The sequence below is a fragment of the Pseudomonas artemisiae genome, from assembly GCF_057128685.1.
Map to the genome: position 1 here is coordinate 35,172 of NZ_JBSKHS010000008.1, position 57,671 is coordinate 92,842.

At 61.3% G+C, this 57,671-nt stretch carries 47 protein-coding genes, 3 tRNA genes and 1 pseudogene (1 of these 51 only partly in view); 11 read left to right on the top strand and 40 right to left on the bottom strand.

What is annotated here, in order from left to right:
* Positions 1-2 precede the first annotated feature (2 nt).
* The 28 genes and pseudogenes from ACWKV4_RS11225 to ACWKV4_RS11360 all read right to left on the bottom strand — a co-directional run bounded on the left by ACWKV4_RS11225 (position 3) and on the right by ACWKV4_RS11360 (position 28,264).
* Positions 3-76: transfer RNA gene (locus ACWKV4_RS11225), tRNA-Arg, on the bottom strand.
* Between the two features lie 70 nt (positions 77-146).
* A tRNA-Arg gene (locus ACWKV4_RS11230) sits at positions 147-223 on the bottom strand.
* A gap of 60 nt (positions 224-283) precedes the next feature.
* Positions 284-374, bottom strand: a tRNA-Ser gene (locus tag ACWKV4_RS11235).
* 62 nt (positions 375-436) lie between these two features.
* Positions 437-625 carry a carbon storage regulator CsrA gene (csrA, locus tag ACWKV4_RS11240; RefSeq protein WP_483832158.1) on the bottom strand — a complete coding sequence of 63 codons (189 nt, stop codon included), beginning with the start codon at positions 623-625 and terminating at the stop codon, positions 437-439.
* 155 nt (positions 626-780) lie between these two features.
* Entirely contained in the window at positions 781-2,016 is a 1,236-nt protein-coding gene (locus ACWKV4_RS11245) for an aspartate kinase (RefSeq protein WP_483832159.1), read from the bottom strand.
* Between the two features lie 86 nt (positions 2,017-2,102).
* Positions 2,103-4,727: an alanine--tRNA ligase gene (alaS, locus tag ACWKV4_RS11250; RefSeq protein WP_483832160.1), complete on the bottom strand. Its 2,625-nt coding sequence runs from the start codon at positions 4,725-4,727 to the stop codon at positions 2,103-2,105.
* 118 nt (positions 4,728-4,845) lie between these two features.
* Complete coding sequence (gene ltaE, locus ACWKV4_RS11255) at positions 4,846-5,871, bottom strand: low-specificity L-threonine aldolase (RefSeq protein WP_483832161.1); 1,026 nt, start codon at positions 5,869-5,871, stop codon at positions 4,846-4,848.
* Positions 5,872-6,062: 191 nt separating this feature from the next.
* A complete protein-coding gene (gene astE / locus ACWKV4_RS11260; protein ID WP_483832162.1) occupies positions 6,063-7,058 on the bottom strand; it encodes a succinylglutamate desuccinylase in 996 nt (331 codons plus the stop codon).
* A 20-nt stretch (positions 7,059-7,078) separates the two neighbouring features.
* Positions 7,079-7,378: a topoisomerase II gene (locus tag ACWKV4_RS11265; RefSeq protein ID WP_483832163.1), complete on the bottom strand. Its 300-nt coding sequence runs from the start codon at positions 7,376-7,378 to the stop codon at positions 7,079-7,081.
* Positions 7,379-7,392: 14 nt separating this feature from the next.
* A complete protein-coding gene (astB, locus tag ACWKV4_RS11270) occupies positions 7,393-8,739 on the bottom strand; it encodes an N-succinylarginine dihydrolase (RefSeq protein ID WP_483832164.1) in 1,347 nt (448 codons plus the stop codon).
* A gap of 50 nt (positions 8,740-8,789) precedes the next feature.
* On the bottom strand, positions 8,790-10,250 hold the full coding sequence (gene astD / locus ACWKV4_RS11275) for a succinylglutamate-semialdehyde dehydrogenase (protein WP_483832165.1): 1,461 nt from the start codon (positions 10,248-10,250) through the stop codon (positions 8,790-8,792).
* Complete coding sequence (astA, locus tag ACWKV4_RS11280; RefSeq protein WP_483832166.1) at positions 10,247-11,281, bottom strand: arginine N-succinyltransferase; 1,035 nt, start codon at positions 11,279-11,281, stop codon at positions 10,247-10,249. Before astA ends, astD begins: the two co-directional genes overlap by 4 nt.
* A 56-nt stretch (positions 11,282-11,337) precedes the next feature.
* A complete protein-coding gene (aruF, locus tag ACWKV4_RS11285) occupies positions 11,338-12,354 on the bottom strand; it encodes an arginine/ornithine succinyltransferase subunit alpha (protein ID WP_483832167.1) in 1,017 nt (338 codons plus the stop codon).
* A gap of 68 nt (positions 12,355-12,422) precedes the next feature.
* A complete protein-coding gene (locus ACWKV4_RS11290) occupies positions 12,423-13,643 on the bottom strand; it encodes an aspartate aminotransferase family protein (RefSeq protein ID WP_483832168.1) in 1,221 nt (406 codons plus the stop codon).
* A 261-nt stretch (positions 13,644-13,904) separates the two neighbouring features.
* Positions 13,905-14,885 carry a transcriptional regulator ArgR gene (argR, locus tag ACWKV4_RS11295; protein WP_483832169.1) on the bottom strand — a complete coding sequence of 327 codons (981 nt, stop codon included), beginning with the start codon at positions 14,883-14,885 and terminating at the stop codon, positions 13,905-13,907.
* Between the two features lie 72 nt (positions 14,886-14,957).
* Positions 14,958-15,722: an ABC transporter ATP-binding protein gene (locus ACWKV4_RS11300; RefSeq protein WP_483832170.1), complete on the bottom strand. Its 765-nt coding sequence runs from the start codon at positions 15,720-15,722 to the stop codon at positions 14,958-14,960.
* A 54-nt stretch (positions 15,723-15,776) separates the two neighbouring features.
* Positions 15,777-16,475 (bottom strand): ABC transporter permease, encoded by a 699-nt coding sequence (locus ACWKV4_RS11305; RefSeq protein WP_483832171.1) that lies wholly within the window; start codon positions 16,473-16,475, stop codon positions 15,777-15,779.
* Positions 16,472-17,161 (bottom strand): ABC transporter permease, encoded by a 690-nt coding sequence (locus tag ACWKV4_RS11310; protein WP_483832172.1) that lies wholly within the window; start codon positions 17,159-17,161, stop codon positions 16,472-16,474. The genes ACWKV4_RS11305 and ACWKV4_RS11310 overlap by 4 nt, the downstream gene beginning before the upstream one ends.
* A gap of 118 nt (positions 17,162-17,279) precedes the next feature.
* Complete coding sequence (locus ACWKV4_RS11315; protein WP_483832173.1) at positions 17,280-18,056, bottom strand: ABC transporter substrate-binding protein; 777 nt, start codon at positions 18,054-18,056, stop codon at positions 17,280-17,282.
* A gap of 414 nt (positions 18,057-18,470) precedes the next feature.
* The gene (gene acs, locus ACWKV4_RS11320) at positions 18,471-20,426 is read right to left on the bottom strand and encodes an acetate--CoA ligase (protein WP_483832174.1); all 1,956 of its coding nucleotides are present in this window, start codon (positions 20,424-20,426) and stop codon (positions 18,471-18,473) included.
* Positions 20,427-20,690: 264 nt separating this feature from the next.
* Complete coding sequence (locus tag ACWKV4_RS11325; protein ID WP_483832175.1) at positions 20,691-20,972, bottom strand: addiction module antidote protein; 282 nt, start codon at positions 20,970-20,972, stop codon at positions 20,691-20,693.
* A gap of 235 nt (positions 20,973-21,207) precedes the next feature.
* Positions 21,208-22,410, bottom strand: a complete 1,203-nt coding sequence (locus ACWKV4_RS11330; protein WP_483832176.1) for an MFS transporter — start codon at positions 22,408-22,410, stop codon at positions 21,208-21,210.
* Between the two features lie 56 nt (positions 22,411-22,466).
* Positions 22,467-23,871, bottom strand: a pseudogene (locus tag ACWKV4_RS11335) (amino acid permease); the annotation flags it as partial.
* A gap of 14 nt (positions 23,872-23,885) precedes the next feature.
* The gene (rluB, locus tag ACWKV4_RS11340; RefSeq protein WP_483832177.1) at positions 23,886-25,004 is read right to left on the bottom strand and encodes a 23S rRNA pseudouridine(2605) synthase RluB; all 1,119 of its coding nucleotides are present in this window, start codon (positions 25,002-25,004) and stop codon (positions 23,886-23,888) included.
* A 124-nt stretch (positions 25,005-25,128) separates the two neighbouring features.
* Positions 25,129-25,932 carry an SMC-Scp complex subunit ScpB gene (gene scpB, locus ACWKV4_RS11345; protein WP_483832178.1) on the bottom strand — a complete coding sequence of 268 codons (804 nt, stop codon included), beginning with the start codon at positions 25,930-25,932 and terminating at the stop codon, positions 25,129-25,131.
* Between the two features lie 16 nt (positions 25,933-25,948).
* Positions 25,949-26,767, bottom strand: a complete 819-nt coding sequence (locus tag ACWKV4_RS11350) for a segregation and condensation protein A (protein WP_487247613.1) — start codon at positions 26,765-26,767, stop codon at positions 25,949-25,951.
* Complete coding sequence (locus tag ACWKV4_RS11355; RefSeq protein ID WP_483832179.1) at positions 26,764-27,393, bottom strand: L-threonylcarbamoyladenylate synthase; 630 nt, start codon at positions 27,391-27,393, stop codon at positions 26,764-26,766. Before ACWKV4_RS11355 ends, ACWKV4_RS11350 begins: the two co-directional genes overlap by 4 nt.
* Position 27,394: 1 nt before the next feature.
* Positions 27,395-28,264: a PHP domain-containing protein gene (locus tag ACWKV4_RS11360; RefSeq protein WP_483832180.1), complete on the bottom strand. Its 870-nt coding sequence runs from the start codon at positions 28,262-28,264 to the stop codon at positions 27,395-27,397.
* A gap of 66 nt (positions 28,265-28,330) precedes the next feature.
* Here ACWKV4_RS11360 and ACWKV4_RS11365 point away from each other — a divergent pair, with 66 nt between their 5' ends.
* The 5 genes from ACWKV4_RS11365 to ACWKV4_RS11385 all read left to right on the top strand — a co-directional run bounded on the left by ACWKV4_RS11365 (position 28,331) and on the right by ACWKV4_RS11385 (position 31,898).
* Positions 28,331-28,924, top strand: coding sequence for a septation protein A (locus tag ACWKV4_RS11365; RefSeq protein WP_483832181.1), 594 nt, complete (start codon positions 28,331-28,333; stop codon positions 28,922-28,924).
* A 1-nt stretch (position 28,925) separates the two neighbouring features.
* Entirely contained in the window at positions 28,926-29,231 is a 306-nt protein-coding gene (locus tag ACWKV4_RS11370) for a YciI family protein (RefSeq protein ID WP_483832182.1), read from the top strand.
* Between the two features lie 6 nt (positions 29,232-29,237).
* Positions 29,238-29,915: a response regulator gene (locus ACWKV4_RS11375; RefSeq protein WP_483832183.1), complete on the top strand. Its 678-nt coding sequence runs from the start codon at positions 29,238-29,240 to the stop codon at positions 29,913-29,915.
* 138 nt (positions 29,916-30,053) lie between these two features.
* Positions 30,054-30,497, top strand: coding sequence for a Spy/CpxP family protein refolding chaperone (locus ACWKV4_RS11380; protein WP_483832184.1), 444 nt, complete (start codon positions 30,054-30,056; stop codon positions 30,495-30,497).
* Positions 30,498-30,563: 66 nt separating this feature from the next.
* Positions 30,564-31,898, top strand: coding sequence for a sensor histidine kinase (locus ACWKV4_RS11385; protein ID WP_483832185.1), 1,335 nt, complete (start codon positions 30,564-30,566; stop codon positions 31,896-31,898).
* 10 nt (positions 31,899-31,908) lie between these two features.
* Here ACWKV4_RS11385 and ACWKV4_RS11390 read toward each other — a convergent pair whose 3' ends face one another.
* The gene (locus ACWKV4_RS11390; protein ID WP_483832186.1) at positions 31,909-32,475 is read right to left on the bottom strand and encodes an NAD(P)H nitroreductase; all 567 of its coding nucleotides are present in this window, start codon (positions 32,473-32,475) and stop codon (positions 31,909-31,911) included.
* Positions 32,476-32,571: 96 nt separating this feature from the next.
* Between ACWKV4_RS11390 and ACWKV4_RS11395 the strand changes: the two genes are divergently transcribed.
* Complete coding sequence (locus tag ACWKV4_RS11395) at positions 32,572-34,026, top strand: TrkH family potassium uptake protein (protein ID WP_483832187.1); 1,455 nt, start codon at positions 32,572-32,574, stop codon at positions 34,024-34,026.
* 55 nt (positions 34,027-34,081) lie between these two features.
* Positions 34,082-34,414 carry an Mpo1-like protein gene (locus ACWKV4_RS11400; protein WP_483832188.1) on the top strand — a complete coding sequence of 111 codons (333 nt, stop codon included), beginning with the start codon at positions 34,082-34,084 and terminating at the stop codon, positions 34,412-34,414.
* 16 nt (positions 34,415-34,430) lie between these two features.
* Here ACWKV4_RS11400 and ACWKV4_RS11405 read toward each other — a convergent pair whose 3' ends face one another.
* The 3 genes from ACWKV4_RS11405 to recQ form a co-directional block, all read right to left on the bottom strand.
* Positions 34,431-36,743 carry a FimV/HubP family polar landmark protein gene (locus ACWKV4_RS11405; protein WP_483832189.1) on the bottom strand — a complete coding sequence of 771 codons (2,313 nt, stop codon included), beginning with the start codon at positions 36,741-36,743 and terminating at the stop codon, positions 34,431-34,433.
* Between the two features lie 82 nt (positions 36,744-36,825).
* Positions 36,826-37,263, bottom strand: coding sequence for a MarR family transcriptional regulator (locus ACWKV4_RS11410; RefSeq protein WP_483832190.1), 438 nt, complete (start codon positions 37,261-37,263; stop codon positions 36,826-36,828).
* A 126-nt stretch (positions 37,264-37,389) separates the two neighbouring features.
* Positions 37,390-39,522, bottom strand: a complete 2,133-nt coding sequence (gene recQ, locus ACWKV4_RS11415) for a DNA helicase RecQ (RefSeq protein WP_483832191.1) — start codon at positions 39,520-39,522, stop codon at positions 37,390-37,392.
* A gap of 169 nt (positions 39,523-39,691) precedes the next feature.
* Between recQ and ACWKV4_RS11420 the strand changes: the two genes are divergently transcribed.
* Complete coding sequence (locus ACWKV4_RS11420; RefSeq protein WP_483832192.1) at positions 39,692-40,279, top strand: UPF0149 family protein; 588 nt, start codon at positions 39,692-39,694, stop codon at positions 40,277-40,279.
* A 165-nt stretch (positions 40,280-40,444) separates the two neighbouring features.
* Here ACWKV4_RS11420 and ACWKV4_RS11425 read toward each other — a convergent pair whose 3' ends face one another.
* The gene (locus tag ACWKV4_RS11425; protein ID WP_483832193.1) at positions 40,445-45,292 is read right to left on the bottom strand and encodes a retention module-containing protein; all 4,848 of its coding nucleotides are present in this window, start codon (positions 45,290-45,292) and stop codon (positions 40,445-40,447) included.
* Positions 45,293-45,826: 534 nt separating this feature from the next.
* Here ACWKV4_RS11425 and ACWKV4_RS11430 point away from each other — a divergent pair.
* Positions 45,827-47,182 (top strand): TolC family outer membrane protein, encoded by a 1,356-nt coding sequence (locus ACWKV4_RS11430; RefSeq protein ID WP_483832194.1) that lies wholly within the window; start codon positions 45,827-45,829, stop codon positions 47,180-47,182.
* Positions 47,183-47,252: 70 nt separating this feature from the next.
* On the opposite strand, the gene ACWKV4_RS11435 is transcribed toward ACWKV4_RS11430, so the two are convergent.
* On the bottom strand, positions 47,253-48,218 hold the full coding sequence (locus ACWKV4_RS11435; protein ID WP_483832195.1) for an NAD(P)H-quinone oxidoreductase: 966 nt from the start codon (positions 48,216-48,218) through the stop codon (positions 47,253-47,255).
* Between the two features lie 173 nt (positions 48,219-48,391).
* Between ACWKV4_RS11435 and ACWKV4_RS11440 the strand changes: the two genes are divergently transcribed.
* Positions 48,392-50,467: a carboxy terminal-processing peptidase gene (locus tag ACWKV4_RS11440; RefSeq protein WP_483832196.1), complete on the top strand. Its 2,076-nt coding sequence runs from the start codon at positions 48,392-48,394 to the stop codon at positions 50,465-50,467.
* 105 nt (positions 50,468-50,572) lie between these two features.
* Positions 50,573-52,321, top strand: a complete 1,749-nt coding sequence (locus ACWKV4_RS11445; RefSeq protein WP_483832197.1) for a bifunctional diguanylate cyclase/phosphodiesterase — start codon at positions 50,573-50,575, stop codon at positions 52,319-52,321.
* Positions 52,322-52,327: 6 nt separating this feature from the next.
* Here the strand turns inward: ACWKV4_RS11445 and ACWKV4_RS11450 are convergent, their stop codons facing one another.
* From ACWKV4_RS11450 to nirB, 6 genes are all read right to left on the bottom strand, one after another.
* Positions 52,328-52,687, bottom strand: a complete 360-nt coding sequence (locus ACWKV4_RS11450; RefSeq protein ID WP_483832198.1) for a hypothetical protein — start codon at positions 52,685-52,687, stop codon at positions 52,328-52,330.
* Between the two features lie 109 nt (positions 52,688-52,796).
* Complete coding sequence (locus ACWKV4_RS11455) at positions 52,797-53,246, bottom strand: YkvA family protein (protein ID WP_483832199.1); 450 nt, start codon at positions 53,244-53,246, stop codon at positions 52,797-52,799.
* 251 nt (positions 53,247-53,497) lie between these two features.
* Positions 53,498-54,274, bottom strand: a complete 777-nt coding sequence (gene bamJ, locus ACWKV4_RS11460; protein WP_483832200.1) for a BamJ family beta-barrel-assembly machinery protein — start codon at positions 54,272-54,274, stop codon at positions 53,498-53,500.
* A 245-nt stretch (positions 54,275-54,519) separates the two neighbouring features.
* The gene (locus tag ACWKV4_RS11465) at positions 54,520-55,335 is read right to left on the bottom strand and encodes a hypothetical protein (RefSeq protein ID WP_483832201.1); all 816 of its coding nucleotides are present in this window, start codon (positions 55,333-55,335) and stop codon (positions 54,520-54,522) included.
* Between the two features lie 116 nt (positions 55,336-55,451).
* A complete protein-coding gene (gene nirD, locus ACWKV4_RS11470; RefSeq protein ID WP_483832202.1) occupies positions 55,452-55,811 on the bottom strand; it encodes a nitrite reductase small subunit NirD in 360 nt (119 codons plus the stop codon).
* Positions 55,811-57,671: the 3' portion of a nitrite reductase large subunit NirB gene (nirB, locus tag ACWKV4_RS11475; RefSeq protein WP_483832203.1), read on the bottom strand. Its footprint extends 698 nt past the window's final position; the window shows 1,861 of its 2,559 coding nt (coding positions 699-2,559); its start codon lies beyond the right edge, outside the window; it ends in the stop codon at positions 55,811-55,813. The genes nirD and nirB overlap by 1 nt, the downstream gene beginning before the upstream one ends.

A 57,671-nucleotide genomic window follows, 5' to 3' on the forward strand; every position in this document is an offset into this window, starting at 1 on the left:
GGTGCACTCAGGAGGATTCGAACCTCCGACCGCTCGGTTCGTAGCCGAGTACTCTATCCAGCTGAGCTATGAGTGCAAGTTGGTGTTGTTAACCAGTCACCGCTGGTGCCAGTGCCACTGACGTATACACATCAGTGCCTCTGATATGGTGCACTCAGGAGGATTCGAACCTCCGACCGCTCGGTTCGTAGCCGAGTACTCTATCCAGCTGAGCTATGAGTGCATGCAACCTTTACTGCAATCCGCCTCAGGCGGATTGCCCGTGGCAAACTGCCTTGAATAATGGCGGAGAAGGGGGGATTCGAACCCCCGACACCCTTGTGAGGTGTACTCCCTTAGCAGGGGAGCGCCTTCGGCCACTCGGCCACCTCTCCGCAACACGGGGCGTATATTAACTACGTTCTTCCCCGTTTGCAAACAAAAAAAACGAAGAAAATTAATGGCTTGGTTCTTCGTCCTTCTCCTTGCGAATTCGCTGGTAAATTTCTTCACGGTGAACCGCGACTTCCTTGGGTGCATTCACCCCTAGGCGTACTTGGTTGCCCTTTACGCCGAGCACCGTCACGGTGATTTCCCCATCGCCAATGATCAGGCTTTCCGCGCAGCGGCGGGTCAGAATCAGCATGAAATTCTCCTAAAGGTCTATCCGGGAATGGTCTGCAAAAAAAGGGGCGTCACACCGGCCTGGGCCAGGTGCTTGCCAAAACGGCCGTAAAACCTGAAGGCTTTCGTGCCGTAAAAGAAAAAGGCGCGGCCTGGCCGCGCCCCTCTTAACGCGAGTTACTCGCCTTGGCGGGCAGCGGCGTCCAGATCAAAGGCGGTATGCAGCGCACGCACGGCCAATTCAAGGTACTTTTCTTCGATGACCACGGACACTTTGATTTCCGAAGTGGAAATCATCTGAATATTGATGCTCTCCTTGGCCAGCGCCTCGAACATGCGGCTGGCAACACCGGCATGGGAGCGCATACCAACACCCACGATCGATACCTTGGCGATCTTGGTGTCGCCCACCACTTCCCGCGCGCCAATTTCAGCCGCGGTCGCCTGAAGTACGCCCAAGGCCTTCTGGTAATCGTTGCGGTGTACGGTGAAGGTAAAATCCGTGGTGTTATCGTGCGAAACATTCTGCACGATCATGTCCACTTCGATATTGGCGCCACTGATCGGCCCTAGGATCTTGAACGCCACGCCAGGGGTGTCCGGCACACCACGGATGGTCAGCTTGGCTTCGTCGCGGTTGAAAGCGATGCCGGAGATAATCGGCTGTTCCATGGTTTCCTCTTCGTCAATGGTGATCAGGGTCCCTGGACCCTCTTGGAAGCTGTGCAGCACGCGCAGCGGAACGTTGTACTTGCCCGCGAATTCCACGGCGCGGATTTGCAGCACCTTCGAGCCCAGGCTGGCCATTTCTAGCATTTCTTCGAAGGTAATCTTGCTCAGCCGCTGGGCCTGGGCCACCACCCGTGGATCAGTGGTGTACACCCCATCCACGTCGGTGTAGATCTGGCATTCGTCCGCTTTAAGCGCCGCCGCCAAGGCTACGCCGGTGGTGTCCGAGCCACCCCGCCCCAGGGTGGTGATATTGCCCTGCTCATCCATGCCCTGGAAGCCCGCGACCACGACCACCCGCCCGGCTTTCAGATCCTGCCGCAAACGCTGGTCGTCGATTTCAAGAATGCGCGCCTTGTTGTAAGCGTTATCGGTGAGGATGCGCACCTGGCTGCCGGTGTAGGACACCGCTGGCACGCCTCGCTTGATCAGCGCCATGGCCAACAGGCCAATGGTGACCTGCTCACCGGTGGAAATCACCACGTCCAGTTCACGAGGTTCTGGCTGCTCGCTAATCTGCTTGGCCAGGTCGATCAAGCGATTGGTTTCGCCACTCATGGCCGACAGCACCACCACCAGGTCGTGGCCCTGCTCACGGAATTTCTTGACCTTCTCGGCCACCTGTTCAATGCGCTCGATCGAGCCCACGGAGGTGCCACCAAACTTTTGTACGATCAAAGCCATTTCAATGCCGCCTCACGCCCTGCCAGGGCTCCCATTAAACGTCCCGATACCCTTGCGCCCCGGCCGGGCCGGGGCACTACCGGGTGTTACAGACCCGCTTGCGCGAAAGGCACGGCCAACGCCAAGGCCTGGCCCAGCGCGCTGGCATCCACGCCGCCGCCCTGAGCCATGTCTGGTCGGCCACCGCCCTTGCCACCTACTGCCGCGGCGGCCTGTTTCATCAGGTCGCCGGCTTTCAGCTTGGCCGACAAGGCTTTGGTCACACCCGCTACCAACACGACTTTGTCGTCCTGCACGCCACCGAGCAGTATTACGCCCTCGCCCAGCTTATTTTTGAGGTGGTCCACCAGCGCCAGCAGGGCCTTGCCATCCGCGCCATCGAGGCGAGCGGCCAGTACCTTCACGCCATTGACGTCTACGGCCTGTGCCAGCAGGTCGTCACCCGCCGCGCTGGCAGCCTTGGCTTGCAACTGCTCCAGCTGTTTTTCCAACTGGCGGTTACGTTCGAGCACGGCCTGCAGCTTGTCCAGCAGGTTATCGCGGCTGCCCTTGAGCAGGTTGGCGGCTTCCTTGACCTGGTCTTCAGCGGCATTGAGCAGGCTCAAGGCGGTTGCTCCGGTCACCGCTTCGATCCGCCGGATGCCCGAAGCCACGCCGCTTTCGCTGGTGATCTTGAACAATGCGATGTCACCGGTGCGCTTGGCATGAATGCCACCGCACAGCTCAACGGAAAAATCCCCGCCCATGGTCAGTACGCGCACGCGGTCCCCATACTTCTCACCGAACAGGGCCATGGCGCCCCTTTGCTTGGCGCTTTCGATATCCATCTCTTCGATCAGCACCGGGGTATTGCGGCGGATTTCCCGGTTGACGATGTCTTCCAAGGCCTTGAGCTGCTCGGGCTTGATGGGCTCGAAATGGCTGAAGTCAAAGCGCAGGCGGTGGCTGTCCACCAGGGAGCCTTTCTGCTGCACATGCTCGCCAAGGATTTCACGCAGCGCCGCATGCAGCAGGTGGGTCGCGGAGTGGTTGAGCGAGGTGGCCTGTTGCAGGTCGCCTTCTACCTGGGCCTGGACGGTTTCGCCCACCTTTAAGCCACCCAGCGCTACCAACCCATGGTGCAGGAAGGCCCCACCGGATTTGGTGGTGTCACTGACCTGGAACCGGCCATTGCTGGTTTGCAGGTAGCCACGGTCGCCGATCTGGCCGCCGGACTCGGCATAGAAAGGCGTCTGGTCAAGAATCACCACGCCCTCGTCGCCTTCGTCCAGTACCTGTACCGCTTGGCCCTCTTTATACAGGGCGATTACCTTGCCCTCGCCGCCGTGGCTGGTATAGCCCAGAAATTGCGTATCCTGCTCAACCTTCACCAGGCTGTTGTAGTCCAGGCCAAAGGCGCTGGCTGAACGCGCACGTTCGCGCTGGGCGTTCATTTCGCGCTCGAACCCGGCTTCGTCCAACGTCAGGTTGCGCTCACGGGCGATGTCACCGGTGAGGTCCATGGGGAAGCCATAGGTGTCGTACAGCTTGAAAATCACAGCACCGGGCACCACGTTGCCACTAAGGTCGGCCAGGTCCTGCTCGAGAATCTTCAGGCCCTGCTCCAGGGTTTTGGCGAACTGCTCTTCCTCGCCCTTGAGCACGCGCTCGATGTGCGCCTGCTGGCTTTTGAGTTCAGGGAAGGCTGCGCCCATTTCAGTGACCAGCGCGGCAACAATCTTATGGAAGAACGCACCCTGAGCGCCGAGCTTATTGCCGTGGCGGCAGGCGCGGCGAACGATACGGCGCAGCACATAGCCACGACCTTCGTTGGAAGGCGACACACCATCGGCGATCAGGAAGCCGCACGAACGAATATGGTCAGCCACCACTTTGAGCGACGCCTGACCTTCGTTGGCGCAGCCAATGGCATCGGCCGACGCCTGCAGCAGGTGCTGGAACAGGTCGATCTCGTAGTTGGAATGGACGTGTTGCAGTACCGCGCTGATCCGCTCCAGGCCCATGCCGGTATCCACCGACGGCGCTGGCAATGGGTGCAGCACGCCATCGGCGGTGCGGTTGAACTGCATGAAGACGTTGTTCCAGATTTCGATGTAACGGTCGCCGTCTTCTTCCGGTGAACCGGGCGGGCCACCCCAGATGTCAGCGCCGTGGTCGTAGAAGATCTCGGTGCACGGGCCGCACGGGCCGGTATCGCCCATGGTCCAGAAGTTGTCCGACGCATAGGGGGCGCCTTTGTTGTCGCCAATACGTACCATGCGCTCGGCTGGCACGCCGACTTCCTGGGTCCAGATGTCGTAGGCTTCGTCGTCGGTGGCGTACACCGTCACCCAAAGTTTTTCCTTGGGCAGGTTGAGCCATTGCTCCGAGGTGAGGAAGGTCCAGGCGAAGGTGATGGCGTCGCGCTTGAAGTAGTCGCCGAAGCTGAAGTTGCCTAGCATTTCAAAGAAGGTATGGTGGCGAGCAGTGTAACCCACGTTTTCCAGGTCGTTGTGCTTGCCACCGGCGCGCACGCACTTCTGGCTGCTCACGGCGCGGGTATAGCCGCGTTTTTCCTGGCCCAGGAAGCAATCCTTGAATTGGTTCATCCCGGCGTTGGTGAACAGCAAAGTAGGATCGTTAGCGGGGATCAGAGAGCTCGACGCCACACGGGTGTGGCCTCGCTCTTCGAAGAAGCGGAGGAAGGCTTCACGGATTTCTGCGCTTTTCATAGGTTCTTCCACGGAGACAGCGGCCTGAGGCGTAGGCTTGGGCGTCGAAACGACGGCAAAGGGCCGCATTATATCGGCCCAGCCGCCAGGGTACAGTCTGTTTGTACGATTGGGCCCATCAATTGGACGATTCGTAAAGCCCTTCACCCTTGAAGCGTTCGAACACCGCAAGCACCTGATCTATCTGGGCCTGGTTGACATCCAGGTGGGTGACCAGGCGCATGCGGGGGTTGGCGGTCAGGCTGATGCCTTGGGCTGCGGCATAATCACGCAGGGCCCCTGCGGCTTCGTCCAGTTGCACATACACCATGTTGGTTTGCACAGGTTCCACGGCATAGCCTAGCGCTGTGAGCCCTTTGGCCAAGTGCCGAGCGTTGGCGTGGTCTTCGGCCAGGCGGGCAACCTGATGGTCCAGGGCATAGAGCCCCGCCGCTGCCAATAGGCCGGCTTGGCGCATGCCACCGCCAACCATCTTGCGCAACCGCCGGGCCCGACCAATGAGCCCGGAGGTGCCGCAGAGTACCGAGCCCACAGGTGCGCCTAGGCCTTTGGATAGGCAGATAGAGACCGAATCAAAGTAGCCGCTGATGACACCTGGCTCAACGCCTTGCGCCACTGCGGCATTGAACATGCGCGCCCCATCCAGATGAAGACCCAGGCCACGCTCTTGGCACAGGCGCTGGGCAGCCGCCAGGTACTCCAGTGGCAGCACCTTGCCCTGCATGGTGTTTTCCAGGGCCAGCAAGCGTGTGCGAGCGAAGTGGAAGTCGTCAGGCTTGATCGCCGCTATCACTTGGCTTAAGTCCAGCGAACCATCGGCCTGGTTGTCCAACGGCTGCGGCTGGATCGAACCCAGTACCGCCGCCCCGCCCGCTTCATATTTATAGGTATGGGCTTGCTGGCCGACGATGTATTCCTCGCCCCGCTCGCAATGGGCCATAAGGCCAATGAGGTTGCTCATGGTGCCGCTGGGCACGAACACCGCCGCCTCGAACCCCAGTTGCTCGGCCAGCCGCCCCTCCAGGCGCGCCACGGTAGGGTCTTCACCATAGACATCGTCACCGGTTTCGGCGGCATTCATGGCCCGGAGCATGCCAGGCGTGGGACGGGTGACGGTATCGCTGCGCAGGTCGATCGAGGTCATGGGGCTCTCGCTGAGGTAAAGAAGGCAGGACGGGGTATGCCATGGATGAAAATCTAGCACGGTGCGTAGCAGCGGTGCGGCCTATGCGTTCCCGTAGCAGCAGCGCTTGCTCGCGACCGGCCTTACAACCGTATTGAACCCGGTCGGCCAAGGCCGGCTGCTACAAGCCCCTTGCCCAGCCGGCAGGCCCATCACAGCGTACAGGGCACTATCAAGATCCCGGCGCGTAGCCCGTTCTTTACCTTGGGGTTAGGGAAAATGATACGCGCATCGGGTTCGTCCACGGTCCAGCGTGTGGGGCCGTCTTCGGCCAGCAGGTAACCCTGGGGCAGTTCGGAGAAATTCTCCACGTCACCAGGTAAATGCAGGCGAAAGTCGTCACTGGCCTTGATCACTTCCCTGGAGACATTGAACAGCGCCAAACCATCCAGGCGTTCGGCGTCCACCACTGCTTGCCTGCCTTCGATCAACGACCGCAGACAGTCGTCCAAACGGGAGAGGTCGACTTGATCGTTCTGCCCGAAGGGGCGGGCCTTGCCCAGCTCCAGGGTAAAGGCCTCGGCGTCCAACTGTTGGTAGGTGTAGGCGCTGAAGGTAATGGCCGGTTTGTTCTGCAGCAGCACTGCTTGCATGCCGGCCACTTGCAGGCGGGCCAACTCTAGGCGCGAGTGGTCGCGGCCCTCTTTCCAGGGGTAGAGGGCAAACTGCTCGATCTTCGAGCCGCGAATGGCCGTATGCAGGTCGTAATGCAGCCGTGTACGGCCCTGCGGCTTGAAGAAGCTGGCTGCCAACCGCTCCAGCTCACAGGCACGCATGGCCTCGAAGCCGCTGGACAACTCATGACGGCCGTTGAACAAACGGTTGATGTCCTGCTCCAGATAACGCTCGCCTCGGCGGATCGCTTCAGGGTTACCAAAGAGAAATAGCACCCGCGCCTGGGGCTGTAACTCGTTACGGGCAATGGCATGAATAAGCGCGTCGAGTAGCTCGATCGGGGCGGTTTCATTGCCATGTATGCCTGCTGACAGCAGCAGGTCCAGGCCGTTGTCGCGTTCCGGGCGTGGGCGAACTTCCAAGGCCCCAGGTGCCAGCCAGCGCAGGCAAGTGCCGCCAAACGTCATCTGGGTTTTTTGTGCCGGCTCACGGTCGGCAAGGGTGAGTTCTAGCAATTTGCCAAGCGACAGCATGGGCCGGTTCCTTACCCTGATCAGTGGTGATGAGCACAGTCGGGGCCGTGCACATGGCCCTCGTCGTCTTCATCGTCGCCCTGCTCCGCCGGTTCCATTTCCAACTGCAGGCTGACCAGGTTGGTGGCCATGGGGCGCAGCAGCAGGTTGGCGTACTCGGTGTCGCCTTCGTCCACGTCCACGCCAATCAACAGCTGGCCATTGCCGGCTTGTTGAATCCACACTTCCTTGCCTTGCCAGACCACGGCAAAGCGGGTGCAGGAGGTTTCCAGTTGAGTGCCGTCAGTGTCTTCGAGGATAAGTTGCAGGGCATCGGACATGGTGAGGTTCCCGTTCAATTGAGTTGGAATGGATAGACCGAGCCCAGTGTGAGCAGTTGGGTCAGCTCGTCCAGCGCGGTACGGCACTCTATCAGCAATTGCGGGTCGGCCAAGTCCGCTTCGCTGATGTGGTCCCGGTAGTGGCGGCCTACCCACTGGGTCAGTTGTTCGTACAGGCTGGGGGTCATGATAACCCCTGGGTTGACCGCTGCCAGTTCGCGCTCATTGAGTGCGACCCGCAGGCGCAGGCAGGCAGGCCCCCCGCCATTCTGCATACTCTGCTTGAGGTCGAACACCTGAACCTGGGCAATGGGCCCGTCGGCGGCGGTCAGCCCCTCCAGGTATGCCCACACCCGTGGGTTGGCGCGGCACTCTTCTGGCACGATCAGCAACATGCGGCCGTCGGCGCGCGTGAGCAACTGGCTATTAAACAGGTAAGAGCGCACGGCGTCGTCGACGCTCACCTGAGCCCGAGGCACGGTGATTGCCTGGAGGTTGCCACCCCGTTGAGCGAGCTTGGTGGCCAGTTCACCCAGTACCTGCTCGGTGTGCAAAAAGGCGTCTTCGTGGTGAAACAACACTTCGCCATTGCCCACGGCAATCACGTCGTTATGGAACACGCCCAGGTCGATCACCGCTGGGTTTTGCTGAGCATAGACCGTGCCCGCTTCACTCAACCCATGCAGCCGCGCGACTGCCTGGGACGCTTCCAGGGTTTGCCGCGCCGGGTAGCGTTGCGGTGCCGGCCGGCGACTATCGAAGGCGGCGCGGCCATACACGAAGAATTCAACGCCAGGCTCAGCGTAATCCCGGCAGAAGCGGGTATGGTTGGCGGCGCCTTCGTCACCGAACTGGGCTACCGCCGGCAGTGCCGGATGATGGGCAAAATGCGCTTGATCGGCGAACATGGCCCCCAGCACGCGGCTGGTGGTGGGGTGTTCGATGCTGCGATGGTACTTGCAGTTGAGGTTGGCTGCGGTGAAATGCACACGGCCATCGGCGGTATCGGCCCCTGGGCTGACCGTGGCGGCATTGGCTACCCACATGCTTGAAGCCGAGCAACTGGCAGCCAGCAAAGGCTTGGCTTCACGAGCGGCCTGGGCGATGACCTCGGCGTCGGAGCCGGCGAAACCCAGGCGGCGCAGCCCGGCGACGTCAGGGCGTTCTTGGGGCGCCAACACACCTTGCACGAAGCCCATGTCGCTCAGGGCTTTCATCTTCGCCAACCCTTGCAACGCGGCTTCCCGTGGGCTGGACCGCACTTGGCTGTTGCTCTGGGAGGCGACGTTGCCATACGACAGCCCGCCATAGTTGTGGGTAGGCCCCACCAGCCCGTCAAAGTTGACTTCAAACGCTTTCATTGGCTTGGCTCCAGCAAAATGCTTATACGTCCCGCTGACCACTCACGCGGCTACAGGGTAATGCCCGGCGTGAGGGCGGCCGGCAAGCTCACTCGCTCGGTTTCAAGGGACGCCACCGGGAAGGCGCAGTAATCCGCCGCATAGTAGGCGCTGGCCCGGTGGTTGCCGGAGGCCCCCACTCCACCAAAAGGCGCGCTGCTCGCGGCGCCCGTTAGCTGTTTGTTCCAGTTCACGATGCCAGCCCGGGTATGTAGCCAGAACTGCTGGTAGCGTTCGGCGGAATCGGACAACAGCCCGGCAGCCAACCCGTAACGGGTGTTATTGGTTTCAGCGATAGCCTGGTTAAAGCCGCTATAGCGCACCACTTGTAGCAAGGGCCCGAACAGCTCTTCATCGGGGCGATTGACGACCTCGGTTACGTCTAGCAGGCCCGGGGTCAGCAAGGCGGCGTCTGGGGTGGGCTGGGTCATGGCCAACAGGGCCGTGGCGCCAGCGGCGAGCAAGTCAGTTTGGGCGTGTAGCAGCGCCTGCGCCGCGCCCAGGGACACTACCGCCCCCATAAAGGGCGCAGGTTGCTCGTCAAAGGCGCCCACGCGAATGTTACGGGCAACCTCCACCAAACGCGCCAGCAAGGCATCGCCCCACTGCCCTTCGGGCACCAGCAAGCGCCGGGCGCACGTACAGCGTTGGCCGGCGGAAATAAACGCCGACTGCACGATGGTGTAGACCGCGGCATCCATATCTTGCACCTGATCGACCACCAGGGCGTTATTGCCGCCCATTTCCAACGCCAGGATTTTATCCGGCCGCCCGGCAAACTGCTGATGCAAGTGGTTACCGGTGCGGCTAGAGCCGGTGAAGAATACCCCGTCGATATCCGCCGCCGCCAAGGCGATACCGGTATCGCGGGCGCCTTGCACCAGGTTAAGCACCCCTGCTGGCAGACCGGCCTGCGCCCAACAACGCAAGGTCAGGGCAGCCACGGCGGGCGTGAGCTCGCTGGGCTTGAATACCACTGTGTTGCCTGCCAGCAACGCCGGCACGATATGCCCGTTGGGCAGGTGACCCGGGAAGTTATAGGGCCCGAACACCGCCACCACCCCGTGGGGCTTGTGCCTGAGCACTGCGTTGGCATCGCCCAATACGCTGCTTTTCTCACCGGTGCGCTCATGGTAGGCCTGAACCGAAATCGCCACCTTGTTGACCATGCTGGTCACTTCGGTAGTGGCTTCCCATAGGGGTTTGCCGGTTTCTTCGCCAATGCAGCGGGCCAGTTCGTCGGCGCTGGCCTTAAGCCGCTCGGCGAAGGCCTGCAAGTAACCAATGCGTGCCTCCAGCCCGAGGCTGACCCAGCCTGGAAAGGCGGCCCGAGCGGCCGCTACGGCGTTACTGACCTGGGCCGCGGAAGCACCCTGCCCGCTCCACAGTACCTTTTGGCCAACCGGCGCCAAGGATTGAAAGGCCTCGCCTTCCCCCGCGAGCCATTGCCCGCCGATGAACAAAGACTTCATGGCTGGCCCTCCAAAGCCGTAGTGGGAGATAGGGTAACGGCGCGCACCGGGTCGCCAGCGTGCAAACGCAGACGCCGCGCGGTCAGCGGGTCGACCACCAGGGTGCCGGCCGCCAGGCGCGCGGGCGCGGCGGTGATGCGGCAGTTCTCCAGCTGGCGATTGTGGATCAGGTACACAGGCGCATCGTCCCCCGGGGTGCCGACGGCCAGCACCAGGGGTTTGCTCTCCTGCACGGCGCGGATTTTCGCCACTTCGCATTCCACTGCCGGGCCTGCGTCGAAAATGTCCACATAACCCCGGTAATCAAAGCCCTCGGCGCGCAGCATTGCCAAGGCCGGCTCGGTATCAGGGTGAACCTTGCCGATCACTTCGCGCGCCGCTTCGGTAAGAAAGCACGTATACAGCGGAAACTTAGGCATCAACTCGGCGATAAAGGCGCGGTTGCCCACCCCGGTCAGGTAATCGGCCTGGCTGAATTCCATCTTGAAGAAGTAGCGGCCCAGGCTTTCCCAGAACGGCGAGCGGCCGTTGGCGTCGGAAATGCCGCGTAACTCGGCGATCACTTTGGCGCCGAACAGGCCGGTGAACTCGGCCATAAACAACAAGCGCGCCTTGGCCAGCAGGCGACCGTTAAGGCCGTTGCGCATGTCGTCGCGCAGGAACAGCGAGCAGAGTTCGGAATTACCGGTCAGGTCATTGGCCAAGAACAGCGTGGGCACTTCACGGTAGATGTTCAGCTCTTTGGAGGCACTGACGGTCAACCCTACCCGGTAGTTGTACCAGGGCTCGCGTTGGCCCACGGCGCCTGCGATAGCGGACGTACCCACTACGGTGCCGTCGTCGTTTTCCAGTACGAACAGGTAGTCGGTATCGCCCCGCTCGGCCTGGCCCCGGAAGGTTTTCTCGGCCCACTCCACGCGGTGGCTCAAACGCTCTTCATTGGCGGGCAGCGTGGTAAGGCCGGGGCCGGTGCCTCGGGCCAGGTCGATCAGCGCGCTCAGGTCGCTGCTGCGTACGGGACGAACAATCATGCTAACTCCTCGAGGGCGCCTTCAGGCGCCACAATCTTCACCGGGCGAAGCACCTGTTACACGGCTACCAGGCGCACGCTGGCGCCTTCGGCCACGCCCAGGCGCTCGGCCACCGCGGCGGGCAAGCTGACTGGCTTGCCAGGGGCCCAGTCCAGTTCCAGCAATGCCGCGCGGTAGTCCTGCAAATGACCATTGGCTATCAGGTAGGGGCGCCCGCCCTTGCAGGTGTCATCGATGCGCACCGGCACCACGCGGCTGTTGGCGATGGAGCGGATGTTGGACACCCGCGCATGCAGCGTGGGGCCGCCATCGAAAATGTCGATGTAGTGCTCGGTCTCGAAGCCTTCGCGCATCAGAATGTCGAAAGTGATCTGCGCCCTGGGGTGAACCTGACCCATGGCTTCCTGGGCGGCGTCTGGCAACAGGGGTACGTAGATCGGGTAATGGGGCATCAGCTCAGCCAGGAACGTGCGGCTTTTAAGCCCACACAGGCGCTCGGCGGCGGCGTAGTTGATGTCGAAGAAGTTGCGCCCAATGGCATCCCAGAACGGTGAATCGCCCTGTTCGTCGCTATAGCCCACGATCTCGGTCACCACAGAGTCGGCGAACCGCCCTGGGTGATTGGCCATGAACAGCAAGCGGGCGCGGGAATTGAGCTCTGCCCACGGCGTGGCTACCCATTCTGGGCGCACATAGAAACTGGTGAGCAGGCTATTGCCAGTTAGGTCATGGCACTGGGAAAGGACGTGAATCTTGTTATGGATCTTCAGCTCACGGGACGCATGCACGAAGGTCTCGTTGCGAAAGCTGTAAAAGGGCTCTGAATACCCTGCCGAGGCAACGATGGCCGAACACCCCACCAGGGTGCCCTGTGCGGTGTCTTCCAGGACGAAGAAATAACTCTCCTCGCCGTTGAAACTGACCTCGGCGGCGAAGGACGCCTCAGAGGCAACGATCTTGTCGCGCAGGCGCTCCAGGTCGTCGGGCAGCGAAGTGACACCGATCGGGCTGTCCGCGGCGAGCCGTTGCACCTCGTCCAAGTCAGCCATTTGCGCAGGGCGCATCACCAGCATGGTGCCACTCCTTCGAATAAGAAATTAAACCTGAGGGCCAACCCAACGGCAGGCCCCGGGTTGAGCAGTTAGGCCTGGGTCAGCTGCGCCACGGCGCGCTCGAAGCGGTCCAGGCCTTCGTCGATGTCTACCAGGTCGATCACCAGGCTCGGCGCGAAGCGCACCACGTCTGGCCCGGCCTGAAGAATCATCAGGTCATGACGCTCGGCGGCGTTGAAAAAGTCCTTGGCCTTGCCCTTCCAGGCGTCGCTCAGCACGCAACCAATCAGCAGGCCCATGCCGCGCACTTCGGTAAAGACCTGGTAGCGCTCGCCGATGGCGCGCAGGCGCTCGGCAAAGCGCTGGTGGCGGGCGTCTACGCCTTGGAGTACTTCCGGGGTATTGATCACGTCCACCACCGCTTCGGCCACGGCGCAGGCCAGGGGGTTACCGCCATAGGTCGTGCCGTGCACGCCCACGCTCAAGTGCTTGGCGAGCGTTTCGGTCGTTAGCATGGCGCCGATGGGGAACCCACCGCCCAGGCTCTTGGCACTGGACAGGATGTCTGGGGTCACGCCGTATTGCATATAGGCGAACAACTTGCCACTGCGGCCCATGCCGCTTTGCACCTCGTCGAATACCAACAGGGCGTTGTGCTGGTCGCACAGGGCACGGGCGCCTTCAAGGTAGGCACGATCGGCCGGCAATACCCCGCCTTCGCCCTGAATCGGCTCCAGCACCACCGCGCAGGTTTTATCTGAGATGGCGGCTTTGAGGGCTTGCAAGTCGTTATACGGCACATGGGTGATGCCTTCGATCTTGGGACCGAAGCCGTCGGAGTACTTAGGCTGCCCGCCCACGCTCACCGTGAACAGGGTGCGCCCATGGAAGCTGTTAACCGCGGCGATGATCTCGTGCTTTTCTGGGCCGAAGTTATCGTGGGCAACGCGCCGGGCCAGCTTAAAGCAGGCCTCGTTGGCCTCGGCGCCGGAGTTACAGAAAAACGCCCGGTCGGCAAAGGTAGCCGCTACCAGCTTCTTGGCCAGGCGCAAGGCCGGCTCATTGGTGAACACGTTGGACACATGCCATAGCTTGTTGGCCTGTTCGGTGAGCGCCCCCACCAGCGCCGGGTGCGCGTGGCCCAGCACATTGACGGCGATGCCGCCGGAGAAGTCGATCAGCTCGCGCCCCGCCTGGTCCCAGACACGGGAGCCTGCCCCGCGCACGGGAATGAAACCCGCTGGGGCATAGTTGGGGACCATTACCTGGTCGAAATCGGCGCGTTGCACCTGGGCGTGATCAGCGGACATCAGCGTCTCCTGAAGCGGGCGCCAGCGCGACATGGCTGGCGTCATGGATTGTAAAGAGGGGTGTGCCCTTGGCCTTGCCCCCAAGCGACAACTTATTACAGCGACAACCCCCGCAAAACCGGGGTTTTCAGCAATGCGACATATAGCGTCAATTTAAAGCAGTGTAAGGTGCCGGCAGGCTTTCGTAGAGAGCAAGCGCGTGTTGTAGGAGCCAGCAAAGCTGGCGAACCCTGCATAACGGATAGATACCACCGTAACAGCCTACCCGCGCTCCGCCGACACAGGCGCCAGTTCAAAGGGGCTGCCGGTGCGGCGCTGATTGCGGTCTTCCCTCGGGGTGGCGCCGAAGAAGTTACGGTAGGCACTGGAAAAGTGCGGCCCTGACGAAAAACCGCAGGAAAGCCCGATCTGGATAATGGATTTGCTGGTTTGCATCAGCATTTGCCGAGCCTTGTTCAGGCGCAGCTCCAGGTAATACTGGCTCGGCACCCGGTTCAGGTACTGCTTGAAAATCCGCTCCAACTGGCGCCGGGATACGCACACATGCTGGGCGATCTCGTCCGTGGTCAGCGGCTCTTCGATATTGGCTTCCATCAGCAGCACCGCCTGGGTGAGCTTGGGGTGACTGGAGCCCAAGCGGTTCTGCAACGGAATGCGCTGGCGCTCGCCGCCTTCACGAATACGTTCCACCACCAACTCTTCAGACACCGCCCCGGCCAGTTCCGCGCCGTGGTCCCGAGCCAGCAGCGCCAGCATCAGGTCCAGCACGGCCAGGCCGCCACAGGCGGTGAGCCGATCACGGTCGCAGTCGAACAGGTGGCTGGTGGCGATCACCTTGGGGTAGCGCTCACTGAAATCATCCTGCCAACGCCAGTGTACCGAGGCGCGATAGCCATCGAGCAAACCCAATTGGGCCAAGGGGTAAATGCCCGCCGACAGCCCGCCAATCACACCGCCGGCGCGCACCAGCTGCTTGAGGGCGCTGGTCAGGGCTGGAGATAGCGCCGTGGGCGGCTCATCGGCCACCAGAAACAGCTTTTGACACCCTTCCAGGCGCCCCGTCCAAAGTTCGCCCGGCAGCTGCCAGGCACCGCCCTGGGGCGCTTCGGCGTGCAAAAACAGCGGCTCGTAAATAGCGTCGGGGTGCACCTTTCGTGCGACGCTCAAGGCTTCCTCGGCCAAGGCCAGGGTCAGCGCCTTGGTGCCGGGCCAAATAAGAAAGCCGATACGCTGGGCGGTCATGTTGGGTATTGATACCTTTGCAAACGAAAATGCGGCGATCGCGACACCCCAGGCTATAGCGCCTGGGCCCGCTTATTTAAGACTACCCGAGAGGAACTGGCGCAACCTGTCCGAGCTGGGATTGGCCAACACGTCACGGGGGTTACCGCATTCTTCCACCAAGCCCTTATGCAGGAACACCACCTGGTTGGACACTTCACGGGCAAAGCCCATTTCGTGGGTAACCACCACCATGGTACGGCCTTCCTGGGCCAGGGCCTGCATCACCTTGAGTACATCGCCTACCAATTCAGGGTCCAGCGCCGAGGTGGGCTCATCGAACAACATGACCTCCGGCTCCATCGCCAATGCGCGGGCAATGGCCACCCGCTGCTGCTCGCCACCGGACATATGCCCGGGGTAAGCATCCTTGCGATGGGTTACGCCAACCTTGGCCAAATAATGCTCGGCTTTTGCCTGGGCGTCTTTTTTGCTCATGCCCAGCACATGCACCGGCGCTTCCATCACGTTCTGCAACGCGGTCATGTGGGACCACAAATTAAAGTGCTGGAACACCATGGCCAGGCGCGAGCGCATGCGCTGCAGTTGTTTGGGATCGCCCGCCTTAAGCCCGCCACCCTTGTTGGGCACCAGTGTCAGGGCCTCGTTGTTGAGCGAGATACGCCCAGACCACGGCTGCTCCAGCAAATTGATACAACGCAGGAAAGTGCTTTTGCCCGAGCCACTGGAGCCGATGATGCTGATCACATCGCCAGCCTTGGCGGCAAGGTTCACCCCCTTGAGCACTTCATGGCTGCCGTAGCGCTTGTGCAGGTCCTGTACTTCCAGTTTGTTCATGGTCGGTTCTCTGAAATAAGGCCAGGCGGCCACTGGGGCCGCCCGCGAATACGGTCAACCCTTGCGTGGCGCCAGGTAGCCCAGCCAGCGACGCTCAGCGCGCTTGAACAGCTGAACCAAAAGGAAGGTCAGGCACAGGTAGATCACCCCGGCGGTGATATAGGCCTCGAAGGGCAGGTAGTACTGGGCATTGACCGCACGCGCCGCGCCAGTGATGTCCATCAGGGTCACGATGGACGCCAGGCTGGTGGTTTGCAGCATCATGATCACTTCGTTGCTGTATTGCGGCAGCGCCCGGCGCATCGCCGAGGGGAAGAGTATGCGGCGGTACATCAAGGCCTGGGACATGCCCATGGCGCGGGCCGCTTCGATCTCCCCATGGGGCGTGGCGCGCAGGCTGCCAGCAATGATTTCGGCGGTATAGGCGCTGGTATTGATAGCAAAAGCCAGGCACGCGCAGAAGGTGGCGCTGGACAGCCAGGGCCACAGCACGCTCTCGCGGACCACGGCGAACTGCGCCAGGCCGTAGTAGATCAGGAACAGTTGCACCAGCATGGGCGTGCCGCGAATCACGTAGGTGTAGGTCCAGGCCAGGGCGTTGACCGCACGGTTGCGCGATACCCGCATCAACGCCAAGGGTACGGCCGCCAGCAGGCCGAACAGCAACGAGATGGCCAGCAGCTTGAGGGTTTCCAGCAACCCGGCCCAATACAGCGGCCAGCTCGACTGGATCACCGTGTAGTCGAACATCATAGTTCTGCCGTCCTTACCCCGACCGAGTAACGCCGTTCCAGCCACTTGAGCAACAGCAGCGACACCGTGGTGACCAGCAGGTAGAGGCCCGCTACCGCCAGGTAAAAGGTAAAGGGCTCACGGGTGGCGTCCGCGGCCTGTTTGGCCTTGAACATCATGTCTTGCAGGCCCACCACCGAGATCAGGGCGGTAGCCTTGGTCAGTACCAGCCAGTTGTTGGTAAAGCCGGGGATCGCCAGGCGGATCATCTGCGGCACCAGCACCCGAAAGAAAATCTGCAGGCTGCTCATGCCATAGGCCATGCCCGCCTCGGCCTGGCCCTGGGGAATACCCATAAAGGCACCACGGAAGGTTTCCGACAGGTAGGCGCCAAAGATAAAGCCCAGGGTAAAGATCCCGGTCATCAGGGGGTTGAGGTCGATATAGTCGTCATGGCCCAACAGCGGCGCTACCCGATTGAGCAGGTCTTGGCCCCCATAGAAAATCAGCAGAATCAACACCAGGTCAGGAATGCCGCGAATCACCGTGGAATACAGCTCGCCCAGCCAGGCCAGCGCCCGGATCGGTGACAAGCGCAATGCCGCGCCCAGCAGCCCCAGAATGATTGCCAGTGCCATGGACGAGAGCGCCAATTGCAGGGTCAGGCCGACCCCCTCGAGGATGACCTCGCCGTAGCCTTTCAACATGCTCGCAAGCCTTCAGAGTGAACGTGCGCAGCGCCTCCGTTACCGGGGTGTGCGTGCGCTAGGGGCGAATTAAACGAAGCGGGGCCGCGTTCGGCCCCTGTCCGGCGCAAAGGCGACCTTACTGGCCGTAGATGTCGAAGTCGAAGTACTTGTCCTGGATCTGCTTGTACGTGCCATTGGCGCGGATCGCCGCGATGGCTGCGTTGAGGCGATCCAGATTGGCCTTGTCGTTCTTGCGCACGGCAATGCCCATGCCGTTGCCGAAGTAGTTCACGTCGTTGAACACCGGCCCCGCGAAGGCGAAGCCCTTGCCCGAGTCGGTCTTGAGGAAACCATCCTGCAGCAGAGTGGAGTCCGCCAGGGTGCCGTCGAGGCGGCCCGCGGCCAGGTCCAGGTAGATCTCGTTCTGAGAGCTGTAAGGTTTCACTTCAACGCCCTTGCCCTTGAGTACCTCGTTGGCGAAGCGCTCGTGAATCGAGCCGCGCTGAACGCCGATGTTCTTGCCCTTGAGCGAGGCAAGGCTGTCATCCAGGGTAAAGCCCTCCTTCATGACCAGCCGCGCGGGGGAGTTGTAGTACTTATTGGTGAAGTCCACCGACTTCTTGCGCTCATCGGTGATGGACATGGACGAGAGGATGGCGTCGATCTTACGCACTTTCAGCGCGGGGATCAGGCCATCGAACTCTTGCTCCACCCATACGCACTTGACCTTCATCTCGGCGCACAACGCATTACCGATGTCGTAGTCGAAGCCAACGATGCTGCCGTCCGGCGCCTTCGACGCGAAGGGTGGGTAGGCTGCCTCGATACCGATCTTCATCGGCTTGTCATCGGCCGCGGCGGTAAAGGACAGCACGGACAGCGCCAGGGCACCAAACAGTGCAAGCTTCTTCATGAGGGATACTCCATCGGATTGACAGCGCAGCAGGATACCTGAACGCCGACAAGGATAAATCGCGCCACCGGTGCGGAAGCGAGTGGGGGGCATTTTAGCGGTGAGCGGTTGCGGGAAATTTCCACAATGCGACAACAAGTTACAGAACGACCCGCAATGCTAATGCCAGCTATTGACAGGCGCCCGGGAGATTGATCAACCGTCATTATTCAAACCAGAAACACTGCAACGTCCCTGCCCTTTTATTGAGTATCTAGCCATAGAGCGGTTAAGGGGGAATCACAGGCCCAGGCTTAACCTCCCCTTGAGGGCGCAGTGGTCCCCAAGGTTTCAGCGGCGCATTATCCGGTAACACCGGTTTTGTTTCCACACAGCAAAAGCCCCGCCTAAGCGGGGCTCGATAAACGGCCCGCCTCAGGCGGCGACCATCTGCCGGTGAGTGTCGATCAAGTGCTGCACCACGCCAGGGTCCGCCAGGGTCGAGATATCCCCCAGCGCGCCGTATTCAGCCGTGGCGATCTTGCGCAGGATGCGCCGCATGATCTTGCCCGAGCGGGTTTTGGGCAGGCCCGGGGCCCACTGGATCACGTCGGGCGAGGCAATGGGGCCGATTTCCTTACGCACCCAGTTCTTCAATTCTTGGCGCAAGGCTTCACTGGGCTCTTCACCCTGGTTGAGGGTGACATAGACATAGATCCCCTGCCCTTTGATGTCATGAGGCACCCCCACTACGGCGGCCTCGGCGACCTTTGGATGGGCGACCATGGCGCTTTCGATTTCCGCCGTGCCCATGCGGTGGCCGGATACGTTGAGTACGTCATCCACCCGGCCGGTGATCCAGTAGTAGCCGTCTTCGTCGCGGCGGGCACCGTCGCCGGTGAAGTACATGCCACGGAAGGTCTTGAAGTAGGTGTCAACGAAGCGGTCATGGTCGCCGTACAACGAGCGCGCCTGCCCAGGCCAGGAGTCAAGTATCACCAAGTTGCCCTCGGCCGCGCCGTCGATCAGGTTGCCCAGGTTGTCCACTAGCGCCGGTATCACCCCGAAGAAGGGTTTGGTGGCCGAGCCAGGCTTGAGGCCAATGGCACCGGGCAAGGGGCTGATTAGCACCCCACCCGTTTCGGTTTGCCACCAAGTATCGACGATGGGGCAACGTTCCTTGCCCACGGTTTTGTAATACCAGTTCCAGGCTTCAGGGTTGATGGGTTCGCCCACCGAGCCGAGCAGGCGCAAGCTGGACCCGTCGGCGCCTTCGACCGCCGCAGTGCCTTCTGCCATCATGGCGCGAATGGCGGTAGGCGCGGTGTAGAGGATGTTCACCTTGTGCTTGTCGATGATTTTCGACACACGGGTGATGTCCGGGTAGTTGGGCACGCCCTCAAACAGCAAGGTGGTAGCACCATTGGCCAGCGGGCCATACACGATATAACTATGCCCGGTTACCCAGCCTACGTCGGCGGTGCACCAGTAGACCTCACCGGGGCGGTAATCGAATACCCGCTCATGGGTAAGGGCCGCGTACAACAGGTAACCGGCACTGGTGTGCAACACGCCCTTGGGCTTGCCGGTGGAGCCAGAGGTATACAGGATAAACAGCGCTTCCTCGGCACCCATTTCCTTCGGCGCGCAGGTACTGCCGGCCACTTCCAGCAAGGCGTGGTACCAAATGTCCCGGTGGCGGTTCCATTCGATCTCGCCACCGGTGCGCTTGCACACGATGACCTTTTGCACGCTGCTGGTTTCAGGGTTAGTGAGGGCTCGGTCCACGTTGTTCTTCAAGGCGGTTTTTTTGCCGCCACGAATGCCTTCGTCGGCGGTAATCACTACCTTGGATTTGCAGTCGATAATGCGCCCAGCCAAGGCTTCTGGAGAGAAGCCACCGAACACCACCGAATGAATGGCGCCAATGCGCGCGCACGCCAACATGGCCACCACCGCCTCGGGGATCATTGGCATGTACAGGGTAACCACATCGCCCCGGTGCACGTCCTGGCCACGCAGGGCGTTGGCGAACTTGCAGACTTCTTCGTGCAATTCACGATAAGTAATGGTGCGGCTTTCGGACGGGTCGTCCCCTTCCCAGATGATCGCCGGCTGGTCGCCACGGGTTTCCAGGTGGCGGTCCAGGCAGTTGTAAGCCACGTTGAGGGTGCCATCGGCAAACCACTTGATGTCCACGCGATGGTCGTCGAAGGAGGTTTGCTTGACCTTGTCGAAGGGCTTGATCCAGTCCAGGCGCTGAGCCTGCTCACGCCAAAAGCCATCGGGGTTGACCACCGATTGCTGGTACATGGCCTTGTAGGTGGCCTCGTCGGTGAGGGTATGTTCTTTCACCTCGGGCCGAACCGGGTACAGGGAAGCCGCACTCATCATTATGTTCCTCTGGAGCAATCGTTGTTCTTGTAGGGGTGCGTTGTACGTCAAGCGGGCCTGGCGCAACCATTGGACAATGGTAGTAACCTGGCTAGATCGGGCGTGACACACCGGCACTGGCTTTGTTGAACACTACAACGATTTGGCGCGGGTGGGTATTGGCAAGGTGGTGTGGAGGGGGTTGGCCGTGAAGTATAAGAACTCGTCCCGGCCTGAGACTATGGGACCAGGGGAGGCCTGAGAACTGAATCGGCTCCTTTTCTATACGTGTTGAGCCATCAGCTTCACGCCTAACGCACTCATCACCTTCAAAACCGTGTCATACCTTGGTTTTGCACCCGGTGCCAGAGCTTTGTACAACGATTCACGGTTGATGCCTGAGTCGCGGGCAAGCTGGCTCATTCCACGCGCCTTGGCGACTTCCTGCAAAGCTCTGAGGAAAACGTCAGGGTTTGGGTCTGCCAAGGAAATGCTCAGAAACTCGGCAATTTCCTCATCGTTGTTCAGATAGTCAGAAGCTTCGAAAACCTTCAACTCTCTCATTGTCTGTCTTCCTTCTCGATCTCATCGCACGCACAAATCGTAGCCGAACAGCTACACCCCAGCAATGAGAATCGACCAGAAATGATCAGTTTATGTAGGCTTTTGGCGTATCAAATTTTCTAAGGCGTTCTTCTGGTCGTTCATGGCTTGGAGTGCCTCAATGCAAAGATCGGGGCAATCTGTCCCCAGGCATTGCTTGGTCCCACCAGTGGACCACCCTATGTCTGTAGCTGCTCTAAACCACCCCATCCGAACGCCGAAGCGCCCGCTGGTTATGCCGGTATAACCGCAGGCTAAGCAACAACCCAGCAGCCGCCGCAAAGGCGGCGAACAAAAAGATAGACGCAAACCCAAACCCCGACGCCACCGCACCCGCCACCGGCCCGGTCAAGCCCAGGGAGAGGTCCACGAACAGCGAATAAGCACCCACCGCCGCGCCACGGCTGGTCGCCGGCACCAGGTTCACCGCTTCTACGCCTAACGCGGGGAACACCAGCGAGAAGCCAAACCCCGTCAAGGCCGCCCCAGCCATGGCCAGTTCTACCCCAGGCGCCAGCCACAGGAGCAACAAGCCCAAGGTCTCGACACCCAAACACACGATGGCCACCCGAAAACCACCCAGGCGGTTGATCATTCCGCCAAACAACAACCGTGCGCAGATAAAGCACGCACCGAACAACGACAGGCACAACGCTGCGTTATCCCAACGTTGGTCGGCGTAATACAGGGTAATGAAGGTAGCGATGGTGCCAAAGCCAATCCCGCCCAGGGCCAAGCCGCAGCCATGGGGGAATACCCGCCCCAGCACATGCAGGAAGGGCAAGCGTTCGCCGCTGAGCACCGGCGCCGGCAGCTTGGGCCGTGCCAGGGCCACGCCCAGCGCGCAGAGCAGCATCACCGTGACCCCGATGCTCCACAACCCCAGTTGCTGAGCCAACCACACGCCGCCAGGGGCGCCAATGGCCAAGGCGCCGTAGCTGGCGATGCCGTTCCAGGAAATAACCTTGGCCGTATTGGCTGCCCCTACCCGGCCGATTCCCCAGCCGATGGCCCCAGAGCCCACCAGGCTTTCCGCGGCCCCAAGCACCACGCGCCCTACGAACAGGCACCCCAGGCTCCATGCCGGCCACGCCTGAAGCCACGCCGCCAGCAGCATGAACAGCCCACTGGCGCCACAGCCGCTCAAGCCATAGATCACCGCTAGCTTGCTACCCCGGTTATCAATAATGCGGCTGGCGTAGGGCCGGCTGAGCAGGGTTGCCAGGTACTGCACGCTGATCACAAGCCCGGCGATGACCGCGCCATAGCCCAGGCCCGTGTGCACGAAGCCTGGCAGCACCGCCAGCGGGATACCGATGTTCAGGTAACCGATAAAGGTAAAGGCCACGATGGAGACGATTTGCAGTGTAAGGGGCATGGAGCGGGGTAACGAAGGCATGTGGCGCGCCCTGTGGAGAGGTGAAGCAGGCCGCGCCGGTAGAAGCTGGCGCCAGCCTGCGAACAGGGTTTACTGGCCTGGCCTGGCCGAGGTGCGCTTCAAACGGTACAGCACCCGCGAAACCACCAACCAGGCAGGGATCGCCAGCACCGGCACCTGCATGCCAGTGGTCCACATCACTGCGAGAATAACCACTACGAAGGCCAGGCATAGGTAGTTGCCCAGGGGGTAGGCCACGGCCTTGAACAACGGCTGTCGGCCTTCGCGCACCAGGTGCCTACGGAATTTTAGGTGCGACCAACTGATCATGGCCCAATTGATAACCAGCGTGGCGACCACCAGGGCCATCAACAATTCCAGCGCATCCTGGGGCATCACGTAGTTGAGCAGCACCGTGACCGCGGTGACCACCGCCGAGGCCAGGATAGCCACCACCGGCACGCCGCGCCGGTCCACCCGGGCCAGGGCCGCCGGTGCATCGCCCTGCTCGGCCATGCCCACCAGCATGCGCCCGTTGCAATAGGCGCCGCTGTTGTACACCGACACTGCGGCGGTAAGCACCACGAAGTTCAACAAATGCGCCGCCGTGCCGCTGCCGAGCATGGCGAATACCTGCACGAAGGGGCTGGCGCTATAGGCATCGCCGCTACTGCCAAGGGTCGCCAGCAGGCTGTCCCAAGGGATCAAGGCCAGCAGTACCACCAGGGCACCCACATAGAAAATCAGAATGCGCCAGATCACCTGATTGATCGCCCGCGGGATCACCTCCCGTGGCCGGTCAGCCTCGGCGGCGGTAAAGCCGAGCATTTCCAGCCCGCCGAAAGAGAACATGATCAAGGCCAAGGCCATTACCAGCCCCCGCACGCCGTTGGGGAAGAACCCGCCGTGGTCCCACAGGTGGGTGATGCTGGCCTGCGGCCCACCCTGGCCGGACACCAGCAGGTAGCTGCCCAGGCCGATCATGCCCACCACCGCCACTACCTTGATAATGGCGAAGCAGAATTCCGCTTCCCCGAACACCCGCACATTGGCCAGGTTCACCAAGGTAACCAGGGCGAAGAAGCCCGCGGCCGATACCCAGGTGGGGATTTCAGGCCACCAGTACTGAATGTACTTGCCCACAGCCGTAAGCTCAGACATACCCACCAGGGTATAAAGCAACCAGCAGTTCCAGCCAGAGAGGAACCCGGCGAAACCGCCCCAGTAAGTGTGGGCGAAGTGGCTGAAGGAGCCTGCCACCGGCTCTTCGACGATCATCTCGCCCAATTGCCGCATGATCAGGAAGGCAATAAGGCCGCACAGGGCATAGCCCAGGATCATCGACGGGCCGGCGCTCTTGAGCACCCCCGCCGAGCCCAGGAACAACCCGGTGCCGATCGCCCCACCCAGCGCGATCAGTTGGATATGGCGGTTTTTCAGGCCGCGTTGGAAACTGCCGTTAGGCGCTGACCGGGGGTTCATGCTCATACCTTGAATCAACGCTTGGGCGACTTGCCTGGGCGCGTACCGGGCGCGCCATCACGGGTACGTTTTGGCGCGCCGCTAGGGGCGCCTTTGGGTTGGCCCTTGCCTGGGCGCCCAGCGCCACCGCGCACTTCGCTCGGCCGCTCGGCCACTACCGAACCACGGGGCGCTGCTGGCCGCGGGCGCTGCTCTTCACGGCTGGCCCGTGGAGCACGCTCATCACCGGCGTCCTGGGCAGGGCGAACCTGGCGAACCCGTTCATTACGGCCCAGGGGCCGTGCGGATTTGCGCTGCATACGCTCGAGTTTTTCCTTGGCCTTGGCGGTTTGTACCGGCATAGCCACAGGCGTTAAGCCTACTTCGGCACTGAGTACGTCCACTTCATGCTGGCCCAGTTCGCGCCAGCGGCCCATGGGCAGGTCCGAATTGAGGAACACCGGGCCGAAGCGCACGCGCTTGAGGCGGCTGACGACCAACCCTTGGGATTCCCACAACCGGCGTACTTCGCGGTTGCGGCCTTCCATCACCACGCAGTGGTACCAGTGGTTAAAGCCTTCACCGCCTGGGGCCTGCTGGATATCGGTGAACTTCGCCGGGCCGTCTTCGAGCACCACGCCCTCTTTGAGGCGGGCGATCATGTCATCGTCCACTTCACCGCGCACGCGCACTGCGTACTCGCGGTCCATCTCATAAGAGGGGTGCATCAAACGGTTGGCCAGCTCGCCATCGGTGGTGAACATCAGCAAACCGGTGGTGTTGATGTCCAGCCGGCCAATGTTGATCCAGCGGCCTTCACGGGGGCGTGGCAGGCGGTCGAACACCGTAGGGCGGCCCTCAGGGTCGTCACGGGTGCAGATTTCGCCGTCTGGCTTGTTGTAGATGATCACCCGGCGCACCGTTTCGGCGGCCTCTTCACGCTTGATCAGCTTGCCATCGACGCTAATGGCGTCATGCAGGTCCACACGCAGGCCAAGGGTCGCGACCTTGCCGTTGACCTTGATCCGGCCTTCGCCGATCCAGGCCTCTACGTCGCGGCGCGAGCCCACGCCAATGCGGGCGAGGACTTTCTGGAGTTTTTCGCCCGCGGGGGGCAGCGGGGCGTCCGCGGAATCGAGTTCGTGTTCATTCATGGTTGGCACCTCCCGGTGAGTTGATGACACGGCGGCCAGGGCCGAAGTGCTCGTCGAAGGGCGCGCATCATACGCGCTCTGGCGCCAGCTTGCACGGGGCGCTTGGTAGCAAGCGACCAGCGCGTCAGGGTTGTGGATCGTCCTTGGGTGGTGGGCCTTCCAGTGCTGGCTCGGCCCCTTCCGGTGCAGCGGTCTCTGGCTGGCGCAGGTCGTCGAAGTCGGTCTTAAGGTTGGCTTCCATGTCGTCCAGCTCTAGCAGCAAGCTGCGGAAGCTGGTCTCTTCGCTTGCAGGCACAGGCGTACCTTCACCCTCTTCACCACCGCTGGCATCGGCCAGAGCTTGCAAGCGCGCCGGAATCGGCAGGTCATCGTCCTCGGGCATTGGGCGCGGTTCCAGCTCGCGCAGGTCCGCCAGCGGTGGCAGCTCGTCCAGGTTCTTGAGGTTGAAGTGGTCCAGAAACGCCTTGGTGGTGGCGAACATGGCCGGGCGGCCGGGCACCTCGCGATGGCCCACCACACGAATCCACTCGCGTTCGAGCAGGGTTTTGACGATGTTGCTGTTGACCGCCACGCCCCGCACGTCTTCGATCTCACCCCGGGTGATGGGCTGGCGGTACGCGATCAGCGCCAAGGTTTCCAGCAATGCCCTGGAATACCGCTGGGGGCGCTCTTCCCACAACCGCCCCACCCAGGGGGCATAGCGCTCGCGGATTTGCAGCCGGTAACCGGAGGCCACCTCTATCAGTTCAAACGCGCGGTTGTCACAGGATTTACGCAGCAGCTCCAAGGCCTTGCGAAAAACCGTGGGGCCTGGCCGCTCGGCTTCCTCGAACAATTCATACAGGCGATCGAGGCTTTGCGGCTTGCCAGAAGCCAACAGGAAGGCCTCCAGCAGGGGGGCCAGGTCGCGGGGTTCGTTAAGGTTCATGAATGCCTACAGCTCGTCACTCACCGCGCAGCCGAACATGGATGGCGGCAAAGGGCTCATTTTGCACCAGCTCGATCAAAGATTCCTTCACAAGTTCGAGAATCGCCATAAAGGTCACCACCACGCCAAGCTTGCCCTCGTGGGCCGCGAACAACTCGCCGAAGGCCACGAAACCGCCGCCTTTGAGCCTTTCCAGCACTTCGCTCATGCGCTCGCGGGTAGAGAGCGCCTCGCGGCTGACCTGGTGGCTTTCGAACAGGTCATTGCGGCGCATCACCTCGGCCATGGCCAGCAGCACGTCTTCCAAGGCCACATCCGGCAGCAACCGCCGAGCCTTGGCCTGGGGGGCGTCCAGCTGTGGCACCACGATCTCGCGCCCTACCCGGGGCAGCCCATCAATGCCTTCGGCGGCGGCCTTGAAGCGCTCGTACTCCTGCAGGCGGCGAATCAGTTCGGCCCGTGGGTCGCCCTCTTCTTCCTCTACCTCGGCTGAACGGGGCAACAGCATGCGGGATTTGATTTCCGCCAGCATGGCCGCCATCACCAGGTACTCGGCGGCCAACTCCAGGCGGATGGTTTTCATCAGCTCCACATACGTCATGTACTGACGGGTGATTTCCGCCACCGGGATATCCAGCACGTCGATGTTTTGCTTGCGAATCAAATACAGCAGCAGGTCCAGCGGCCCCTCGAAGGCCTCCAGAAACACCTCCAAGGCATCCGGCGGGATGTATAGATCCTGCGGCACCTCGGTGAAGGCATTGCCATAGACCAACGCCAATTGAAGCTGGCTGCTTTCCTCCTGTAGTGGGAGCGTCTGGGCTAGCTCGGTCATGGGCCCGCCAAGAAGGGCGAAGGGTCGCCGCAGCCTTCCCGGATGATCTGCGGTTCGGCACCGCTGAGGTCTACAACGGTTGAAGCCGAACCGCCACCGGGGCCGCCATCAATCACCAGGTCTACATGATGCTCAAGGCGCTCGCGCATTTCTTCCGGGTCGCTCAACGGTTCGTCCTCGCCAGGCATTACCAGGCTCACGCTCATCAACGGCTCGCCCAGGTTTTCAAGCAGGGCTTGAGCGATGGGGTGGGCCGGTACTCGCAGGCCGATGGTACGCCGCTTGGGGTGCAGCAACAGGCGCGGCACTTCCCGGGTGGCATCGAGAATAAAGGTGTAAGGCCCGGGGGTATGGGCCTTGAGCAACCTGAACGCAGCGGTATCTACCTTGGCAAATAACCCCAGTTGCGACAGGTCGCGGCACAACAGGGTGAAGTTGTGGCGGTCGTCCAACTGGCGCAGGCGGCGTACCCGCTCGATGGCGCTTTTCTCACCGATGCGACAGCCCACCGCGTAAGAAGAATCGGTGGGGTACACCACCACGCCGCCGGAGCGGATAATGTCCACCGCCTGCTTGATCAGGCGCGCCTGGGGGTTTTGCGGGTGAATCTGAAAGAACTGGCTCACGTCATATCCTTGCTGGTAGGCCTGCGCGGTCATCACGGAAACGCTCCCATAACGGTGGCAGATCCTCCGGCAAAGCGCGGTAACTGCCGATGTCGCCCCAGTTGCCCGGCCCGTGAAAATCGCTGCCGGCGCTGGCCAGCATGCCAAATTCCCGGGTCAGGATTGCCAGGGTGCCTGTTTGTTCATCTGCCTGGAGGCCGTTGACCACCTCCAGCGCGTGGCCGCCTGCCTGGAGAAACTCGCCCACCAGGCGCCGACGCTTGCCACGGGTAAAATCATAGTGCAGGGGGTGTGCCAGGCTGACCCAAGCCCCGGCCGCGCGCAGGGTAGTGACCGTAGCCTCCAGGGTGGGCCAGTGCTGCTTTACATCGCCGATCTTGCCTGCGCCAAGCCAACGCCGAAAGGCGGTCTGGCGATCTGGCACGTGGCCTTGTTGCACCAGAAAATCCGCAAAGTGTGGCCGGGCCGGGGCATTACGGCTATCCCCCAACGCGGCCTGGATCGCCCGAGCGCCTTCCAATGCGCCGGGCATGCCCTTGGCGGCCAGCCGTCGGTCGATTTCCTCGGCCCGTAGCCAACGGCCGGCGTGCAGTTGCTCCAGGGTGTCGGCCAGGGCCGGCGCTTCCAAAGGGAAGCCATAACCCAGCACATGGATAGTGGCGCCACCCCAGGTGCAAGACATTTCCACCCCGCTTACCCAGCGCATGCCCACCGCCGCGGCTGCGTTACGCGCTTCAGGCAGGCCATCAAGGGTGTCGTGGTCGGTCAGGGCCAACAAGGTAACGCCCCGCTCATGGGCACGAGCCACCACGCTGGCAGGGGCCAGCGCCCCATCGGAGGCGGTACTGTGGCAATGCAGGTCAACATTCATGGGCGGCGCTTTCGAGTTCGAGAAGGTTTGCTATTATGCCGCCACATCCCGCGCCTGGCTGCCATTGTGAAACAACTGATCGACTTCATTCCGCTATTGCTGTTCTTCATCATCTATAAAACCGAACCTCGCACCTTGGACCTGGCAGGTCACAGCATTGCCGTGGGGGGTATTTTCAGTGCGACCGCCTTCCTTATCGGCAGTTCGCTGCTGGTGTATGGCCTGCTGTTCCTGCGCCAGCGCCGGCTGGAAAAAGGCCAGTGGCTGACCTTGGCCGGGTGCCTGGTGTTTGGGGGCATGACCCTGGCCTTTCATAGCGAAACCTTCCTGAAGTGGAAAGCCCCGGTGGTGAACTGGCTGTTCGCCCTCGCCTTCCTGGGTAGCCACTTTATTGGGAACAAAGTGCTTATCCAGCGCATGATGGGCCATGCCTTGACGCTGCCGAGCGCCATATGGAACCGCTTGAACATCGCCTGGATCGTATTCTTTATCGTATGCGGCGCGGCCAACCTGTTCGTGGCCTTTACCTTCGAGCGCTACTGGGTAGACTTCAAAGTGTTCGGCAGCCTGGGCATGACGCTGCTCTTCCTGATAGGCCAAGGGGTCTACCTCTCGCGACACCTGCACGAGCCTTCGTCTACCCCAAAAACCGAGGACTGACATGCTGTATGCAATCATCGCTACTGATGCGCAAAACTCGCTGGAACAGCGCCTGGCTAACCGCCCCGCGCATCTGGAACGGCTGCAGGCGCTGCAAAACGAAGGCCGTCTGGTACTGGCCGGGCCGCACCCGGCCATCGACAGTATTGAGCCGGGCCCGGCGGGCTTTAGCGGCAGCCTGATCGTAGCGGAGTTCGACTCTCAACAGGCCGCTCAGGCTTGGGCCGAGGCAGACCCTTACCGTGCCGCCGGGGTCTATGCCAGTGTACTGGTCAAGCCTTTCAAGCAAGTGTTCCCTAGTGCCTAAGCCATCATGAGCGAACTGCTGCTGATCGACGACGACGTAGAGCTGTGCGAGCTGCTGAGCAGTTGGCTGGCCCATGAAGGCTTTGAGGTGCGCGCTTGCCATGACGGCAAAAGCGCGCGCCTGGCATTGGCTCAAGCTGCCCCAGCGGCAGTGGTGCTGGACGTGATGCTGCCTGACGGCAGTGGCCTGGAGCTGCTAAAACAACTGCGCAGCGAACACGCCGAGCTGCCGGTTGTAATGCTTTCAGCGCGAGGCGAGCCGCTGGACCGGATTCTGGGCCTGGAGTTGGGCGCCGACGACTATGTGGCCAAGCCCTGCGACCCACGGGAGCTTACCGCCCGCCTACGGGCCGTGTTGCGCCGTAGCCACCCAGTGGCCAGCGCCAGCCAACTGGAAATAGGCGACCTTACGTTCAGCGCCGTGCGCGGGGTGGCCAGCATCGACCAGCACGAGATCTCTCTCACCCTGTCGGAGAGCCGCATCCTCGAAGCCCTGTTGCGCCAACCGGGTGAGCCGCTGGATAAACAAGCGCTGGCGCAACTGGCCCTGGGCCGCAAGCTCACGCTCTATGACCGCAGCCTGGACATGCACGTGAGCAACCTGCGCAAGAAGATCGGCCCCCACGCCGACGGCCGCCCACGCATCGTTGCCTTGCGTAGCCGGGGCTATTACTACTCAGCCTAGCTGCTCCACGAAATGTTTGGAACGAAGGCGAACCCAAGGTTTACCTTCCCTTTACCCAGCCCTGACCGCCCTTGACGCTTGCCTGCGTAGACTGAGCTCATCCGGTAAACGACCGGCGACCAAACAAGGAGCTTTACCATGCGCAAGACTCTCACTGCCCTGTTGTTCGCGGCCACCTTGCCCACCCTGGCCATGGCCGCGCCACCTGCCCCGGTGCATGGCCCTGACGAAGGCCCGCGCCCTGGCATGGAAATGATGCACAAGCGCGGCCCTGGCCAATTTGAAAGCCTTGGCCTGGACCGTGAGCAGCGCCAACAGGTGGGCCGCTTGATGGGCGAGCACATGAAGCAGCGGCATGAAATCACCGAGCGTTATCTGGCCAAACTGCCTAGCGCTGAACAAAAAGCCATGCAAGACGCCTTGACCGCCAGCCAGGCCAAAACGCGCAGTGACATCCGGGCGATACTGACGCCCGCCCAGCAAAAGCAGTTCGATGAGCTGACCAAAGAGCAGGACCAGCGCCGCGCCGAATGGGCCGAGTTCAAAGCCTGGAAGGCCCAGAAAGACGGCAAAGCCCAGTAAGCGCTACGCTCATGCACACCCGGCCGCCCTGGCCGGGTGTTTTCGTTGACTTAAAGAGGTGCCGCGTTGCGTTCATTGTTCTGGCGGATCTTGGCCAGCTTCTGGCTGGCGATTGCCTTGGTAGCGGGCCTGTCCCTGCTGATGGGCCACGTATTGAACCAGGATGCCTGGATCTTGAGCCGGCACCCGGCGCTCAAGCATTTTGCCGCCCACTGGACCGAACACTTCGAAGCCCAGGGCGCCGACGCGGCCGAGCAACTGCTGGAGCAACACAAGCGCCGCTACCACGTAGACACTCAAGTGCTCAACGAGGCTGGCGAGCCGGTCGTGCCGGGTACCTTTCCTCGCCGCGCCGAAGCCTTCGAGGCGCGACAAAGCCAGGATGACCGCCAACTGCCTTGGCGCCGCTTGACCGCCGAATACACCAGCCCCAAAAGCGGTGAGACCTACCTGTTCATTTACCGCATTCCCCACCCTGAACTCGAAGCCTGGCACCGCGAGAGCCTGTTCTGGCCCATCGGCGCGTTGAGCATCGCCTTGGTGGTGCTGACACTGTTCAGTTTGCTGGTAACGCTTTCGATCACCCGCCCCTTACAGCGCCTACGCGGCGCGGTCCATGACTTGGGCCAGGCCAGCTATCAACAGCACAGCCTGGCACAACTGGCCGGGCGGCGGGATGAGTTCGGCGTGCTGGCCAACGACTTCAACCGCATGGGGGCGCGCCTGCAAAGCTTGATCAGCAGCCAACGCCAACTGCTACGGGACGTTTCCCATGAACTGCGTTCGCCTCTGGCCCGATTGCGGATCGCCTTGGCCTTGGCAGAGCGGGCCGGGGCCGAGGAGCGCGAGCGCTTGTGGCCAAGGCTTACCCTCGAATGCGACCGCCTCGAGGCCTTGATCAGTGAAATCCTGGAGTTGGCGCGGGTGGACGCCGAACAAACCAGTGCCGAAAACGTAGCCTTGGAGCCCCTGCTCACTGGCATTGCCCAGAACGCCAGCCTCCCGGCGCAGGATCAGCACGTCCGGGTGACGGTAGCGCCCAACCTGGCGCTACGCGGCTGGCCTTCGCTGCTCGACCGGGCCGTGGACAACCTGCTGCGCAATGCCTTGCGCTTCAACCCGAGCGGTCAGCCCATCGAGCTGAGCGCCGAGCCCTGTACGGCGGGCATCGCCATCAGCGTGCGGGACCACGGCCCAGGCTGCCCACCCGAGCATCTGGCCCTGTTGGGCGAGCCCTTTTACCGGGCCCCAGGGCAATCGGCGGCGGGCCATGGCCTAGGTTTGGCGATTGCCCGTAAGGCCGCGGAGCGCCACGGGGGCGGGCTGGTGCTGGATAACCATCCGCAGGGCGGCTTCGTGGCCCGGCTGGAACTGCCTCTGGAACCGCCTTCAGCAGCCTGAACCGCAGTATTCAGGCTCGGCCCGGCCAAGCCTGCACCAAGCCTTCGGCGGACGTTCGGGGCGCGGGACGTATCTCATGGGCGGGGGTACCCAGGTAGATGAAACCGATGATCTGCTCGTGCTCGGCCAGGCCCAGCCCTTCGGCCACGGAGCGGGCAAAGGAGAGCTCGCCGCTGCGCCACATGGCTCCGACCCCCTGGTCATAAGCGGCCAGTAACAGCCCATGCACCGCGCAACCCGCGGTAAGTACTTGTTCACTGGCCGGTACCTTGGGGTGTTCCTTGACCACGGCCACGGCCACTACGACCAAGGGCGCCCGCAATGGAGCCTTGCGCGCCTTCTCGATCGCTGCCTCGTTGCCCTCGCCACCCTTGGCCCTGGCGGCCTCGGCCAGCAATTCGCCCAACGCGTGGCGGGCCTCGCCTTCGATGGTCAGGAAGCGCCAGGGTCGCAGCTGACCATGGTCGGGGGCGCGCATACTGGCGTCGAACAACATTCGGCGCTGGTCTTCGGTGGGCGCCGGATCAACCAAGCGGCTGACGGACACACGTTCAAACAAGGCTTGCAGGGCTTCCATTGTCTCTTCCTATTCACCTGGGTCGGGCTAGTCTAACGTTTACAGCGCGCCGCTCGCAGGTAAAATGTGCGGCCCTTCTTAGCCAGCGTGGGCTCAATGTCACGGCAGACCCTCAGAGTCATCGGCTTCATCATTGGCATTTTCCTGCTTACGTTGGCCGTCAGCATGGCCGTGCCCATGCTGACCCTGGTATTGACCCAGCGCACCGAAGACCTTCACGCCTTTCTATGGGCCAGCTTGCTCACCTTCGGTGCCGGGCTGGCGCTGGTGGTACGCGGCCGCCCAGCGTCCAGCAACCTGCGGCCCCGGGATATGTACCTGCTGACCGTAAGCAGCTGGGTGCTGGTAGCGGTGTTCGCCGCCCTACCCTTCAGGTTTGCGGAAAACGTCAGCTACACCGACGCCTTTTTCGAGAGCATGTCTGGGATTACCGCCACCGGCTCCACGGTATTGAGCGGCCTGGACAGCATGTCACCGGGCATTTTGATCTGGCGCTCGCTGCTGCATTGGTTAGGCGGTATCGGCTTTATCGCCATGGCGGTAGCGATCTTGCCGCTGCTGCGCATCGGCGGCATGCGCCTGTTCCAGACAGAATCCTCGGACCGCTCCGAAAAGCTTATGCCACGCTCCCACATGGTGGCCAAATCCATCGTGCTGGTGTACGTAGGCATCACCACCCTGGGTACCTTGGCACTTTGGCTGGCCGGCATGGGGCTGTTCGATGCGATCAACCATGCCATGTCGGCCATTTCCACCGGGGGCTTTTCAACCTCGGACCTGTCCATGGCCAAGTGGTCTCAGCCTGCGGTGCATTGGGTTGCCATCGTACTGATGATCATGGGCAGCCTGCCCTTTACCCTTTACGTAGCTACCCTGCGCGGCCATTACTGGGCGCTGTGGCGGGACGATCAGGTTCGCGGTTTTATTGGGTTGCTGTTGCTGTGCTGGCTGGTGCTGGCCGCCTGGTACTGGTGGAGCACCCACCTGCCCTGGTATGAGGCGCTTCGCCATGTGGCCTTCAACGTAACGTCAGTGGTAACGACTACCGGCTTTGCCCTAGGGGATTACAGCCTATGGGGCAATTTTGCCCTGATGTTCTTCTTTTACCTGGGCTTCATCGGCGGCTGCTCCGGCTCCACGGCGGGGGGCATCAAGATTTTCCGCTTTCAGGTTGCGTTCATTCTGCTCAAAGCCAGTTTGAACCAACTGATTCACCCGCGGGCGGTGATCAGCCAGAAGTACAATCGGCACCGGCTGGACGAAGACATTGTGCGCTCCATCCTGACGTTCTCGTTTTTCTTCGCCTCCACCATCGGGCTGATTGCGCTGGCGTTGGGCCTACTGGGGCTTGATTGGATGACCGCCCTCACGGGCGCGGCCAGTACGGTGTCCGGCGTCGGCCCAGGGTTGGGCGATACCATAGGCCCGGCCGGCAATTTCGCACCGCTGCCCGATGCCGCCAAATGGCTGCTGTCCTTTGGCATGCTGTTGGGGCGGCTGGAAATCATCACGGTACTGGTGCTATGCGTACCGGCCTTCTGGCGACATTGAGGGGCGCTGGGCAATTGGCTATGCTCTGGCGGTGAGCAAGCCACCCGGAGGCCCTATGCACAACCCTAACAATGCTGAAACGCACAGCGATGGGTTCGTCAGCTTCGCGCAATTCTACCCTTACTACCTGGCCGAGCACCGTAACAGCACCAGCCGCCGGCTGCACTTCGTTGGCACCAGCCTGGTGATTGGTTTCTTAACCTACGCACTGGCCACGTTTAACCTGTGGCTACTGCTGGCAGTGCCAGTGCTGGGGTATGGTTTTGCCTGGGCCGGGCATTTCTTCTTCGAGCACAATCGCCCCGCTACCTTTCGTCACCCGGTCTACAGCCTGATGGGTGACTTCGCCATGTTCCGTGACTTGATCACCGGCAAACAGAGATTCTAAACCCCTACCGCGCCACTTAAGGAGAAAGCCCCGCGAGCAATTGCCGCGCGGCTTCACGGGTGGTGTCGTCGCCCTCTTCCATCAGCTCATGCAGTAGCCGGCTAGCCTGCCGTGGCTCACCTTGGGCTAGCAGCGCGCGGGCCTGGTCCAAGCGATCGGCGGCCTGAGCCTGGCTTTCGATGCTATCGAAATCGATGCTTAACTCGCCTAGGTCCGGCAACGGTTCCCCTGATAAATCAAAGTCGCTAGTGCCCTGCCCCGGGCTGTCGAATTGCATGCCGTCCAAGATTATAGGCTCGATGCCGGGCAGTATGACCGGCTCTTCAGAAAACCCATCGAGAAAGGCCGCATCCAGGTCGGGCTCATCCAGGGCGGGAGACCCCAGAGGCTCGTCGGCGAAATCGCTGAGAAACTCCTCCTCTGGCAGCTCCGTTACTTCAGGCAGTTCGCGAAGATTGGAGAAAAACAGCTCGTCCCCTGATACGGAGGGGTCGCTTTTTAACGGTTCGACTGCTGCCGCCACCCTTCCCGTCGGCGCCGGCGGCGCGTCGAAAGGGTCCATGGTCGACCAGTCGGCATCCAACGAAAGGTCGTCCAGGTTGAGCTGAAATTCATCGGCATCCCCTTCTCGCTTCGGGGGAGCAAGGTCTAATGGGTCCCCCAAGTCTCCAAGCGCATCGAAGTCGATGTCCAAATCCGAACTACTCTCAGCGGCAGGCGCTTGTATCAGGGGGGCGGATTCGGCTGTCACACCGGGGTTTGAGCTGACAGCAGGCTCGTTGAACCCTTGCTCAGCCAAGGCCGTGGTGGCAGCCATGCCAACCAGCGCGCCACCGGCGGTCAGTGCTGCAGCCGCGGGTGCCAAACGGGGGAAGCGGACACGGGTTTGTTCCAGTACAGCGTCCTGCTCACCATTGGTGCGTAGGGCTGCCTCCTCCTCGGCATAGGCGTGGGCATCGCCCTGTAGCCCCAGCACCTCCAGAATGCGCAGGCGCAGGTCGCGACGCTCGGGCTGGCGCTGTAAGCCTTCACGCAATACACCCAAGGCTTCGTTGAAGCGCCCATAGGCGATGTAGATACTGGCCGCATCCAAGGCATCGGTGGCAGGTGCCTGCTCTCGGCGCTGCGCCACTACCGGGCTGGGCGCCGGTAGTTCACTGTTGTCGGGTTCATCAACGGCCGCGGCAGCCACCGTGGCAGGCAGCACCACAGGCTCCGGCACCACGGCGCGCTGGCGGCGCCGTTGAAGTATCCAGGCGGCAATCAGTAGCGCCAACGCGATCAAGGCGCCCAGTTGTAGCAGCCAGGTAAGGTCATCGGTTTGGGGCGCTATGGCCAGGGGTGCCTGCGGCTGCGCGGCGGGAGGCGTGGCAGCCGGAGTGGTGGCTGGGTTGACCGCCAGGGTCGGGGACGGGCTGGCTGCCACTGCAGGCGTGGCCGATGTTACCGGTGCTGGCTGCTCGCTGGCCGTCGTGGGCTGTGGCTGGGTACCTGTCACGGTGGCTGGCTGATCAACCCTGGCTGGCGCACCGCTTACGGCAGCCGGTGCCGCAGCGGCCCGCGCAGCAGCCAGCGCCTGGGCTTCAGCCAAATGCGCCTGCAACTGCGCCAATTGTTCATCCTTCTCGGCGCGCTCATCTTCAAGGGTTTGCAGGTGGGCCTGAAGGTTATCCAGTGACTGCTGAAGCTGACGGTTCTGCGCCGCGGTCGCTGTCAGCGCTTCGCTGGCAGCGCCCTGGCCAGTGTTGGGGCTGGCCTGGGCATTTGTCTTGCGTGACGCCGCTGCTGGGGGTGTGGGCGGTGCCGAGGCTTGGGTAGGCAGGGGGGCCACGGAAGACACCGGCTCGGGCTGGACATTGGTCGGCAACAACGGCGGTGCCAGCGCCACGCTGCCTGGCGGGTCGATCAGCAGTGTATAGGTACGCAGTACCTGCCCGGAGGGCTGGGTCACCTGGACGATAAAGTTAAGGTAGGGTTCTACCACCACCTTGCTGGAACTCACATGGATGACTTTCCGGCCGTTTCTGAATAACGGCCTGAAGCGCAAATCGGTGAGGAAAAACGAGCGCTCGATACCCGCTTGGGCGAAGGTTTCAGCGCTTGCCAGGCTCACCGTGATATCGCCCTCCTCCAAGCCCGCGCTGTCCGACAGCTCAATATCGGCATTAAAGGGCTGATTGAGCGCCGAGTGCAGGCTGATCTCCCCCAGGCCAAGGGCCGCGGCAAGGCTTGACCAGGCCAGGGCACAGCCACCGAGTACCGAATACAAGGCCAGGCGCGCGGCCAAGCGAGGCGCGGGCCAGTGGGTACGGGTAAAACGCTTGCGCATGAGCATCCCTTGGGAACGGCTTCCACAGACTTCGTTATAGCTCGTGGTTGGCGAAACTCAAAGCGCCAACGCACGCCCAAGCTCAGGCGCGCTTTTCCAGATTGGCCAATAAACGGGCATGAACGGCCATGGCCGTGGCCATATCCTGCTCACTAATGCCGCCAAACAGCTCAACGCGCAATTCGTTGGCAATGGTTTCAATTTCTTTAATCACCGGCAAAGCTGACTCGCTAAGGCTGATTTGCTTGGCGCGCCTGTCTTCGACGACCGCCTGCCGACGTACCAGCCCCTGGGTTTCCAGGCTGTCCAGCAACCGCGCCAGGGTTGGCCCTTCGACCCCCACGCTTGCCGCCAGCTCGCGCTGGGTAGGGGCTGCTTCGAAGCGAGCCAGGTGCAGCAGCACCAACCAACGGGCTTGGGACAGCCCTAGCCCCGCCAGCCGCCGATCAAGCTCGGCGCGCCAGCCACGGGACAGTTGCGCCAGTTGCATGCCGAAGCGGTGTTCATCAGTCACAGGCATAGGTAGGTTCATCCAAATACAATTATTAGCGAGCCAAGCATGGCTGCCGAGCGCTGACAAGGCAGGCAAAGGCTTTGATCCCCTTTCCATGACCTGCCTCAGCCTAAAAGGCCTTAAACGATCGGGCTACAGTTCAAATTCCGATTGCAACGCGGCACGTACGCAATACAGCACGCCTTCAGGAACCTTACCTTCGAACTGCTCTGCAATATCGCTCACTGGTGGCAGCTCGCCTTCGCCGTCCAGGAAGGCATCCTGAATTTCGCTGAGCAGTTCGAAGGGAAGATCCAGCGCCTGCTCCAGCGACAGTTGCTGAGCGGTGATAGCTTCGGCCAACAAGCTGTAGACGTTTTTCTCCGTGCATTTGAGTTGGCCGGCGATCTGAGCAGGCGTCATGCCAGCCCTGGCCAGGCTCACCAGCTCGTGGCGCAGGTCTACGACCTGGACCGGCGCCGGCGCTTCACCGCCGCCCAGCACTTCCAGGAACGCTTGGCCATAGCGCTCCAGCTTGCGGGCGCCCACGCCACTGACCCGGCCCATGTTCGCCAGGCTGGTGGGCTGGCTGCGCAGCATCTCCAGCAACGTGGAGTCAGGGAAGATCACATAGGGCGGTACGCCATGCTCCTCCGCCAGGCGTCGACGCAAGGCACGCAAGGCTTCCCACTGCTCCCGCTCTTCGCCACGCACCAATTGGCTGGCCGGGCTACCACCGCTGGCCTTGGCAGCCGTTTGGGGCTTGAGCTCACGCCGCAGCGCCAGCGTCACCTCGCCGCGCAACAAGGGGCGGCAGGCGTCGGTCAGCCGCAGCCCGCCAAAGCCTTCTAGGTCCATGTCGGCCAATCCGCGAGCGACCAATTGGCGGTAGAGGGTGCGCCATTCGCCTTCCGTACGGCCCTTGCCCACCCCGAAAACGCTCAGACGCTCATGGCCGGCCGCGCGTATTTTTTCGTTGTCCCGGCCCAGCAGTACGTCCACCAAGTGGCCAACGCCGTAGCGCTGCCCGGTACGGAAGATAGCCGACAACGCCTGACGCGCCGGCTCGGTGGCGTCCCAGGTTTGCACGCCATCCACGCAATTGTCGCAGTGGCCGCAGGGCTCTGGCAGGATTTCATCGAAATACGCCAGCAGCGCCTGGCGTCGGCAGCGGGTTTCCTCGCACAGCGCCAGCATGGCATCAAGCTTGTGCTGCTCGACCCGTTTGTGGCGTTCATCGCCTTCGGAATTCTGCATCATCTGCTTAAGCATCAGCACGTCTTGCAGGCCATAAGCCATCCAGGCATCGGCGGGTAAGCCGTCACGCCCGGCGCGGCCAGTTTCCTGGTAATAGGCTTCCAGCGATTTGGGCAGGTCCAGGTGCGCCACGTAGCGCACGTTGGGCTTGTCGATTCCCATGCCGAACGCGATGGTTGCCACCATGATCAGCCCTTCCTCATTGAGAAAGCGCTTCTGGTTGGCGGCACGCGTTTCCGCCGGCAGGCCCGCGTGATAAGGCAGGGCGGGAAAGCCTTGCTCCACCAGTTGCGCGGCCACTTCGTCTACTTTTTTTCGCGACAGGCAATAAATGATGCCCGCATCGCCCTTGCGCTCGCCGAGGAACGCCAGCAGCTGCTTGCGCGGCTGCTCCTTGGGCACGATGCGGTAGAAAATATTGGGGCGGTCAAAGCTTGATAAAAAGCGCTCGGCGTCGTGCAGCCCCAGGCGCTTGACGATCTCTTCGCGGGTGCGCTTGTCGGCGGTGGCGGTCAGCGCCATGCGCGGCACGTCTGGGAACAGCTCGGCCAATTGGCTGAGTTGCAGGTACTCCGGGCGGAAATCATGGCCCCATTGGGACACGCAATGGGCTTCATCGATAGCGAACAAGGCCACATCGAGCTGGTGGAGGAAGTTCAGCATCCTTGGCTGCAATAGCCGTTCCGGCGCCAGGTACAAGAGTTTGATGTCCCCCTGGCGCAGGCGTACCGCCAGCTCACGCTGTTGCTCGGCGCTGAGGGTCGAGTTGAGGGCCGCGGCGGGCACGCCCAGTTCCTCCAGCGTGGCCACCTGGTCATCCATCAGCGCGATCAAGGGCGAGACCACGATGGTCAGCCCTTCGCGCAACAGAGCCGGCACCTGGTAGCACAAGGACTTGCCGCCCCCGGTAGGCATCAGCACCAGCGCATCACCGCCGCGGGCCACGCGCTCGATGATCGCCCCCTGGCTGCCACGGAAACTGTCGTAGCCGAAGACGTCCTTGAGAACACGTTGTGCCTGTTCGAGCATGCATCACTCCACGAATCGCCACGCCGCCCGCGCAGGCAGCCGGTCGCAAAAAAGGCCGCTAGTATACCAAAGTGCCGAAGCACAGCGGTTTTCCGTACCTGGCGGTGGCGCTCAACCGCCATCAGGGCCTAGAATTGACCATTGTCATTTCTCTCCAAGGTAGCAATTCATGTCCTTCGCCGAGCAACTCACCCGCCTGCAAGTCTTCCTGGACGCCGATGAGCTCCATGAAGAAGCGCTGGACTACGTAGCGGCGCATGGCTACCTGACCGCGCTGTCCATCTCCACCGAAGAGGTGCCAGAGCGTGAATGGATCGACGCGCTGTTCGCCGAAGAGCCTCGCTATAACGATGCCGCCGAACGCGAAGCCATCGAGGCTACGTTGATCCAGCTCAAGGCGCACATCGCCAAGCAGCTGGCCAGCGATGACGAATTCGAGCTGCCCTGCGACCTGGACCTGGGCGACACCCCAGACGAGTCCGACCTGCGCGGCTGGTGTATCGGCTTTATGGAGGGGGTATTCCTGCGCGAAGCTGCCTGGTTCGAGTCAGCCGAAGACGAAGTCAGCGAGCTGCTGTTGCCGATCATGGTGGGGTCTGGTTTATTCGACGAACAGCCAGAATTCGCCGATATCGCCAGCGACCCTGACCTGCAGTCGGAAATGGTGGTGCAGATTCCGGAGATCCTGACCGGGCTGTTTTTGCTCAGCCATGCCCCGGATGAAAAGCCTGCCCTGCTTAAGCCCCGCAAGCATTGATTCCACGATTAACCACAAGCTGTAGCCTGCCCTGCCCATAGGAGCGAGCGCAGGCTCGCGAACAGCGCTTACCTGATGGCGTGCCATACCACATTCGCGAGCCTTGCTCGCTCCTACAGACGAGATGCGTCGCCTGTAGGAGCGAGCAAGGCTCGCGAATAGGCATTACACTGTGCTGTCGACCTTCAGCGAGTGATCGCCCAGCAGGCCGTTGATGATGGCCGAATTGTTCTGCAGCCCCACCACCGCGCCGCTTGGGTCGGTACTTACATTGTAGGCTTGGGCCACGTTCACGTGCTGCAGGTCAATGCTCTGTACCGGTGCCGCGCCTGGGGTGGTGCTGATGTCGATGGTGGATACCAGGCTATCGCCGCTACCGCTGACCTTGAAGCTCAGCAAGTTCTCCAGCCCGCTTTTGGCGGCATCCCCCAATAGCGCGCCCAAATCCAGGGTATCGGTGCCAAGTTGGAAGTCCGTCACCGTATCGGTGCCAGCATCGCCGGCCTGCCAGACGAAGGTGTCCGCCCCGCCGCCGCCGGTCAGGGTGTCGTTGCCGGCACCCCCAATCAGCGTGTCGTTGCCAGCCCCGCCAAACAGTTGGTCGTCGCCCTTGCCGCCATTCATCACCAGGCCTGAGTCGCCGGCATGGAAGATATCGTTGTAGTCCGAGCCCACCAGTTGCTCGATGCCGGTCAGGGTCTCCCCCGCCGCCCAGCCGCCAGTGTTGCCTTCGCCACGCAGGTCTACGGTCACCGCGCTAGTGGCCGCTTCATAGCTCACCGTGTCGAAGCCCGTGCCACCGTCGAGCACTACCGTATGAGCCCCGGCCAGCAACAGGTCGTTGCCCGCGCCGCCGTGCAGCTCATCAGTGCCCTGGCCGCCTACCAAGGTGTCATCACCGTCAGTGCCGGTGACCACCTGAGTGCTAGCTTGCTCTGCCGTCACCAAAGCACTGGCATGGCCAGCGCTGTCGTGGTCTGCGGTAGGTTCAGCCGTGGTAGAAGCCGCGGCAGTATGTACGCTGCTGTAATCCAGGTTCAGGTTCAGCTGGTAGCTCTCGCTGCTGGCTGTAGGTTCTGCCTGGGTTACCTTGACATGATAGGTACCATCGCTGCCAGCGATCAAAGTACTGCCTACAAGCGCTGTATAGCTGCCGTCCCCCACTGCGTAGCTTAGGGTTGCCGCGCCACTGCTCACCGCGGCCGAATCCAGGTGCAGGGCTTCACCCTGACGCAAATTCACACTCAGCGTATCGCTAGCGTCGGCCGGCTGCGCGCCGCCTAGTGTTCCGGTGATCAACAGCGCCGCCGTCAAGGCCAGGGTATTGGCATAGAACTGCGCGCGCTGTACCTCAAGGCTGTTACCAGCCACGGCCAAGGTAGCCGCACGGGTAGCGGTAAAGTCAGCGCCAGCGGACGCAAGGCTGTTATCTACCACAATGGCGTTGGACGCGCTCATCACGCTGGCAACGCTGCTGGCCGGTGCCGCGCCGCCATTCACGTTGATGGTCAAGGTAGAACCCGCCGCGTCGCCGTCGTTGTCGACCAGGCTATAGCCGATCTGCTCGGTGGTACCGGCCTTGCCTGAAGCTGCGTCGTAACGGTACTGGCCGTTTTCAACGTTGATGGCGAAGGTGCCGCCCTGGGTGGTGGTGATGGTAAGGAAATGGCTGGTGCTGTCGAAGCTCCAGTTACCCGCCCCACCCGACGCGCTGACCGCGCCTTTGCCGTCGAAGGTGTAGTTTACGCCATCGACGCTAACGCCCTGTATATGGCCGCCGTCGGCACCGAACTTCGCCGCGTTGGCCAGGCTGCCGGTCACCGAGCCGCCACCCACGGTACCGTTGAGTACGGCGGGCAGCTGCGAGAGGTCAGTCACTACCACAGGAGGCGTGTCTGTACCGGTAGTGCCGTCATAGGCGATGGGGTCAAGGTACACAGCCTTGGCGCTCGGCCCCATGCCAATGGCATAGGACTGAATCTGGTTGTTGGATAAGAAGGTCTGCCATGCGGCTTGCTCCCCCGTATCGATGCCGTCGCCCAGGGCGGTGTCGGTTTTGTTGCCCGACTGACCATTGCCGGTCTTGGGCCGCTCATCCGACAGCGTAGGGTTGCCGTCAGACAGGAAATAACTCACGTTTTGCGCGTTGGTCAACTTACCCGCGGTCGCCCAGGCTTGCTCGGCCCCGTTGAGCGCATAGTCGTAGTTGGTCCCGCCCCCGTGAGTGATGTTGTCGCTGGCGATGGCGGCGCGCGCTTCGGCCACGGTCATCCACTCGGTGCTCAGCACCTTCTCATGGTTGTTGAAGGTCACAATCTGTACCTTCACATCCCCCAGCGCGTCGTACTTGCCCAACAGTTCGTTGATGGCCTGCTTGGCCAGGTCCAACCGCGACAGGCCGTTGACCTTGGAGCTCTGCCCCATGCTGTTGGATACATCCAGCACCAGCAGCACGTTGGTGTTGGCATTCGCGCTAGCCACGGTTTCAGTGACGGGCGCGGCAACAGGCCGGTCATCTTCGATACGCACGTTGAGCCAGGCGCTGCCCTTGTCGCCGTCGCTATCGGTGGCGATCAGGTGGAAGTCCTCAGACAGCTCGTTCTGAGCCTTGCCATCATTGTTTTGCTGGGCCTGGGACAAGGTGTAGCTGTAGCTGACCACGCCAGTGGTGGCATTGTAATCGGTAATGGTCAGGGCATTGCCCAACTGGCCCGTGATGGTCACCGGCAGGCCAGTGGCGTTGCCGCCGATCACATCCACGCCATCAATGGTCAGGGTGGTCAGGCCGTCCTTCGCGTTGAGGGTGAAGGTACCCGTGCGGGTTAGCGCGTCGGCATCAGGGCTGGTGCCGCCAGGTAGGTTGGCTTCGAATACACGTTGCTCGCCGCCGTCCACGCCCAGGTTGATAAAGGTGACAGGGTCGTCCAGGTTCTGCACGTTCACCGTCAGGTTGGCGCGGGCCGTGTCACCATCACTGTCGATAATGGAGTAACCGAAGGTTTCGGTAGCGGTGCCAACCGCTGCACCGCTGGCCAGTAATGCCTTGTAAGCGGTGCCGTTGGTATCCAAGGTGTAGGTGTAACTGCCGTCTGCCGCCAGCACCAGCGTGCCGTAGGTACCTACATACGTGCCTGGGTTGGTCACGGGCGAGGCTATCGCATCAGCGCCCAAGGCATCGTTGCTCAGCACATTGCCGCTGGCCACGGTGGTGTTGTCATCGACGTTGGCGCTGTCGTCGCGGGCAACGGGATTATCGTCTTCGATCCGTATATTGAGCCAGGCGGTACCGGAATCGCCGTCCCGGTCGGTGGCCACCACGCGGAAGTCTTCGGACAGTTCATTGCGGTCCAGGTTATGTTCCTGAGCCACGGAGAGCGTGTAGCTGTAGCTCACCACGCCAGTGGCCGCATCGAAGCCAGTGATGGTCAGGGCATTGCCCAACTGCCCGGTAATGGTGACAGGCAGGCCGGTAGCAGCACCACCGATCACATCCACGCCGTCGATGGTCAGGGTAGCCAGGCCATCCTTGGCATCGAGGGTGAAGGTGCCAGTGCGTGTCAGCGCGGCGGCATCCGGGTCGGTACCTGTGCTGAGGTTAGCCTCGAAGACCCGCTGCTCGCCGCCATCCTGACCGAGGTTACGGATAATGACCGGGTCATCCAGGTTGGTCAGGTTCAAGGTCAAGGACGCCGTGCTGCTATCGCCGTCGGAGTCGTTAAGCGTGTAGGTGAAGGTGTCGGTGGCCGAACGTCCGCCGAACAGGTCCTGGAAGTTCGTGCCCGCGGTATTGAGCGTATAGGTGTAGCTGCCATCGGCGGCCAGCACCAGGGTGCCGTAGGTGCCTGTGAAGGTACCCGCGGTCACGCCCCCGGTCGCGATGGCATCGGCGCCCTGAGTGTCGTTATCCAATACATTGCCGGTGATGCTGGTCAGCTGTTCGGTGACAGGTACGCTCTGGGTATCGGCAACGGCCGTGGGCACGTCGTCCTGGATGACAACATCCAAGGTACCATTAGCCGTAGACCCGTTGGCGTCCACGGCAACGACCGCAATGCTTTCGCCCAAGGTATTGGCGCCGTCGCCCGCAGGGTGCGCGGCGTTATCTACCAGGGTGTAGGTATAGGTCAGCGTGCCAGAGGCCAGGTCGAAACCGGTCACGGTCAACTGGTTACCGTCATCGGTGGTCAACGACTGGCCCACCCCCACAACCTGCCCTGCCCGCACCACTTCCAGGGTGCCGATCAGCAGGCTGCTCAGCCCATCGGGCGCATTCACAGTAAAGCTACCGGCCTGAGTGAGCGCGGCGGCGTCGGGGCTTGAGCCCTTGGCGAGGTTAGCTTCGTTTACCGCGACTTCGCCGCCTGTTATGTCCAGGCCACCCAGGGTGACGGGGTTATCCGTGGGTGTAGATACAGGCGGCGTTGGCGGCAAGGGCGTGCCCGGGTTAGTGCCCGGGTTAGTTGGAGTACCTGGTACGCCCGGCGTGCCAGCGTCCACATCGACCAACGGTGGCAGCGTAGGGTCCGGGAACTCCGGGGCTACGGGCAGGCCCGCGGTCGGGAAGCCAATGGTCGGGTCTACCGCGCCACCCACTTCTTCAAGCAGTACGAAACTGTGGCCACCACCGCCACTGGGCACGCCAGTCGGGCCGGTAGCGGTAGGGCCAGCGGCGGTAGGCTCGGAGACCTGGGTAGGGTCTTCGCCCGCGGCGATGGCTTGTTGCAAGGCGTTCACATCGTCAAGCGCGGTATCGGCCACGCGCTCATCGAGAATCTGGATGTCTGGAGCTTGGTTGTGAAGCAGGCCATCAGTCAGCGCAAGGCTGCTGCCACGGCCCAAGGCAATATCCTGGCCGTTCTGCAAGTGGACCGAGATGGCGCCACCTACGCCCGTATCGAGCTGCTCACCCGCATAGACCCGATCGCCTTCGACCAGGATACGACGCGAGCCATCACCGGCGACCGCGAATACTTGACCTACTACCTTGCTGACCACACCGATCAAGGTTGCCATTTGCCCCACTCCTCCAATGCTGACCGGCACCGGTCGCTGCGCAAGAAGACAGAAAATAATCCGGGGAGTTCACAACAAGGCTGGCAACTTGCTACCCTTTGCCGTGTCAAAGTTTCGTGAAAAAAGGGTGTTTATTGAAAAATCAAACACTTACGTTTTTCCTACACTTTTTGTCGCATTTGAGCGAGAAGATGCTTTCTTTAATGTTGGCGACAGAAAACCGTCACTTTCATTACTGCCCAAATCCGTCTGGAGTACGATCCACCTCACCCTTGCCACAGGGGTTGCCGCTGCCGTTAGAAATTCGCTGTACCCCGCCACACGCGGAGCTTTCAGCCAAATGAACACGTGTAAGATGAACTGAAACCTAAAAAGGCACATAAGTTTTTTTAGGAATAAGCGTTATGAGAAAAAGGTATTAGCAACAAAGAATTTTCTGTGGAGCTGTGGTGTTAGCATCCGCACACGGAAGCACATAGATTTCCGCCAAAAAAATGGCGACTGCCATAACTAGGGACAGGGAGAAGTAATTCGATGCGCACCTTTACACCCATCTGCAGCGCGGTGTTACTGGCGCTGGGGGCTATGCAAGCCCACGCCATGACGCTTCAGGAGGCCATTCAGAGCACCGTGGATACTCACCCGGAGCTGCAATCGAATATCAATAGTCGCCTCGCCGCCGATGAAGACGTAAAGATCGCTCGTGGCGCTTACTTGCCTAGCGTCGATTTCGTTGGCGGTTACGGTCGAGAAAACTCTGATACGCCAACCACCCGCGCTCAGGGTGGCCACCATAAAGAGTTACTGACTTACACCACGTCCGAACTGCGCGTACGGCAAATGTTGTTCGACGGCTCCAGCGCCACCCGTGAAGTGTCGCGCACCCAGTCGGTGTCCAACTCCCGCGCCTTTTATGTGCAAGGCGTGGCCCAGGACCTGGCCCTGAGGGCGGTGGAGGTGTACCTGGAAGTGCTCAAGCGGCGCGAACTGGTTGACCTGGCCAAAAACAACCTGCAAGCCCACTTGCGGGTGAACGATCAGATCGGCCTGCGTACCGAGCGTGGCATCGGCAGCACCGCCGACAGCGACCAGTCCCGCGCCCGCCGCGCGCTGGCCGAGAACAACTACCAGACCGCCATGGTGGACCTGGCCGACGCTGAAGCGAACTTCTTCAGCGCCACTGGCCGCATGCCCGACGAACTGGAAGCGCCCGCGACCATTCGTGGCGAGCTGCCTGCGGAAATTGCCCAGGCACGTCAGTCGATGATCGACAACAACCCGTACCTGAAATCGGCCCAGGCCGACGTGCAGGCCGCCGAGCAGCAGTACGAAGGCGCTAAATCCCAGTTCTATCCACGGGTGGATGCAGAAGTCGCGGTTGGGGCCAACAACAACATTTCTGGCGAAGAAGGCCATGCCAACGATTGGCGTGCCGGCGTTGCGGTGAGCTACAACCTGTTCCGCGGCGGCAGCGACAAGGCTCGCCTGCAGGCTGACGCGCACCGCATCAATCAGGCCATGGACATTCGTAACAATGCCCTGCGCAGCATGAACGAGAACATGTCCCTGGCTTGGAACGCCATGCTCAACGCTCGCCAGCAAGCCCCGAGCGCGCGTGAGTATGCCGAAACCACCACCCGCGTGCGCGCGGCCTACCAGAACCAGTTCGGCTTGGGCCAACGTACCTTGCTGGACTTGCTGGACAGCGAGAACGAGTTGTACAACGCCAACCGTCGTTACACCGAAGTACGTTACACCGAGGAATACTCGATGTACCGGGTGTTGGCCAATATGGGTGAAATCCTGCCGAAGGCCAAAGTCGTTCTGCCTGCCACTGCCGTGGCGAAGTCCGACGTAAAGAGCGAAGCGCACCTGCCTGATATGCGCTAAGCGTTAAGCGAGGGTTCGCCAGCTTGCGTGCTCCTACAGCGGTGGTAGGAGCACGCAAGCTGGCGAATGCTTAATCGACCTGCTCAGGGTTGATGATCAGAATCACTTTCCCAGACACCTTGTTGCTCGCCAATTCCGCGAACGCAGCTTCTGCCTCGTGCGCGGGGAAGGTAGCGGCGATCTGTGGGCTCAACCGGCCCTCGGTGAACAGCGGCAATACGTGCTGACCCAGTTCACGAAGCAGCTCGGCCTTGAAGGCATCGTCACGGCTGCGCAGGGTAGAGCCGATCAGCTGAATACGCTTGCCCAGCATTATCCCCATATCCAGCTTGGCATCGCGCCCACCCATGGTACCGATCAGCACCCAACGGGCGTCGCGGGCGGCAACTTCCTGGTTAAGCTCGGCATAACTGGCGCCCACCGGATCGAGTATCACGTCGAATGGCCCATGGTCTTTCAACCCTGGCAACCCGTCGCCGCGCAGCACGCCGCCCTGGGCGCCAAGCTTCTCGCAATAGGCCAAGCGCTCCGCCGAACCCACGGTGACCCACGTAGGGTTGCCGAATGCCTTGCACAGCTGAATGGCCGCCGAGCCGATACCGCTGGCACCGGCGTGCAGCAGGACTTTCTCGCCAGGCTGCAGGGCAGCGAGCTGGAACAGGTTGAGCCAGACCGTGCTGTACACCTCAAGAATGCCTGCGGCCTCTACCAGCGTAAGGCCTTCTGGCACGGGCAGTACATGGCGGGCGTCTACTACGACTTCCTCGGCCATGCCGCCGCCGGCTAACAATGTACAAACCCGGTCACCCACGTTCCAGGCCACACCGGCCCCGACTTCGCTGATCACACCCGCACACTCCAGGCCTAGTACTTCACTGGCCCCCGGTGGTGGCGGATAGTGCCCCGAACGCTGTAATAAATCGGCTCGATTGAGCCCGGCGGCGGCTACGCGTATGCGCACTTGCCCTACGTCGCATGCAGGTGTTGGGTAATCTGCCCATTCCACATGCCCTTCCATGCCTTGCAATGCCTTCACGGTACCTCCATAGTTGAGCCAGAGTGAGCCCCGCGCCATAGCGTGGGGTTTTTTGCATTATGTGACTTACGTACCCTAATACTGCATGAACAGGATTTAATGCAGTGAAGCGGAACCGGTCCATTCAAAGACGGCCTAATATGCGTGATCAACTGTCCCCGCGTCGAATAAGCATGAAGCATTTATTTCCCGGTACCGCCCTGGCGCTAGGCATAAGCCTTAGCCTGCTGTCAGCTCCAGGCTTCGCGGCCAATAGCTGGAACAAGCTTCAGCCCGACCGTGACGAGGTGATCGCCAGCCTCAATGTTGTCGAACTATTAAAACGCCATCACTACAGCAAGCCGCCGTTGAATGATGCGCGCTCCGTCATCATTTATGACAGTTACCTCAAGCTGCTCGATCCGTCGCGCAGTTATTTTATGGCCAGCGACATTGCCGAATTCGATAAGTGGAAAACTCAGTTCGACGACTTCCTCAAGAGTGGGAATCTCGACCCGGGCTTCACTATCTACAAGCGTTATCTTGATCGGGTAAAAGCTCGCCTGGACCACGCATTGAGCTTGCTCGACGACGGTGTGGACAAGCTGGACTTCTCCGGCAATGAAACCCTTGAAGTAGACCGTAAAGACGCTCCGTGGCTTGCTTCCGAGGCAGACCTTGACACCCTGTGGCGAAAGCGGGTGATGGACGAAGTGTTGCGCATGAAACTCGCTGGCAAAGAGCCCAAGCAGATTCAGGAAACCCTCACCAAGCGTTACAAGAATCAATTGGCCCGGCTGGATCAAACCCGTGCCGAGGATATCTTCCAGGCTTACATTAATACCTTCGCTCAGTCGTACGATCCGCATACGAACTACCTGTCTCCGGACAACGCGGAGAACTTCGATATCAACATGAGCCTGTCCCTCGAAGGCATAGGCGCGGTACTTCAAAGCGATAACGATCAAGTGAAGATTGTCCGCCTGGTGCCGGCCGGCCCGGCGGATAAAACCAAGCAGGTAGCACCCTCGGACAAGATCATCGGCGTGGCCCAGGGCGACAAGGAAATGGTTGACGTGGTGGGCTGGCGCCTGGACGAAGTGGTCAAGCTGATCCGCGGCCCCAAGGGCTCGGTCGTGCGCTTGGAGGTAATCCCTCACACCAATGCGCCTAATGACCAGACCAGCAAGATCGTGCCCATCACCCGCGAAGCGGTGAAGCTCGAAGAACAAGCGGCGAAGAAGTCGGTGCTGCACCTGAACCAGGACGGCAAGGACTACAAGCTGGGCGTGATCGAGATCCCTGCTTTCTACCTGGATTTCAAAGCCTTCCGTGCGGGCGACCCGGACTACAAGTCCACCACGCGCGACGTGAAGAAGCTACTGAGCGAACTGCAGAAAGAAAAAGTCGACGGCGTGGTCATCGACCTGCGCAACAACGGCGGTGGTTCCTTGCAGGAAGCCACCGAACTCACCAGCCTGTTTATCGAGAAAGGCCCGACGGTGCTGGTGCGCAACAGCGACGGCAAAGTAGATGTGCTCGAGGATGAAAACCCGGGTGCCTTCTACAAGGGCCCGTTGGCGCTGTTAGTCAACCGGCTGTCAGCCTCGGCATCGGAAATCTTCGCTGGCGCCATGCAGGACTACCACCGTGCGTTGATCATCGGTGGCCAGACCTTCGGCAAAGGCACGGTGCAGACCATTCAGCCGCTGAACCATGGCGAACTCAAGCTGACCTTGGCCAAGTTCTACAGAGTGTCAGGGCAAAGCACCCAGCATCAAGGTGTGCTGCCGGACATCGACTACCCGTCGATCATCGACACCAAGGAGATCGGCGAGAGCGCCCTGCCTGAAGCCATGCCATGGGACACCATTCGCCCGGCGGTCAAGCCGGAAACCGACCCGTTCAAGCCGTACTTGGCCCAGCTCAAGGCGCTGCATGACAAGCGCACCCTGAACGATGCCGAGTTCGCGTATATCCGTGATCGCCTGGCGCTGAGCCAGAAGCTGTCGGAAGAGAAAACCGTCAGCCTCAATGAAGCCAAGCGCCGCGCCGAGCATACCTCCATCGAAGCTCAACAGCTGGCCTTGGAAAACACTCGTCGCAAGGCCAAGGGCGAGGAGCCGCTCAAGGAGCTGAAGAAAGAGGAAGAAGATCCTCTGGCCGGCGCCCCAGACGACACCAAGCCGGAAGACGACGCTTACTTGAGTGAGACCGGTCGCATCTTGATCGACTATCTGCGGCTCAATACACGAGTGGCGAAACACTAACGTTGGCAGGTGATGGCTATTTAGTCATCACGCTGTCATCGAACTGTCGTGAAATAGGAGGCCGAGCAGCGATGTTCGGCCTCTTCATTTGCGCGGCAGGCGATCATGACCATCACCGAACAGCTCGGCGCCCTTAATGCCATCTTGGCTCAAGGCTCTATCCATACTCTGTTCCAACCCATCGTATCCCTCACCGAACGCCGCCTGTTGGGGTATGAAGCACTAAGCCGAGGCCCGTCCAACAGCGCGCTGCACTCTCCGCTGAACCTGTTTGCCGTGGCCCGGCAAACCGCACATTTGAGCGAACTGGAAATGCTGTGCAGGCAAACCGCTTGCAAGCGCTTCAGCGAGCAGGGGCTGGAGGGCAAGCTGTTCCTTAACGTGTCGCCCGAATCCCTGCTCGACCCTACGCACCCTTCGGGGCTCACCCTGCAATTGCTACGTCGCTTTGGCCTGCTGCCCAATCAGGTAGTCATCGAGCTCACTGAGCACACCCCTACCGACGACTTTCAGCTGTTATCCAACGCCCTGCACCACTACCGTGCCATGGGCTTTACTATCGCCCTGGATGACTTGGGCGCGGGCTACTCCAGCCTGCGCCTATGGTCGGAGCTGCGCCCGGATTACGTAAAAATTGACCGTCACTTCATCGAAGGCATTCACCAAGACGCATTGAAGCGGGAATTCGTAGGGTCCATCCTACAGATCGCCCGGCGCTCTCAGGCCCAAGTCATTGCCGAAGGTATCGAGCAGTTGGATGAGTTGGAGGTCCTGAGCGAAATGGGCGTGACGCTGGTACAGGGGTACCTGCTGGCCAGGCCTCAAGAGCGCCCTCCCCGGGACGCCAGCCAGCTTTTGCCCCAAGTACGCCCTGTAGCCGCCCTGGCCGAGGCAAGCCCCGACCTGCGCCATCTACTACTGGAGCAGGCCGCGGTGCCCCACCAAACCCCTACCGCGAAGGTACTGGATGCCTTCCGCCTGCAAGCCAATCTCAACTCAGTGGCCGTGCTAGACGCTGAGCACCGGCCCTGTGGCATCGTACATCGGCACTGCCTATCAGACGCCTTGCTCAAACCCTTCGCCACTGACCTGTTTGCCCGCAAGCCGATCAGCCGCTTGATGAGCGAGGACTTTCTGGCCGTGGAACTGGGGCAGACCTTGCAACAGGTTAGCCGCCTGCTCACCAGCCGGGCACGGCAGCGCATCGAAGAAGACTTCATCATCACTGAAGGCGGGCGTTATCTAGGGCTTGGGCGGGTCATCGACGTCTTGAAGCTGATTACCGAGCTTAAGATCGAACAGGCGCGCTATGCCAACCCCTTGACCTTGCTTCCTGGCAATGTGCCCATACGCCAATGCCTGGAACGGGTACTGGCTCAAGGGCGTGAGGTTGCCGTGTGCTATATCGACATCGATCACTTCAAGCCCTTCAACGACCTGTACGGTTACAGCCGTGGCGATGAGGTACTGCTGTGCCTTGCACAATGCCTGAGCGAGCGGGTAGACCCCAGCCGGGACTTTCTCGGCCATATAGGCGGGGACGACTTTATGCTGGTGCTGGGTTCGGGGGACTGGCGCCTACGACTGGAGCGGCTGATCGAGGATTTTAGTCTGCGTTGCCAACGCTTCTACCGAGGGGAACACTTGGCTGCGGGGAGCTTTATCGCACCCAACCGCCAGGGCGCTCCGCAGCACTTCGGGTTGCTGTCGCTTTCCATTGGGGTGGTTCATGTGTTGAGCACCGATTGCGTGGGCACAGACGCCGAACAACTGGCCGCACAGGCGTCCGAGGCCAAACACGAAGCCAAGCAAGCACCAGGCTCTTGCATAGTCCTGCACAGCGTTAAGCGTTGAAGGGGTTCAGGCTGAGTAGTCGTACTCAAATACCCGCGCGACTTCAGAGGCATGCCAGGAGGCCGCCGCCACCCCGTCCGCCGGGCCTGAGAAGCGCCCCAGGCGCTCAACGCACTCGAAAAAACCCGTTCTTGGCAAGCGGCAGGCCCCTTGGCTAATCACCAATGAACTGCGCAAAGGCTGCTCGGCCTGGGCATCCAAGGCAGCCAAGTGTTCAAGGGCCGCTGTCAGGGTTTGCATGGCAGGGGTAGGCAACTGCAACCGTTCAAGTAGCGCCCGGTACGTCAGCAGGTGCCGTTGTTGACGGGCTGCGTCCAGTTCGCTAAGCAACCCTTCCCAATGCTGCCGGCTGATTCTTACGCTCATTCACGGCCCTCTCTGCCAGACGCTCCTTGGGGTACCCCCGCAGCTTACCAGTACCGCGCACCGAGCGCGCCCTGTCTAGTTGTACTTGCCCCCGCCAGGCATAGGACGATCAAGGCTTGCGCAGGTATTCGCCTTCGAGGGGGAGGGTTTGCTCGGGAACTCGCTCTACTGCACTAAGCGCCTCAGGATGTTGCCGTGAACGCCAGGTACGGAAGGCATCCAACTCCCCTTGCAGGGTTTTCATCACCCAGCCCAGCACAGCAATGTCATCCAGGAAGCCTACACCCACTAACCAGTCCGGGATTACGTCAATAGGGCTAACGAAATACAATAACCCCGCAACCACTGACAAGATCGCCTTGCCGCTGACCGCGCGATATTCGCCGCGCCAGTAAGCCAGGCACAACGACTGCAACAGGCCCAGGTCTTCTTTGAGGCCGCCGAGTTTTCTACCACGCGCCTTGCGCGCCACTGCCAATGCCAAGGCAGGCAGGCGACCACGGGCGATCAGGCGTTCGGCCAGGGGAAGAAATTGATTGAAGCCCAAGGGTACTTTCATGAAGCCTCCACGATACGCTTGAAGAAGATTATCCACAAAATGTGTGGATAACCATGTGAACAGTGACACCAGAATGGCCTAGAAGCCCCAGCTCTAAAGGGGTAGGGTCAAATCGGCGCTTTTTCGTTCACTTTCAGTTACCTAAACCTCACATAACAGGCGTCGAGGTTTAATACAAGCCGCTTGTGTCAGCGTGCTGCAGAAACGACAACGCCCCGGTTAGCGGGGCGTTATTGGTAGGCAGAGCCTGATTACTTCTTGGTCGCTGGCGCTTCGGCTGGCGCGTCTGGCGCTGGGGCCTGGCCGGCTTCCTCGGGCGCTGGCGCGGCCTGGGATGGGTCCTTGATACCCAGCAGTTCGAGGTCGAACACCAATACCGAGTTAGCCGGGATGGTCGGGCTCGGGCTTTGCGCGCCGTAGGCCAGGTCGCTTGGGATGAACAACTTCACCTTCTCGCCTACGTGCATCAATTGTAGGCCTTCAACCCAACCAGGGATCACGCCGCTTACCGGCAGATCGATCGGGCTGCCGCGTTCAACGGAGCTGTCGAAGGTTTTGCCATCGATCAGCTTACCGGTGTAGTGAACGGTAACCACATCGGTAGGCTTGGGCTGAGGGCCGTCGGCCTTCTGCACCACTTGGTACTGCAAGCCGGAAGCGGTAGTGACCACGCCTTCTTTCTTGCCGTTTTCGTCCAGGAATTTCTTGCCGGCGGCCAGGGAGTCTTCACTCATCTTGGCCATGCGCTCTTCGGCACGCTTCTGCAGGGCCGCGAAGGCCTCAACCAGTTCGTCGTCCTTGAGCTTTTGTTCCTTCTTGCCAACGGCATCTTCGATACCCAAGGCCACTGCCTTGGAATCCAGGTCGTCCATGCCTTCCTGAGCAAGGCTTTTGCCCATGTTCAGGCCGATGCCGTAGGACGCTTTTTGAGCTGGGGTTTTGAGCTCGACGCTGCTGGTCTGCTTATCGCAACCGGCGAGAACCAACCCAACCAGGGCGATCGCAGCCGCCAACCGATGCTGTTTCATGCTGTTTCCTTGTGAGGGCGCCATACGAGAGGCGGTCTAAAGAAGCCGCGAGCTTAGCAGCCAGCCCCGACCAATGGCTATGCCATAGGAGGGGGAAAGTGCTGATAAGTTCAGGCTACCAAAGGATTTTCCAGGTGGCAGGTGAAAGTTGTGTCACTTGCCGTTGGACGTCCCCTCTAGGTCAACAGACAGAGATGCGTACCACGTGGGTAGCGCTCGCCAGGCCTGCCTATACACTATCGCGTTTAACCAGTGGGCTGGCTGCCAGAGGTTCTTACCAACGCCAACCGGTCTGCATCCATTTGTGCGGCCTGTTGGGCTTCTTTGGCGTCAGACTCTTCTCTGGTATAGGACTTTGCCTTGGCCTTGGGCTTAGCAGCCTCAGGGGCTTTACCGTCGTACTCTACACCGCTCTTTTTTTCTGATTCTGCGGCCTTGGATGTTGGCCCATCCACTTTCACATTTGCCTGCGCTTGAACAAGCTGTTCAGCCGTCATGCCGGATTTAAGCGTGTCATCAGGCCCCAACGCATGCGGGTCAAACTTTTTCCGGGCTGGCTGGGAGTTAATGCCGCCGTCCAACCCCAGCCGCGTAGTGCTCAAGTTTGTGGCTGAGCCACGGTGGTCATTAGCCATTTTCTTAGTTCTAGCGAGCAATGAGTCACCCAGTTTATTGAACACATCGAGCGCAGTGACTGCCACCTTTGCCGCTTTAGCCAATGGGTGGTTGGTCTGGTACTGGACGGTCACATCCCCAAATCCACCTATATTCATTGTGAATTGGGCGCCCTTTTTATCCGGGTCGAGCGTGGGGGTTTTTGCCTGTTGGCTCTTTGATTCATCCTGTAAAACCTCTAGGGCTTGGTTCAAAACCCCTGTTTGCTCCGCATTAAGGTCAGCCTTCTTATCCGCAATGACCTTTGCCGGCACCTCTACCTCCGCGCCGAAGGATAGGTGCTTGCCTACGTTGAATTTGAAAGACGCTGAAGCTCTTTTTTCGCTAGACGAGTCCACACCAGGCGTAAGCGGTGCAGATGAACGGCCAATACTAATATTGAACATGGTAACCCCCGGGAACGATACTGCTCCTGAGTGGCGGGCAGCTTGTGCCGGTTCCATTGGGTATGCCGCTTTTACACCTCGTGCCGGCCCCTGCAACGCCTTGCTCTGCTAAGCCCTTAGTCGCCTATCTCTACCCGCCCCTCCTTCAACCTTACCTGCCACGTACGCAGCGCTTGGGCAGGGTCTTCCAGGCAGTGGCCATCGCTCAAGCGAAAGTGCTGCTTATAGAGCGGCGCGGCCACCACCGGCTGGCCGCTCAGGTGGCCGACAATTCCACGCCCGATGACGTTGGCCCCCGAACGAGGATCGTGGTTGCTCACTGCATACAGCTCCTGGGCCTGCCCTGGCAGGTAGAAAAGGGCGATCTGCTGGCCTTGGTGCCACGCCACGACGCCAGAGTGTGGCACCAGGTCAGCCTGGCCGCAGAGTGGGGTCCAGGTAGATGTAGGCGCATAGGCCAAATCAGCGGCACTCATTACAAAGCCTCCTCGCTCAGAGGGATCAGGCGGACTTCATCGGCACGGGCGGGGCGGCGTTGCCCGCGTTCACGTACAAAATGCACACCGGGGTCGGGGCGGTTTTCGTTGACGAAGGTGCGGAAGCGCTTGAGTTTTGCTGGGTCTTTCAGGGCATTGGCCCACTCGCATTCGTAGCGGTCCACCACATGCTGCATTTGCCCTTCAAGCTCGGCGGCCAGGCCCAGGCTGTCCTCGATGATCACGGCCTTGAGGTAGTCCAGCCCGCCCTCCAGGCTTTCGCGCCACACCGAGGTGCGCTGGAGTTTGTCTGCGGTGCGGATGTACAGCATCAAGAAGCGGTCGATGTAACGGATAAGGGTTGCATCGTCCAGGTCGGTGGCGAACAGCTCGGCGTGACGTGGGCGCATGCCGCCATTGCCGCACACGTACAGGTTCCAACCATTCTCGGTGGCGATCACGCCCACATCCTTGCTCTGGGCCTCGGCGCACTCTCGGGTACAGCCAGACACCGCGAACTTGAGCTTATGGGGCGAGCGCAGGCCCTTGTAGCGGTCCTCGATGGTGAGGGCCATGGCCACGCTATCCTGCACCCCAAAACGGCACCAGGTGCTGCCCACGCAGGACTTCACCGTACGGGTGGATTTGCCATAGGCATGGCCGGTTTCAAAACCCGCCTCGATCAGCTCACTCCAGATGTCTGGAAGCTCGTGCAGTTGAGCGCCGAACAGGTCGATACGCTGGCCGCCGGTAATTTTGGTGTAGAGGTCGTATTTCTTGGCGACCGCGCCGATGGCAATGAGTTTGTCCGGGGTAATCTCGCCACCGGGAATACGCGGCACCACCGAGTAGGTGCCGTTTTTTTGCATGTTGGCCATAAAGGTGTCGTTAGTATCTTGCAGCGGCACCAGCGAAGGGTCCATCACCGGTTGGTTCCAGCAGGACGCCAGAATATTGCCCACGGTGGGCTTGCAGATATCGCACCCCAGGCTGCCACGACCATGGCGGGCATGGAGCGCTTCGAAACTGCGAATGCCCTCGACCCTCACCAGGGCATAGAGCGCCTGGCGGTCATGCGCAAAGTGCTCGCATAGGCTTTTGTCCACGGCCACGCCCCGAGCCTTGAGCTCGTGCTCGAACACTTGCTTGAGCAGCCCGGCGCAGCCCCCACAGCCGGTCCCTGCCTTGGTGTGGCACTTGAGCGCGGCCAGGTCGTCGCAGCCGCCGTCAATGGCGCTGCACACCGCAGCCTTGCTGACGTTGTGGCAGGAGCAGAGCGTGGCGCTGGCGGGCAAGGCATCGGCTCCCAGCAGGGGCGCCGCGCTACCCTGGGGCAGAATCAAGGCCGCGGGGTCGGCGGGCAAGGCCAAGCCGTTCTGGGCATACTGCAAAAGAGTGTCGTAGTAGCTGTTGTCCCCCACCAGCACCGCGCCGAGCACTTTTTTGCCGCTGGCGTCGACCACCAGCCGCCGGTAACTGGCAGTGGCTTCGTCCATGAAGCGGTAGCTGCGGGCACCTGGCGTGGCACCCTGGGCGTCGCCAATGGAGCCCACGTCGACGCCCAGCAGTTTGAGCTTGGTGGACATGTCCGCGCCGCTGAAGGCCACCTCGCCCTGCCCTAGCAGCAGGCCAGCCAGGTTGCGTGCCATGGTGTAGCCAGGGGCGACCAGGCCGAACACGCTGCCCTCCCAGGACGCGCATTCACCTATGGCGAATACCGCAGGGTCGCTGGTACGGCAGTGGTTATCGATCAATACGCCGCCACGAGGCGCCACGTCCAGGCCACAGGCGCGAGCCAGAGCATCCTGCGGGCGGATGCCTGCGGAAAACACGATCAAGTCGGTTTCCAAATGCTCGCCG

What these genes read in the sequence shown, in the direction of transcription:
- ACWKV4_RS11395 (WP_483832187.1), top strand. Translation starts at nt 32,572, where the DNA reads ATGTCACGGCAGACCCTCAGAGTCATCGGCTTCATCATTGGCATTTTC.
- ltaE (WP_483832161.1), bottom strand. Translation starts at nt 5,871, where the DNA reads ATGACCTCGATCGACCTGCGCAGCGATACCGTCACCCGTCCCACGCCT.
- ACWKV4_RS11360 (WP_483832180.1), bottom strand. Translation starts at nt 28,264, where the DNA reads ATGAATGTTGACCTGCATTGCCACAGTACCGCCTCCGATGGGGCGCTG.
- ACWKV4_RS11375 (WP_483832183.1), top strand. Translation starts at nt 29,238, where the DNA reads ATGAGCGAACTGCTGCTGATCGACGACGACGTAGAGCTGTGCGAGCTG.
- ACWKV4_RS11405 (WP_483832189.1), bottom strand. Translation starts at nt 36,743, where the DNA reads ATGCGCAAGCGTTTTACCCGTACCCACTGGCCCGCGCCTCGCTTGGCC.
- ACWKV4_RS11390 (WP_483832186.1), bottom strand. Translation starts at nt 32,475, where the DNA reads ATGGAAGCCCTGCAAGCCTTGTTTGAACGTGTGTCCGTCAGCCGCTTG.
- ACWKV4_RS11450 (WP_483832198.1), bottom strand. Translation starts at nt 52,687, where the DNA reads ATGAGCGTAAGAATCAGCCGGCAGCATTGGGAAGGGTTGCTTAGCGAA.
- ACWKV4_RS11290 (WP_483832168.1), bottom strand. Translation starts at nt 13,643, where the DNA reads ATGTCCGCTGATCACGCCCAGGTGCAACGCGCCGATTTCGACCAGGTA.
- ACWKV4_RS11445 (WP_483832197.1), top strand. Translation starts at nt 50,573, where the DNA reads ATGACCATCACCGAACAGCTCGGCGCCCTTAATGCCATCTTGGCTCAA.
- ACWKV4_RS11370 (WP_483832182.1), top strand. Translation starts at nt 28,926, where the DNA reads ATGCTGTATGCAATCATCGCTACTGATGCGCAAAACTCGCTGGAACAG.
- ACWKV4_RS11310 (WP_483832172.1), bottom strand. Translation starts at nt 17,161, where the DNA reads ATGTTGAAAGGCTACGGCGAGGTCATCCTCGAGGGGGTCGGCCTGACC.
- ACWKV4_RS11350 (WP_487247613.1), bottom strand. Translation starts at nt 26,767, where the DNA reads ATGACCGAGCTAGCCCAGACGCTCCCACTACAGGAGGAAAGCAGCCAG.
- argR (WP_483832169.1), bottom strand. Translation starts at nt 14,885, where the DNA reads ATGACCGCCCAGCGTATCGGCTTTCTTATTTGGCCCGGCACCAAGGCG.
- alaS (WP_483832160.1), bottom strand. Translation starts at nt 4,727, where the DNA reads ATGAAAAGCGCAGAAATCCGTGAAGCCTTCCTCCGCTTCTTCGAAGAG.
- ACWKV4_RS11465 (WP_483832201.1), bottom strand. Translation starts at nt 55,335, where the DNA reads ATGTTCAATATTAGTATTGGCCGTTCATCTGCACCGCTTACGCCTGGT.
- csrA (WP_483832158.1), bottom strand. Translation starts at nt 625, where the DNA reads ATGCTGATTCTGACCCGCCGCTGCGCGGAAAGCCTGATCATTGGCGAT.
- rluB (WP_483832177.1), bottom strand. Translation starts at nt 25,004, where the DNA reads ATGAATGAACACGAACTCGATTCCGCGGACGCCCCGCTGCCCCCCGCG.
- ACWKV4_RS11425 (WP_483832193.1), bottom strand. Translation starts at nt 45,292, where the DNA reads ATGGCAACCTTGATCGGTGTGGTCAGCAAGGTAGTAGGTCAAGTATTC.
- scpB (WP_483832178.1), bottom strand. Translation starts at nt 25,932, where the DNA reads ATGAACCTTAACGAACCCCGCGACCTGGCCCCCCTGCTGGAGGCCTTC.
- ACWKV4_RS11315 (WP_483832173.1), bottom strand. Translation starts at nt 18,056, where the DNA reads ATGAAGAAGCTTGCACTGTTTGGTGCCCTGGCGCTGTCCGTGCTGTCC.
- ACWKV4_RS11400 (WP_483832188.1), top strand. Translation starts at nt 34,082, where the DNA reads ATGCACAACCCTAACAATGCTGAAACGCACAGCGATGGGTTCGTCAGC.
- aruF (WP_483832167.1), bottom strand. Translation starts at nt 12,354, where the DNA reads ATGCTGGTGATGCGCCCTGCGCAAATGGCTGACTTGGACGAGGTGCAA.
- ACWKV4_RS11430 (WP_483832194.1), top strand. Translation starts at nt 45,827, where the DNA reads ATGCGCACCTTTACACCCATCTGCAGCGCGGTGTTACTGGCGCTGGGG.
- ACWKV4_RS11420 (WP_483832192.1), top strand. Translation starts at nt 39,692, where the DNA reads ATGTCCTTCGCCGAGCAACTCACCCGCCTGCAAGTCTTCCTGGACGCC.
- nirD (WP_483832202.1), bottom strand. Translation starts at nt 55,811, where the DNA reads ATGAGTGCCGCTGATTTGGCCTATGCGCCTACATCTACCTGGACCCCA.
- ACWKV4_RS11300 (WP_483832170.1), bottom strand. Translation starts at nt 15,722, where the DNA reads ATGAACAAACTGGAAGTACAGGACCTGCACAAGCGCTACGGCAGCCAT.
- ACWKV4_RS11410 (WP_483832190.1), bottom strand. Translation starts at nt 37,263, where the DNA reads ATGCCTGTGACTGATGAACACCGCTTCGGCATGCAACTGGCGCAACTG.
- astE (WP_483832162.1), bottom strand. Translation starts at nt 7,058, where the DNA reads ATGCTGTCGCTTGGCAAATTGCTAGAACTCACCCTTGCCGACCGTGAG.
- bamJ (WP_483832200.1), bottom strand. Translation starts at nt 54,274, where the DNA reads ATGAAACAGCATCGGTTGGCGGCTGCGATCGCCCTGGTTGGGTTGGTT.
- ACWKV4_RS11305 (WP_483832171.1), bottom strand. Translation starts at nt 16,475, where the DNA reads ATGATGTTCGACTACACGGTGATCCAGTCGAGCTGGCCGCTGTATTGG.
- ACWKV4_RS11380 (WP_483832184.1), top strand. Translation starts at nt 30,054, where the DNA reads ATGCGCAAGACTCTCACTGCCCTGTTGTTCGCGGCCACCTTGCCCACC.
- ACWKV4_RS11330 (WP_483832176.1), bottom strand. Translation starts at nt 22,410, where the DNA reads ATGCCTTCGTTACCCCGCTCCATGCCCCTTACACTGCAAATCGTCTCC.
- ACWKV4_RS11265 (WP_483832163.1), bottom strand. Translation starts at nt 7,378, where the DNA reads ATGTCCGATGCCCTGCAACTTATCCTCGAAGACACTGACGGCACTCAA.
- acs (WP_483832174.1), bottom strand. Translation starts at nt 20,426, where the DNA reads ATGAGTGCGGCTTCCCTGTACCCGGTTCGGCCCGAGGTGAAAGAACAT.
- astA (WP_483832166.1), bottom strand. Translation starts at nt 11,281, where the DNA reads ATGATTGTTCGTCCCGTACGCAGCAGCGACCTGAGCGCGCTGATCGAC.
- ACWKV4_RS11245 (WP_483832159.1), bottom strand. Translation starts at nt 2,016, where the DNA reads ATGGCTTTGATCGTACAAAAGTTTGGTGGCACCTCCGTGGGCTCGATC.
- recQ (WP_483832191.1), bottom strand. Translation starts at nt 39,522, where the DNA reads ATGCTCGAACAGGCACAACGTGTTCTCAAGGACGTCTTCGGCTACGAC.
- astB (WP_483832164.1), bottom strand. Translation starts at nt 8,739, where the DNA reads ATGAAAGCGTTTGAAGTCAACTTTGACGGGCTGGTGGGGCCTACCCAC.
- ACWKV4_RS11325 (WP_483832175.1), bottom strand. Translation starts at nt 20,972, where the DNA reads ATGAGAGAGTTGAAGGTTTTCGAAGCTTCTGACTATCTGAACAACGAT.
- ACWKV4_RS11440 (WP_483832196.1), top strand. Translation starts at nt 48,392, where the DNA reads ATGAAGCATTTATTTCCCGGTACCGCCCTGGCGCTAGGCATAAGCCTT.
- ACWKV4_RS11455 (WP_483832199.1), bottom strand. Translation starts at nt 53,246, where the DNA reads ATGAAAGTACCCTTGGGCTTCAATCAATTTCTTCCCCTGGCCGAACGC.
- astD (WP_483832165.1), bottom strand. Translation starts at nt 10,250, where the DNA reads ATGAAGTCTTTGTTCATCGGCGGGCAATGGCTCGCGGGGGAAGGCGAG.